General features: G+C 44.9%; 51 protein-coding genes (1 of these 51 running past the window's edge). 13 read left to right on the top strand and 38 right to left on the bottom strand.

Going from position 1 to position 57,671, the window contains the following annotated elements:
• The 4 genes from bioD to bioB all read right to left on the bottom strand — a co-directional run.
• The coding region (gene bioD / locus AB4329_RS02010; RefSeq protein ID WP_372137613.1) for a dethiobiotin synthase at positions 1 to 345 on the bottom strand (345 nt) is incomplete at its 3' end.
• Positions 342 to 1,145 carry a malonyl-ACP O-methyltransferase BioC gene (gene bioC, locus AB4329_RS02015; protein WP_372137614.1) on the bottom strand — a complete coding sequence of 268 codons (804 nt, stop codon included), beginning with the start codon at positions 1,143 to 1,145 and terminating at the stop codon, positions 342 to 344. The genes bioC and bioD, both read right to left, overlap by 4 nt.
• On the bottom strand, positions 1,146 to 2,309 hold the full coding sequence (gene bioF, locus AB4329_RS02020; protein ID WP_372137634.1) for an 8-amino-7-oxononanoate synthase: 1,164 nt from the start codon (positions 2,307 to 2,309) through the stop codon (positions 1,146 to 1,148). It lies immediately after the preceding gene.
• Positions 2,296 to 3,348: a biotin synthase BioB gene (bioB, locus tag AB4329_RS02025; protein ID WP_016792500.1), complete on the bottom strand. Its 1,053-nt coding sequence runs from the start codon at positions 3,346 to 3,348 to the stop codon at positions 2,296 to 2,298. Before bioB ends, bioF begins: the two co-directional genes overlap by 14 nt.
• Positions 3,349 to 3,507: 159 nt before the next feature.
• Here bioB and bioA point away from each other — a divergent pair, with 159 nt between their 5' ends.
• Entirely contained in the window at positions 3,508 to 4,785 is a 1,278-nt protein-coding gene (gene bioA, locus AB4329_RS02030; RefSeq protein WP_372137615.1) for an adenosylmethionine--8-amino-7-oxononanoate transaminase, read from the top strand.
• A 124-nt stretch (positions 4,786 to 4,909) separates the two neighbouring features.
• Here bioA and AB4329_RS02035 read toward each other — a convergent pair whose 3' ends face one another.
• The 6 genes from AB4329_RS02035 to lrp all read right to left on the bottom strand — a co-directional run bounded on the left by AB4329_RS02035 (position 4,910) and on the right by lrp (position 12,774).
• Positions 4,910 to 5,176, bottom strand: coding sequence for a DksA/TraR family C4-type zinc finger protein (locus AB4329_RS02035; protein WP_017060251.1), 267 nt, complete (start codon positions 5,174 to 5,176; stop codon positions 4,910 to 4,912).
• A 221-nt stretch (positions 5,177 to 5,397) separates the two neighbouring features.
• Positions 5,398 to 6,705 (bottom strand): serine--tRNA ligase, encoded by a 1,308-nt coding sequence (serS, locus tag AB4329_RS02040; RefSeq protein ID WP_017060250.1) that lies wholly within the window; start codon positions 6,703 to 6,705, stop codon positions 5,398 to 5,400.
• 142 nt (positions 6,706 to 6,847) lie between these two features.
• On the bottom strand, positions 6,848 to 8,203 hold the full coding sequence (locus tag AB4329_RS02045; protein ID WP_017060249.1) for a replication-associated recombination protein A: 1,356 nt from the start codon (positions 8,201 to 8,203) through the stop codon (positions 6,848 to 6,850).
• Between the two features lie 64 nt (positions 8,204 to 8,267).
• Positions 8,268 to 8,864 (bottom strand): outer membrane lipoprotein chaperone LolA, encoded by a 597-nt coding sequence (gene lolA, locus AB4329_RS02050; protein WP_017060248.1) that lies wholly within the window; start codon positions 8,862 to 8,864, stop codon positions 8,268 to 8,270.
• Between the two features lie 75 nt (positions 8,865 to 8,939).
• Positions 8,940 to 12,116 (bottom strand): DNA translocase FtsK 4TM domain-containing protein, encoded by a 3,177-nt coding sequence (locus AB4329_RS02055; RefSeq protein ID WP_372137616.1) that lies wholly within the window; start codon positions 12,114 to 12,116, stop codon positions 8,940 to 8,942.
• A gap of 163 nt (positions 12,117 to 12,279) precedes the next feature.
• Positions 12,280 to 12,774: a leucine-responsive transcriptional regulator Lrp gene (gene lrp, locus AB4329_RS02060; protein ID WP_004734558.1), complete on the bottom strand. Its 495-nt coding sequence runs from the start codon at positions 12,772 to 12,774 to the stop codon at positions 12,280 to 12,282.
• A 156-nt stretch (positions 12,775 to 12,930) separates the two neighbouring features.
• On the opposite strand from lrp, the gene ald reads away from it, so the two are divergent.
• Positions 12,931 to 14,055: an alanine dehydrogenase gene (ald, locus tag AB4329_RS02065; RefSeq protein WP_017060246.1), complete on the top strand. Its 1,125-nt coding sequence runs from the start codon at positions 12,931 to 12,933 to the stop codon at positions 14,053 to 14,055.
• Positions 14,056 to 14,210: 155 nt separating this feature from the next.
• Here ald and AB4329_RS02070 read toward each other — a convergent pair whose 3' ends face one another.
• Both AB4329_RS02070 and cysB read right to left on the bottom strand, forming a co-directional pair.
• Positions 14,211 to 15,413: a methyltransferase gene (locus tag AB4329_RS02070; protein WP_102393838.1), complete on the bottom strand. Its 1,203-nt coding sequence runs from the start codon at positions 15,411 to 15,413 to the stop codon at positions 14,211 to 14,213.
• Positions 15,414 to 15,553: 140 nt separating this feature from the next.
• Positions 15,554 to 16,528 carry an HTH-type transcriptional regulator CysB gene (gene cysB, locus AB4329_RS02075; protein WP_017060244.1) on the bottom strand — a complete coding sequence of 325 codons (975 nt, stop codon included), beginning with the start codon at positions 16,526 to 16,528 and terminating at the stop codon, positions 15,554 to 15,556.
• 322 nt (positions 16,529 to 16,850) lie between these two features.
• Here cysB and AB4329_RS02080 point away from each other — a divergent pair, with 322 nt between their 5' ends.
• Entirely contained in the window at positions 16,851 to 17,615 is a 765-nt protein-coding gene (locus tag AB4329_RS02080; protein ID WP_017060243.1) for a hypothetical protein, read from the top strand.
• 143 nt (positions 17,616 to 17,758) lie between these two features.
• Complete coding sequence (gene miaE, locus AB4329_RS02085) at positions 17,759 to 18,514, top strand: tRNA isopentenyl-2-thiomethyl-A-37 hydroxylase MiaE (protein ID WP_050644556.1); 756 nt, start codon at positions 17,759 to 17,761, stop codon at positions 18,512 to 18,514.
• Between the two features lie 104 nt (positions 18,515 to 18,618).
• On the opposite strand, the gene pyrF is transcribed toward miaE, so the two are convergent.
• From pyrF to AB4329_RS02140, 11 genes are all read right to left on the bottom strand, one after another.
• Entirely contained in the window at positions 18,619 to 19,314 is a 696-nt protein-coding gene (pyrF, locus tag AB4329_RS02090; protein ID WP_017078954.1) for an orotidine-5'-phosphate decarboxylase, read from the bottom strand.
• A gap of 124 nt (positions 19,315 to 19,438) precedes the next feature.
• Positions 19,439 to 20,614 carry a lipopolysaccharide assembly protein LapB gene (gene lapB / locus AB4329_RS02095; protein ID WP_017060240.1) on the bottom strand — a complete coding sequence of 392 codons (1,176 nt, stop codon included), beginning with the start codon at positions 20,612 to 20,614 and terminating at the stop codon, positions 19,439 to 19,441.
• Between the two features lie 12 nt (positions 20,615 to 20,626).
• Positions 20,627 to 20,899, bottom strand: coding sequence for a LapA family protein (locus AB4329_RS02100; RefSeq protein WP_017066774.1), 273 nt, complete (start codon positions 20,897 to 20,899; stop codon positions 20,627 to 20,629).
• 129 nt (positions 20,900 to 21,028) lie between these two features.
• Positions 21,029 to 21,313 carry an integration host factor subunit beta gene (ihfB, locus tag AB4329_RS02105; protein ID WP_017060238.1) on the bottom strand — a complete coding sequence of 95 codons (285 nt, stop codon included), beginning with the start codon at positions 21,311 to 21,313 and terminating at the stop codon, positions 21,029 to 21,031.
• Between the two features lie 121 nt (positions 21,314 to 21,434).
• Positions 21,435 to 23,105 carry a 30S ribosomal protein S1 gene (gene rpsA, locus AB4329_RS02110; RefSeq protein ID WP_010439921.1) on the bottom strand — a complete coding sequence of 557 codons (1,671 nt, stop codon included), beginning with the start codon at positions 23,103 to 23,105 and terminating at the stop codon, positions 21,435 to 21,437.
• A 106-nt stretch (positions 23,106 to 23,211) separates the two neighbouring features.
• On the bottom strand, positions 23,212 to 23,892 hold the full coding sequence (gene cmk / locus AB4329_RS02115) for a (d)CMP kinase (RefSeq protein WP_017060237.1): 681 nt from the start codon (positions 23,890 to 23,892) through the stop codon (positions 23,212 to 23,214).
• Positions 23,893 to 24,185: 293 nt separating this feature from the next.
• Complete coding sequence (kdsB, locus tag AB4329_RS02120) at positions 24,186 to 24,932, bottom strand: 3-deoxy-manno-octulosonate cytidylyltransferase (protein ID WP_017086094.1); 747 nt, start codon at positions 24,930 to 24,932, stop codon at positions 24,186 to 24,188.
• On the bottom strand, positions 24,932 to 25,111 hold the full coding sequence (locus tag AB4329_RS02125; protein ID WP_004736429.1) for a Trm112 family protein: 180 nt from the start codon (positions 25,109 to 25,111) through the stop codon (positions 24,932 to 24,934). Before AB4329_RS02125 ends, kdsB begins: the two co-directional genes overlap by 1 nt.
• Entirely contained in the window at positions 25,092 to 26,099 is a 1,008-nt protein-coding gene (gene lpxK / locus AB4329_RS02130; protein ID WP_372137635.1) for a tetraacyldisaccharide 4'-kinase, read from the bottom strand. Before lpxK ends, AB4329_RS02125 begins: the two co-directional genes overlap by 20 nt.
• A gap of 13 nt (positions 26,100 to 26,112) precedes the next feature.
• The gene (gene msbA, locus AB4329_RS02135; RefSeq protein ID WP_102321278.1) at positions 26,113 to 27,861 is read right to left on the bottom strand and encodes a lipid A ABC transporter ATP-binding protein/permease MsbA; all 1,749 of its coding nucleotides are present in this window, start codon (positions 27,859 to 27,861) and stop codon (positions 26,113 to 26,115) included.
• Between the two features lie 31 nt (positions 27,862 to 27,892).
• Positions 27,893 to 30,223 (bottom strand): DNA internalization-related competence protein ComEC/Rec2, encoded by a 2,331-nt coding sequence (locus AB4329_RS02140; RefSeq protein WP_372137617.1) that lies wholly within the window; start codon positions 30,221 to 30,223, stop codon positions 27,893 to 27,895.
• Positions 30,224 to 30,240: 17 nt separating this feature from the next.
• Here AB4329_RS02140 and AB4329_RS02145 point away from each other — a divergent pair, with 17 nt between their 5' ends.
• Complete coding sequence (locus AB4329_RS02145) at positions 30,241 to 30,753, top strand: DUF2062 domain-containing protein (protein WP_017060232.1); 513 nt, start codon at positions 30,241 to 30,243, stop codon at positions 30,751 to 30,753.
• A 205-nt stretch (positions 30,754 to 30,958) separates the two neighbouring features.
• Here AB4329_RS02145 and lolE read toward each other — a convergent pair whose 3' ends face one another.
• The 3 genes from lolE to lolC are packed head-to-tail and all read right to left on the bottom strand — an operon-like array spanning position 30,959 to position 34,097.
• The gene (gene lolE / locus AB4329_RS02150) at positions 30,959 to 32,203 is read right to left on the bottom strand and encodes a lipoprotein-releasing ABC transporter permease subunit LolE (RefSeq protein WP_017072111.1); all 1,245 of its coding nucleotides are present in this window, start codon (positions 32,201 to 32,203) and stop codon (positions 30,959 to 30,961) included.
• Positions 32,204 to 32,896, bottom strand: coding sequence for a lipoprotein-releasing ABC transporter ATP-binding protein LolD (gene lolD, locus AB4329_RS02155; protein ID WP_017060230.1), 693 nt, complete (start codon positions 32,894 to 32,896; stop codon positions 32,204 to 32,206).
• Complete coding sequence (lolC, locus tag AB4329_RS02160; RefSeq protein WP_372133363.1) at positions 32,889 to 34,097, bottom strand: lipoprotein-releasing ABC transporter permease subunit LolC; 1,209 nt, start codon at positions 34,095 to 34,097, stop codon at positions 32,889 to 32,891. Before lolC ends, lolD begins: the two co-directional genes overlap by 8 nt.
• Positions 34,098 to 34,324: 227 nt before the next feature.
• Between lolC and AB4329_RS02165 the strand changes: the two genes are divergently transcribed.
• The 4 genes from AB4329_RS02165 to AB4329_RS02180 all read left to right on the top strand — a co-directional run bounded on the left by AB4329_RS02165 (position 34,325) and on the right by AB4329_RS02180 (position 39,876).
• Entirely contained in the window at positions 34,325 to 34,894 is a 570-nt protein-coding gene (locus AB4329_RS02165; RefSeq protein ID WP_017065300.1) for a hypothetical protein, read from the top strand.
• Between the two features lie 6 nt (positions 34,895 to 34,900).
• Entirely contained in the window at positions 34,901 to 38,362 is a 3,462-nt protein-coding gene (gene mfd / locus AB4329_RS02170) for a transcription-repair coupling factor (RefSeq protein WP_372133360.1), read from the top strand.
• A gap of 63 nt (positions 38,363 to 38,425) precedes the next feature.
• Complete coding sequence (locus AB4329_RS02175; RefSeq protein WP_017065298.1) at positions 38,426 to 39,193, top strand: peptidoglycan binding protein CsiV; 768 nt, start codon at positions 38,426 to 38,428, stop codon at positions 39,191 to 39,193.
• A gap of 137 nt (positions 39,194 to 39,330) precedes the next feature.
• Positions 39,331 to 39,876 carry a GNAT family N-acetyltransferase gene (locus AB4329_RS02180; RefSeq protein ID WP_009847153.1) on the top strand — a complete coding sequence of 182 codons (546 nt, stop codon included), beginning with the start codon at positions 39,331 to 39,333 and terminating at the stop codon, positions 39,874 to 39,876.
• A gap of 110 nt (positions 39,877 to 39,986) precedes the next feature.
• Here AB4329_RS02180 and AB4329_RS02185 read toward each other — a convergent pair whose 3' ends face one another.
• The 7 genes from AB4329_RS02185 to hinT form a co-directional block, all read right to left on the bottom strand.
• A complete protein-coding gene (locus AB4329_RS02185; RefSeq protein WP_009847154.1) occupies positions 39,987 to 41,276 on the bottom strand; it encodes an NAD(P)/FAD-dependent oxidoreductase in 1,290 nt (429 codons plus the stop codon).
• Between the two features lie 511 nt (positions 41,277 to 41,787).
• On the bottom strand, positions 41,788 to 42,327 hold the full coding sequence (gene ycfP, locus AB4329_RS02190; protein WP_372133357.1) for an alpha/beta hydrolase YcfP: 540 nt from the start codon (positions 42,325 to 42,327) through the stop codon (positions 41,788 to 41,790).
• A gap of 108 nt (positions 42,328 to 42,435) precedes the next feature.
• A complete protein-coding gene (locus AB4329_RS02195) occupies positions 42,436 to 43,290 on the bottom strand; it encodes a phosphotransferase (protein ID WP_086970395.1) in 855 nt (284 codons plus the stop codon).
• Positions 43,291 to 43,463: 173 nt separating this feature from the next.
• Positions 43,464 to 44,054 (bottom strand): penicillin-binding protein activator LpoB, encoded by a 591-nt coding sequence (gene lpoB, locus AB4329_RS02200; protein WP_017060223.1) that lies wholly within the window; start codon positions 44,052 to 44,054, stop codon positions 43,464 to 43,466.
• 86 nt (positions 44,055 to 44,140) lie between these two features.
• Complete coding sequence (locus tag AB4329_RS02205) at positions 44,141 to 44,524, bottom strand: YcfL family protein (RefSeq protein WP_017060222.1); 384 nt, start codon at positions 44,522 to 44,524, stop codon at positions 44,141 to 44,143.
• Positions 44,524 to 45,915, bottom strand: coding sequence for a COG3014 family protein (locus AB4329_RS02210; RefSeq protein WP_372133354.1), 1,392 nt, complete (start codon positions 45,913 to 45,915; stop codon positions 44,524 to 44,526). The genes AB4329_RS02205 and AB4329_RS02210 overlap by 1 nt, the downstream gene beginning before the upstream one ends.
• Before the next feature lie 286 nt (positions 45,916 to 46,201).
• Entirely contained in the window at positions 46,202 to 46,552 is a 351-nt protein-coding gene (gene hinT / locus AB4329_RS02215) for a purine nucleoside phosphoramidase (protein WP_017060220.1), read from the bottom strand.
• 277 nt (positions 46,553 to 46,829) lie between these two features.
• On the opposite strand from hinT, the gene AB4329_RS02220 reads away from it, so the two are divergent.
• Positions 46,830 to 48,821: a methyl-accepting chemotaxis protein gene (locus AB4329_RS02220; RefSeq protein ID WP_017068093.1), complete on the top strand. Its 1,992-nt coding sequence runs from the start codon at positions 46,830 to 46,832 to the stop codon at positions 48,819 to 48,821.
• A 197-nt stretch (positions 48,822 to 49,018) separates the two neighbouring features.
• Positions 49,019 to 50,185 (top strand): DUF1887 family protein, encoded by a 1,167-nt coding sequence (locus AB4329_RS02225; protein WP_017065293.1) that lies wholly within the window; start codon positions 49,019 to 49,021, stop codon positions 50,183 to 50,185.
• Between the two features lie 213 nt (positions 50,186 to 50,398).
• Here AB4329_RS02225 and udp read toward each other — a convergent pair whose 3' ends face one another.
• The 4 genes from udp to AB4329_RS02245 all read right to left on the bottom strand — a co-directional run bounded on the left by udp (position 50,399) and on the right by AB4329_RS02245 (position 56,002).
• Entirely contained in the window at positions 50,399 to 51,157 is a 759-nt protein-coding gene (udp, locus tag AB4329_RS02230; RefSeq protein WP_017065292.1) for a uridine phosphorylase, read from the bottom strand.
• Between the two features lie 282 nt (positions 51,158 to 51,439).
• Entirely contained in the window at positions 51,440 to 53,797 is a 2,358-nt protein-coding gene (locus AB4329_RS02235) for a zinc/cadmium/mercury/lead-transporting ATPase (RefSeq protein ID WP_372133352.1), read from the bottom strand.
• A 153-nt stretch (positions 53,798 to 53,950) separates the two neighbouring features.
• Positions 53,951 to 55,414: an MATE family efflux transporter gene (locus AB4329_RS02240; protein WP_372137618.1), complete on the bottom strand. Its 1,464-nt coding sequence runs from the start codon at positions 55,412 to 55,414 to the stop codon at positions 53,951 to 53,953.
• Between the two features lie 171 nt (positions 55,415 to 55,585).
• Entirely contained in the window at positions 55,586 to 56,002 is a 417-nt protein-coding gene (locus AB4329_RS02245; protein WP_017060213.1) for a CBS domain-containing protein, read from the bottom strand.
• Positions 56,003 to 56,304: 302 nt separating this feature from the next.
• On the opposite strand from AB4329_RS02245, the gene AB4329_RS02250 reads away from it, so the two are divergent.
• Together AB4329_RS02250 and AB4329_RS02255 are read left to right on the top strand one after the other, a co-directional pair.
• Positions 56,305 to 56,538: a hypothetical protein gene (locus AB4329_RS02250; RefSeq protein ID WP_017060212.1), complete on the top strand. Its 234-nt coding sequence runs from the start codon at positions 56,305 to 56,307 to the stop codon at positions 56,536 to 56,538.
• Between the two features lie 167 nt (positions 56,539 to 56,705).
• The gene (locus AB4329_RS02255; protein ID WP_029235295.1) at positions 56,706 to 57,002 is read left to right on the top strand and encodes a hypothetical protein; all 297 of its coding nucleotides are present in this window, start codon (positions 56,706 to 56,708) and stop codon (positions 57,000 to 57,002) included.
• Positions 57,003 to 57,099: 97 nt separating this feature from the next.
• Here the strand turns inward: AB4329_RS02255 and AB4329_RS02260 are convergent, their stop codons facing one another.
• Positions 57,100 to 57,671 carry the 3' portion of a glycosyl transferase family protein gene (locus tag AB4329_RS02260; RefSeq protein ID WP_081324522.1) on the bottom strand. 415 nt of this gene lie beyond the right edge of the window, so only the last 572 of its 987 coding nucleotides appear in the window; its start codon lies beyond the right edge, outside the window; the stop codon is at positions 57,100 to 57,102.

Here is a 57,671-nt window from a genome sequence, read left to right on the forward strand (position 1 = left end):
AACTAACACGAAGTCAGAGTTTTTCTTATGCTCTTCTAGCTTCGCTGATAATACCGCCTCATCAATTACAACACCATCATGCTTAGCAGCGATGTGAGGCGATGATGGTAGTAACAACGCGTATGGATTGACGTCTTCGTAAGCAATATCTTGCGTCGCCGCTTCTTGAAGATGCAGTGCATCACTATTACGTAGTCCTTCAGGGGATTTTTCACTCCCTGCAGCAACTGGCTTGTAACCAATTGTTGATAAATCTTGTGCGGCCAAAGCTTGAAGAATCGCTTTTGAAACCACAGTTTTTCCCACTTCGGTATCCGTACCTGCAATAAATAATGCATCAATCATAATTGAATAACCCCTAAACAAACTTGATATGTTGCTGGCAAGAAACCTTGATGGTTTTTAAACTCTCGATATTCCCGTTCAACAAGCTGCAACATGCGGCGACTTGTTAAACCTTGTGAGCGACCACTTACGTGATTAGCGCCGATACCTTTAAGGTCGCGCATCAGTTCAAACGCAGTGTCGTACCAAACGGTGATGGTGGGCAAGTCTAGTTGATGAGCCGTACAGCTAGATTGCGCTAACGCAATTTTTACCTGATTGATTGTAATAAAATGGTTAACGTGTTGATGTGCGTCAATTTTAGACCATGACTTTTCCAGTTCAAACAGTGACCCATCAAGCAAAGTTGAAAAAATTACACGTCCACCAGTCGCTGTAACGCGCTTCATCTCTTTCAAAGGCGACGATAAATCATCACACCATTGCAACGCTAAGCTCGAAAAAACAATGTCGAAACATCCATCTTCAAACGGCAATTGTTCAGCGTCAGCTTGTTGATATAAAGCCACTGATGCACCACAACGTTGTTCTGCCGCTTTTAACATTCCAGCAGATAAGTCAGCACACACTACCTCAGCACCACGCTTCGCTATCTGTTCGGAGAAATAACCGGTACCACAACCTAAATCGAGTACCTTTAAACCTGAAAGGTCGCTAGGTAACTTATCCAGTAGTCGGTGGCCGACATCGCGCTGAAACTCAGCGTGTTTATCATAGGTTGTTGCTGCTTTGCCAAAAGCTTCGGCAATCGCACTTTTATCTTGGCCTACGTAATCATGCACTACTGCTTCTTGTAACATTTACTGAGCCTCATTATTTAGCTCTATTGCTTTAAGCAACGAGCTGGTTAACTGGAGAATCTGTTTCTGACTGTGGTTAGCCGTTAGCGTGATTCGTAATCGAGCGGTTCCGGCTGGAACGGTTGGCGGCCTTATTGCGGTCACCCAAACTTGGTTTTGCTTTAACTCTTCAGCTATAGATAATGCAGCCTGAGCTTCACCTATCACAAATGGCTTAATTGGAGTCTGAGTATCCACAAAGCCTTTCACGCCATTCAGCTGCTCTGCATAAAGAGCCCCTAACTCGGTTAGCTTCTCGCGACGCCACTCTTGTGTTTGAATCATCTGACACGCATGAGACAAAGCCACTGCTTGTGAAGGTGGCATTGCCGTCGAATACACATGATGACGAGCGAACTGAGTTAAGTAATCACCCACTTCTGATGAACAAAGAATCGCAGCACCAGAAACGCCAAATGCTTTGCCAAAGGTCACCACCAAAATATCGGGGGAGATTTGTGCTGCACTGCAACTCCCAGCTCCTTTATCACCTAATACGCCGATACCGTGGGCATCATCAACCGCCAACCAACTGTCGTATTGATGAGTCAGGTTAGATATCTGGCTGAGAGGCGCTTGATCGCCGTCCATGCTGAATACGCCCTCAGTGACGACCAAGGATTGTAGAGATCGGCTTAATAGAGACTCTAGATGCTGCGTGTCGTTGTGTTTAAAGCGTTTCATGGTTGCATGAGAAAGCATCCCCGCTTCCATCAAAGAGGCGTGATTAAGCTTGTCTTGCAGCAGAGAGTCGTCTTTTTCGAGCAGAGAAAACAACAAGGCTTGGTTCGCACTGAAACCAGAACTAAAGAGAATCGCACGTTCAAAGCCCAACCATTCACACAGCTGAGCTTCTAAATTTCTATGAGCAGGACTAAAACCCGTGACCAATGGCGATGCCGCACTGCCAGCACCATAAAGGGAAAGCCCAGCTTGCCACGCCTCCACCAATTCAGGGTCGTTCGCCAAGCCTAGGTAATCATTACTCGAAAAATTAATAAAGCGAGAACCTTCGCAATTAAGCAAAGGACCATTACTGTTTTCGAGCACTTTAAGTTGACGAGTTAGCCCCTGCTCACGGCGTTGAACAAGGGCATCTTTGATACGGGATTTAAACAGTGGCATCGTAGAACATGTCATCTTTCGTTGGACGAGCAGCAACGCGCTCCACTACTTGATCTAACAGTTCGTTTTCTTGAATTTCATCAGGCTTCTGAGCCACTTGTTGGCTGTTGATGCCTAACTTCTTAAACAGCTGCATGTCCGTGTCTTCATCTGGGTTTGGCGTAGTCAGTAGCTTACAACCGTAGAAGATAGAGTTCGCGCCAGCCATGAAGCACATCGCCTGCATCTGTTCATTCATATTCTCGCGACCTGCAGACAGACGAACCGCTGACATTGGCATCATGATACGAGCAATCGCAATCAACTTAATGAAGTCAAAAGATTCAACATCATCGACGTTTTCCATCGGTGTGCCTTTCACTTTCACGAGCATGTTGATTGGCACACTCTCAGGGTGTACCGGAAGGTTCGCTAGCTCTACCAGCAGGCCTGCACGGTCATTGGTACTTTCGCCCATACCAATAATGCCACCAGAACAGATCTTCATACCGGCATCACGTACGTGAGATAGCGTATCTAAACGATCTTGGTAAGTACGAGTGGTGATGATGCTGCCGTAAAACTCGGGAGACGTATCAAGGTTATGGTTGTAGTAATCCAAGCCTGCATCCGCTAACTCGCCAGCTTGATCAGGGGTTAACATGCCTAGTGTCATACAGGTTTCTAGACCCATACCTTTCACACCTTTGATCATATCAGTCAAGTGAGGCATATCGCGTTCTTTCGGGTTTTTCCACGCCGCGCCCATACAGAAACGAGTCGAGCCCGCGTTCTTGGCTTTTTGCGCCGCATCCAAAACACGCTCTACTTCCATTAGGCGTTCTTTGTCGACATCCGTTCGGTAGTGAGCACTTTGAGGACAATACTTACAGTCTTCAGGACAAGCACCGGTCTTAATCGATAGAAGCGTACTCACCTGCACGTGGTTGTGCTCTTGGTACTGTCTATGAACCACTTGAGCTTCAAACATTAAATCCATAAACGGTTTTTCAAGCAGCGCTGTTACTTCAGCAACTGTCCAGTCATGACGAACTTCCACGTGTCGATCCTTTTTTATTATTTGATGTTTCATCTCTATCAATAGAGATTGCATTTATGCTTGGCTAGTCTACCGACAAGCTTTAGACTGTCAACACATTGATAATATCAAAAGTTTACATATGGTTATTTTTTAACCGCACCAAAAATGGAAGTTACTATGGATCTCGCCTTTGATCGCCAGCATATCTGGCATCCCTACACATCAACGTTAACACCTCTGACCTGCTATCCAGTCACCAACGCAGACGGTGTTCACCTAGAATTAGAAGGCGGAAAACGAATTATTGATGGTATGTCATCTTGGTGGTCAACCATCCACGGCTACAATCACCCTGAGCTAAACGCTGCAGCTCATAGTCAAATCGATAAGGTTTCACACGTTATGTTTGGTGGCATCACCCACCAGCCCGCTATCGATCTATGTAAGAAGCTTTTGAATCTCGCGCCAAGTAATCTTGAGCATGTATTTTTGGCCGATTCAGGTTCAGTTGCCGTAGAGGTTAGCCTCAAGATGGCATTGCAATATTGGCACGCTAAAGGACAACCTCGTTCAAAGTTCCTCACACTAAGAGATGGCTACCACGGTGATACCTTTGCGGCGATGTCAGTGACCGACCCTGACAACTCAATGCACAGCCTCTACAAAGGCTTTTTGCCGGAACATATTTTCGCTGATTCGCCAAAAACAGGCTTTTGGGATGAGTGGAACTCAAGTGACATCGATAGTTTTAAAGAAAAGCTGGCAGCACACCATCAAGAAGTCGCAGCGGTGATCTTAGAGCCAATCGTTCAAGGGGCTGGTGGCATGCGCATCTACCACCCTGAGTTCCTAAAACAAGTTCGCTTACTGTGTGATGAATTCAACGTATTGCTGATCTTGGATGAGATTGCGACCGGGTTTGGCCGCACAGGGAAACTATTCGCTTGTGAGCATGCCGATGTTCAACCGGACATATTATGCGTAGGCAAAGCTTTAACTGGTGGCTATATGACATTGTCAGCGACGCTTGCGAGTAAGGAAGTTGCTGACACGGTATGTGGCGGTGAAGCAGGCTGCTTTATGCATGGGCCAACCTTTATGGGCAACCCATTGGCTTGCGCAGTCGGTGCGGCAAGTTTATCCATCATCGAGCAAGGCCATTGGAAAAATCAGACTCAACAGATTGAACAGCTCTTTTCTGAGTTGTTACCACCGTTGCGAGAACATGAACTGGTTAAAGACGTGCGTTGGTTAGGCGCGATTGGCGTCGTTGAAACTCACACACCCGTCGATATGGAAGCCATTCAAGCTCACTTTGTAGAGCAAGGCGTTTGGATCCGTCCGTTTGGTAAGCTAATTTATATGATGCCTCCGTTTATTATCAAACCACAACATATTGAGCAATTGGTCGCTGCTATCGACACAGCATTACAAAATACTCATTGCTTTAAATAAGGCGTTTATTGCTCTAAACAAGAGCGACGATTATTTCTATATATCTTCATTAATAAATCATTTAATTAAACTAAAAGGCCTTACATAAAAGTAAGGCCTTAACTGCTTGAAGGTAACCGTCAGTTTAACGTAATTGGCTATCTTTACTTGCTCGACGGTTAAACAATGAATGTCGATGTGCGTCATGCTCTAATATTGACTGACATTCTATACACAAACGAACGCCTTTGATCGCGCGTCGTCTTTGTTCCGGAATCTCATCACCACACTCATCACAATAACGCAAACCCTCACCACCTCGAAGGTTTCCTCTTACACGAGAGATCTCATCATCAATGGTATTTTGTATTTGCTGGCTGACACTATCGTCACCAGCCCATCCTACGGCCATAAGCCCTCCTCAGTATTTGAACGAGAAAATCTATACCTACCGCGGTAAGAGCATATTATAGCCACATTTAAAGATTGTAATAATTATCAAAATCAATAAAACACTATTACACATAGGTAACAAAAATTATTTATTTCTCGCCACTGCACTATTCTATAGGCAATAAAAAACCCAGCCTGTTGGCTGGGTTTTATAAGTAACCTAATGCTTAATCAATCTAATTAACCGATGTGCGTTACGCCGCCCATGTATGGTTGAAGTACTTCTGGGATAGCAATACGGCCATCTGCTTCTTGGTTGTTCTCAAGGATAGCAACCATAGTACGACCAACAGCAAGACCAGAACCGTTTAGTGTGTGTACAAGTTCAGGTTTTTTCTCGCCTTTACGACGGAAACGAGCTTGCATACGACGCGCTTGGAAATCCCACATGTTTGAACAAGAAGAAATCTCACGGTAAGTCTCTTGTGCTGGAACCCATACTTCTAAGTCGTAAGTTTTCGCAGAACCGAAGCCCATGTCACCTGTACATAGAATCACTTTACGGTAAGGAAGCTCTAGAAGTTGAAGTACTTTCTCAGCGTGGCCAGTTAGCTCTTCAAGCGCTGCCATTGAGTCTTCTGGCTTAGTGATTTGTACTAATTCAACTTTATCGAATTGGTGCATACGGATAAGACCACGAGTGTCACGACCATAAGAACCCGCTTCAGAACGGAAACACGGCGTGTGAGCTGTCATCTTAAGTGGCAGTTCAGCTTCATCAGTGATCGTGTCACGAACCATGTTCGTTACCGGTACTTCCGCAGTAGGGATAAGCGATAGAGTCTTAAGAGGTACGTCACTTACTTGCTCAGTTAGCGGGCTTGTGTGGAACAAGTCTTCGCCGAACTTAGGAAGTTGACCAGTACCGTAAAGGCTATCGTGGTTCACTAGATACGGTACGTACATTTCTGTGTAGCCGTGCTCATCAGTGTGAAGGTCCAGCATGAACTGAGCAATAGCACGGTGTAGCCGTGCAAATTTGCCTTTCATCACGATGAAACGAGAACCCGAGATTTTAACTGCGCTAGCAAAATCAAGACCGCCAGACATTTCGCCAAGATCGACGTGATCTTTCACTTCAAAGTCGTAAGTCTTAGGTTGACCCCAACGAGAAACTTCTACGTTATCGTCTTCATCTTTACCATCTGGCACTTCTGCATCAGGTAGGTTAGGAATAGACATTGTGATCGTTTCTAGCTCAGATTGAAGATCAGCCAATGCTACTTTAGCTTGGTCTAGTTCTGCGCCTAAGTTGCCTACTTCTGCAAGGATACGCTCAGCTTCTTCATGGTCGCCTTTTGCTTTCGCTTGACCAATGGACTTCGATCGAGAGTTACGTAACGCTTGTAGCTCTTCAGTTTTCATCTGAAGGGACTTACGTTTTTCTTCAAGTTCACGAATTGTCTCTACATCAAGGGTGAAGCCTCGACGTGCTAATTTTGCCGCTGTTTCATCCAGCTCAGCTCGAAGTAATTTAGAATCCAGCATTGCTAATCCTATGCTTTAGTTATTTGAATATTCAGTAGCTTGCTACTGAATCACTGCTAAACCCCTAAAACTGGTGTTATTTCGACCAATTTATAACGATTTAATTGAAATTTTATGACTAGGTAACGATATCCAAAAAAGACTACTTTTCATAGCGTTTTTGTGGGCTTTTTGCGTCCAAATCCGCCAGATAATCTAGCTTCTCGCCAATTTTGGTCTCTAAGCCTCGTTTTGTTGGGAAATAGTATTGCTTCTCTCCCATTTCAGGAGGCAGATACTTTTCACCAGCGGCGTAGGCTCCTGGTTCGTCATGAGCATAACGGTATTCTTGCCCGTAGCCCATGTCCTTCATCAAAGTTGTCGGTGCATTTCGCAAATGATGCGGCACTTCATATTCAGGAAGATTGTGAGCATCTGTTAACGCTTGCTTCCACGCGGTGTAAACGGCGTTACTCTTTGGTGCACATGCGAGATAAACAACCGCCTGCGCAATCGCACGCTCCCCTTCAGCAGGGCCAATGCGCGTGAAGCAATCCCAAGCCGACATCGCTACCTGCATGGCGCGAGGATCAGCGTTACCGATATCTTCAGAAGCAATCGCCAGCAAGCGTCTAACGATATACAAAGGATCACAACCCGCCGCAATCATTCGTGCTGACCAGTACAAGGCCGCATCAGGGTTTGAGCCACGAATTGACTTATGAACCGCGGAGATTAGGTCGTACCAAATATCACCCTTGTTATCGAAACGAGCGACTTTCTCACCAGCCACTTCAGCCAACAACTGCAAGGTTATCGCTTTCTCGCCTTTATCGTTGTCTTCTGCCATGTCATACAGCAGTTCAAGGTAGTTAAGCGACATACGCGCGTCGCCGTTAACCAGTTCTGCAAGGCGATCTAAAACATTATCAGCAAAATCAACAGGCACATCACCTAACCCACGTTGCTTATCTTCAATCGCTTGGCGAATGACAAGAGAAATATCATCTGTGTTCAGGGACGTCAGTTTGTAGACACGCGCACGTGACAACAAAGCGTTGTTCAGTTCAAAAGATGGGTTTTCTGTCGTCGCACCAATAAAGGTCACGGTGCCATCTTCGATATGAGGCAGAAAAGCATCTTGCTGACTTTTGTTAAAGCGATGGACTTCGTCCACAAACAGGATGGTTCTGCGCCCTGCTTGCTTGTTCTCGCGCGCTTTTTCAATTGCAATACGAATGTCTTTTACGCCCGAGGTTACCGCCGATACGCGTTCCACTTCAGCATTCGCATAGTTTGCTGCAACTTCGGCTAACGTCGTTTTACCGGTGCCCGGAGGCCCCCACAAAATCATCGAGTGGATATGGCCCGCTTCCAACGCTCTGCGAAGTGGTTTACCTGGGCCTAATATATGCTGCTGACCGATGTACTGTTCGACAGTTTCCGGTCTCATACGAGCAGCAAGGGGACGAAAATCTTCGTCCCCCGCAAAATCTAAGCTGTAATTACTCAATTGCAATCTCTTGATTCGTTGATGGCATTAATGCCTATCGACGTACTACCAAACGATCTGCTTGTTTAGATCAGTTTCTTTGGTCGTCGACCTCGACACCTTCCGGTGCCACAAAAGTAAAGCGGTCTGCTGCAGGTTTACCCAAATCAACATTGCTAAAGGTAAACTCACCTTTTTGACCGTCTTGTTCAATCACATTAAAGCCCTGAACAATGCCCTTTTCGGTGATATTAATCTGGAAGTCACCCTGATTAGAATCGACAGCAGTTGGCGTTAGCGTGAATTGGTTACCCGTTTGCGCCACATTATAATTATCCCAATCACTTTCTTGGTTACGTGTAAGCAGGACAAAAGGTGTCTGTGATGTCGCTTGCTCTTGCCAATAAATGCTCACTTGCTCAATGAACGGGCTGTAGTACCACAAGCTTTGGCCATCAGATACCAACAAGTTTTCATCAGGGAACGTGGTCTCCCAGCGGAACAGGCTTGGGCGTGCAATCTCTACCGTGCCCTCACCTTCCATAACAACATCACCATCAGGGCTGGTCACGACTTGTTTAAAGTCAGCGCTGAAGCCTGCGTTTAATGCCAAGCGGCTACTCAACTCTTCTTTCGGAGAAGCAAACACTGAGAAGCTCATAAATAAAAGTGCGAATACTTTTTTCATCAATAATCCTGTTAGAACATAAGTCGGTCATATTTTCGATTTGACCGACTGAATAGTTATGAGTTCCTACCGGAACTAATCTTTTGGTGGCGCTGGTGCTAAGACTTCTCGGTTACCGTTATGACCTGGAGCACTTACGATACCTTGAGCTTCAAGTTGCTCGACAATACGTGCAGCACGGTTGTAGCCAATCTTGAATCGACGCTGTACACCTGAAACTGAGCCACGACGTGAATGAACAACGTGTTCTACCACCTGATCAAACAGAGGATCGACCTCTTCATCACCTTCCATCTTCTCACCCGGAAGCAAGGTTTCTGGAGTTTGTTCGCCGTTGGTGATTTCATCAATATAGTTTGGCTTACCACGCGCTTTCCAGTTATTCACGACTGCGTGTACATCGTCATCAGATGCAAAGGCACCGTGAACACGAGTTGTATGGCTAGAACCAGGAGGCAAGTAAAGCATATCACCCATGCCCAATAGTGATTCCGCACCACCTTGGTCAAGGATAGTTCGTGAATCCGTTTTAGTTGATACCGTAAAGGCCACACGGGTTGGAATGTTCGCTTTAATAAGACCAGTAATAACATCCACTGATGGACGTTGCGTCGCTAGGATCAAGTGAACACCCGCCGCACGTGCTTTTTGTGCCAAACGTGCAATCAGTTCTTCAACCTTCTTACCAACCACCATGATTAGGTCGGCAAATTCATCAACGATAACCACAATGTAAGGCAGTTTCTCAAGCAATGGCGCTTCTGGGTCCATGCTGTCGCCCGGCTTCCACAGTGGATCGTGAATTGGGTGACCCGCTTCCGCTGCCATCTTAAGCTTATCGTTGTAACCTTTAATGTTACGAACGCCTAATGCTGACATCAGCTTATAACGTCGTTCCATCTCGCCAACACACCAACGAAGGGCGTTCGACGCATCTTTCATGTCGGTTACCACTTCAGACAATAGATGAGGAATACCCTCATAAACCGATAGCTCAAGCATTTTCGGGTCGATCATGATGAAGCGAACATCTTCCGGTGATGCTTTGTAAAGCATACTCAGAATCATTACGTTCACACCTACCGACTTACCAGAACCGGTTGTACCTGCAACCAGAACGTGAGGCATTTTCGATAGATCAGCAATAACGGCTTCACCAGCGATGTCTTGTCCTAGAACCACTGTCGTTGGCGATTTCGCTTCTTGGAACTGAGTGCTAGCAACCACGTCTGAGAAGAATACCGTTTGGCGACTCATATTCGGCAGTTCTAAGCCAACATAAGGTTTACCCGGAATCACTTCTACGACACGTACTGCCAATGCAGAGAGCGAACGCGCTAAGTCCATAGAAAGGCCAGAAATACGGCTTACTTTCACACCTGGAGCCAGATCAAGTTCGAATCGAGTGATTACTGGACCTGGGAAAATGTCGACAACGTCTGCTTTGATCTTGTAGTCCGCTAGCTTAGATTCAACAAGACGAGCAATTGCCTCTAGCGCATCACGGTCAATAAAGGTTTCACGCTTTTCAGGGTGGAATAACAATTCAAGCGTGGGTAATGGCTCAGCAGGCTTAGGTAAATTAACATCTTGTTGAACCAAGAACGGATTCTGCGCCGCTGCCATATTCGCTTGGGCTTCAGAAACAATGCTTTGGAATGCGGCGACATCTTGATCTTGATCTTGATGCGCAGGTTCTTCTTCCGTTACTTCTTCCCAAGGAAGATCAACAGTTGGCTCTAGGTTTTGTGCTGTTGGCAGTTCAGGTTCTGAATGTTCTTCTTGATAAGGGAAAGGTTCAAACTGTTCTTCGATTAATGCTGCGTCAGCTAATTCAGCTTCAGCCTGTTCTGATTCAAGCTCTGAGCCCTGTTGGTAGCTTTGCTCTTCCGTAACATCAAACGGTGAAGGTTGTGCAGAGAAATCGTCTTCCACGGTTGCTTCTGGCTCGCCCATAGGTGAAGCGTATAAAGATTCAGGTTGAACATCTTCAGAACCAAATTCGCCATTTACTTGTGGTGAGCTATCTAATTCTGGTTCAGCACTTCTAAGGTCAGCATGAGCAGGGCCAACTTCTGGTTGTTCGTTCTGCATGTATTGTTGGTAAGCAACCTGAGAATCATGCGCGTCAACCTGATCTTGTTCTGCTAGGTCATCTTCATACATGGCCGCATTTTCTAGCTGCTCTATCGTTGCATTCAACTGTTTAGAGCGCTCAATACCTTCTTCTAGCGGTTCTTCTGGCGCTTGGTAAACAGCTGCTGCAGGGATCGTTTGCTCTGACTCAATTACCGCTTGAGGCTGAACCTGAGGTTCTTCATGAACAGGAGCTTCTTGTTTCGCAGGAGCATCGACAGGCATATGAATATTGTAATGACGCTTCGGCGATGCAGCATTGTCTCGCGCATTTGTCGCCACGTCTGCCGACTCATTGGTCGCAGAAAAACTCATCGCAGGATCTAGCGGATCATGCTCTGTTGATTCTTTGTTGCCTTCTATAGCAGGAACATCGCGGTAAGTTGGCGCTTGATGCTGCTGATGACGTTCTTCGATTAAATCGCGGTCTGCTGATTCTCTTAATTGAGGCTCAAGCAGCTCTTGGTCTTGGCCACGAGCCTTATTAACAGTAGACGTGAAAAATTTGATGGCACATTCACCCAACCATTCCACAATGCTTAGCCAAGAGATACCGGTTAATAGAGTGAAACCAGCACCCCATAAGAAAAGAAGAACCAGCGTACTACCAAGAACATTCAACGTTGGAAGTGCAAGGCTTGTTAAAACGTCACCTACCACGCCACCGGATGAAAAGTACCAGATGTCGTCAAAGTTGATATCCGCTAAACCACAACTCGTAAGAATTAGGATAGTCAGGCCAAGTAAGCGAGTGCCCCACAGCATGAAGTCGATCTGCTCGTCTTCATTACGTTTGCGGAATAAAACCCACGCAGCAACCGTCACTAAGATAGGCAGAGGGTAAGCCAAAGAGCCAAATACGAAGAAAAGCGTATCCGCCAACCAAGCACCTAGGTAGCCACCCGCATTTTGAATGTCACCACCCCACGCCGTTTGCGACCATGATGGGTCTGCAGGACTAAAAGTTAATAACGCAACGGCAAGTAGAATAGAGAAGAGAACACCGAGAATCAGACTGCACTCTTTGAGACGTTGAGAACCACTCAAACGAGGAGACTGAGGCTCTTCACTCGTTTTAATGATTGTTTCTACTTTATTACTGCTCTGCTTGAACATAAACCAACTTAATAATTAAACGGGATAAAAACATCTCGAGCGGCCAAAGCCGCTCGTTTCAATGAAACTACTGTTGATTTAACCATATCAAACAGAAAAACCCAATTCCAGAAAGCAAGAAAGCGGAACAAATGTCCGCTTTCTTTCATTTCACCAATTGTGACTAACGAGTTTTAATCACAAGTTGATTGGTTTGTTTCACTTCTTCCATTACTACGTAAGTTCGAGTGTCGTTTACGCCCGGTAGACGAAGTAACGTATCACCCAGTAGCTTACGGTAAGCACCCATATCAGATACACGTGTTTTTAGAAGATAGTCAAAATCACCCGACACTAAATGACACTCTTGGATGTCATCCAGTTTCTGCACAGCGGTGTTGAATTGTTCGAACACATCTGGCGCACCACGGTTCAACGTAATTTCAACAAACACTAAAAGTGAAGCATCAAGGTACTGTGGGTTCAGCAACGCTGTGTACCCAGTAATGTAACCTTGACGTTCTAAACGACGAACACGTTCAAGACATGGAGTTGGAGAAAGTCCTACTCGTTTTGAGAGTTCAACGTTTGAGATACGACCGTCTTTTTGCAACTCATTAAGAATGTTGCGGTCAATACGATCTAGTTCCTTGGACGGCTTCTTATAATTGTCTGCCATTTTTTATTCCACCTTATTACTTCCTTGCAAAAAAATATACTACAACTTTTTAATATTCAGTATCAAATTTTATCTAAACCTATCTATACTAGATATTAATTCGACAGAATTACCCTACACATAGATAAAACAACCAAAATAAAATGAGGAGTCAGGATGATCATTGGCGTACCTAAGGAAATCAAGAACCACGAATACCGCGTTGGTATGACCCCAGCTAGCGTGAGAGAACTAATCTCACACGGCCACCAAGTTTTTGTAGAAACCAATGCCGGTACTGGTATCGGTTTTTCAGACGATGATTACATCGCTGTAGGCGCATCCATTCTTCCTACTGCTGCTGACGTTTTCGCGAAAGCAGAGATGATTGTAAAGGTTAAAGAACCTCAAGCTGTCGAGCGAGCTATGCTTCGCGAAGGGCAAATATTATTTACCTATTTACACCTTGCACCAGATTTTCCACAAACTGAAGAGCTTATCAAGAGCAAAGCTGTCTGCGTAGCCTATGAGACTGTAACAGATAATATGGGTCGCTTGCCACTATTAGCACCAATGTCTGAAGTAGCTGGTCGTATGTCTATTCAAGCAGGTGCACAAACATTAGAGAAATCTAACGGTGGTTGTGGTCTTCTTCTTGGTGGCGTTCCAGGTGTTGAACCAGCAAAAGTTGTTGTTGTTGGTGGCGGTGTTGTAGGTGCTAACGCAGCACGTATGGCTGTAGGCCTTCGCGCTGATGTTACAATTCTTGACCGTAACGTAGATACACTGCGTCGACTTGATGAAGAATTCCAAGGTCGCGCAAAAGTGGTTTATTCTACTGAAGACGCCATTGAGAAGCATGTTCTAGAAGCAGACCTAGTAATTGGTGCAGTACTAATTCCTGGCGCAGCAGCTCCAAAATTGGTTACAAAAGAGCACATCGCTAAGATGAAGCCAGGTTCAGCAGTTGTTGATGTTGCAATCGACCAAGGCGGTTGTTTCGAGACTTCTCACGCAACCACTCACGCAGACCCAACTTACATTGTTGATGACGTAGTTCACTACTGTGTTGCAAACATGCCTGGCGCTGTTGCTCGTACTTCAACTTACGCACTAAACAATGCAACACTTCCTTACATTGTTAAGCTAGCGAACAAAGGCTACCGCGAAGCACTTCTATCTGATGAAGGCTTCCTAGAAGGTCTAAACGTTATTCACGGTAAAGTAACTTGTAAAGAAGTTGCAGAAAGCTTTGACCTTGAATACGTAGACCCAGCAGAAGCAATCGCAATGTTTAACTAATGATGTAATGACTAACTGAACGCAATAATCTTCTCGTTGAAGCGTTCAGTTAACTCATACACATTAAACAAAAAGCCAGTACGACATTATGTCGCGCTGGCTTTTTTGCATTAATGGATTTAGTTCGTAAAAACACGTAACAGTACGGTTTACCACTAGCGCTCGATTTTAACCCCATGAATCAATAGATTTCTTGGCGTAATACTGCGTTCACAGAACTCTTCAATCGTAGCTTCATAACCTTGCTCTTGCAGATAGATAGCGCGATCTAAAGCCAGCCATATCTCTAATGGTCGTCTAAAGACTTGTTGAACCAAACTCAGCTTTTCCATTTCCCAGAAAAGCGCTTCGCCTTGAATCAAATAAGAGTCAAAATCAATATCTGAGCCCAGCGATAGCTCTTTCACTTCAGATGCCCAACGGCAGAAAGATTCAAAACCCTCAGCTAACTCTGATTTTTTGATGCTCGGTACAGGAATGTATTCGTCAATGTTAAGTTCAGCCTTAAGCAACTGGCTGAAGCCTAGACGATAGCTCATCTCTAGTTGACGATGTCTTTTTACTCTTTCACCACCAGTAACGGTTTCTTGAAGCGGGATTCTCAAGTCGCTCTTACTTAACGTTAATGCTGAGCTTTTCGCGATAGAAGACATCGCTTGATAGTTTTCGTCTCGAATAAGATGATAACAACAAGGAGAAATAGTGACCGCTGGTAGCCCATGTGACACTGACTTTTTAACTAGCTCAACATGAAGATCACCACAAGCATGAAGGGCCACGGCATGTTGGTACGAATTAAACACGTCATCGGCCTTGTCTGAAAACGCATCTCCTTGAACAAAATCCATCGCTAACTTCTGGTCATCCGCAATCTTTTGTCCGCTTTCGCATAACGATTGCTGCCATTCAAAGCTAGTGACTTTTTGATCCGATTGCTGAGATAGGATTCGACCAAGAAAGCCTTTACCAGAACACCACTCGAGCCACTCTTTGCCATGGTGATGGCATAATGCAGCCTCGCCCATTGCGACAATTTGATGTAGCTTTCGGCCAGGAATACCATCAGCAGTACCACGTGGGAGGTCTAAACCAACCAAAGCAGTGTTATCGAACTGGATGTTTTGGGTAGCAGTTTCTAATTCAGGTAGGAAACGAGTCAGTTCCTCAATCAAAAGCTGAGGCTGCTCTTTTAAGGTTTGAATGCTTTCATTATCTAAGCTTTCTAACCAATCAACGAGTGGACGATTGACCTCTTTCCACGGCTGCTGTTGAGTTTGGCATAGGTGAAAAGGCTCTGAACGCCAGTAAATCTGGTGCTCTAGCAAAAATGAATCGAGTATTTTAAATCGTGAATGCATGCTTCCCCCTATGATGCGTGGATTGTAGGGGTAAGAGGTCGAAATGGAAAGGCCCGATAAAGAAAACGAAAACTAAAAGCCCAAAAGAAAAACGGCCTGCAAATACAGGCCGAATAAGAATCAAAATTTACACGATGAGATTAACGAACTGGCAGTTCGATATCTTTAAACATCTCTTCGATCTCTTCGTTCGATTTCAAAGAAATAGCTTGCTCAACCACAGGGCGAGTTAAGTGCGGTGCAAAACGCTCCATGAAATCAAACATGTAAGAACGCAAGAAGGTGCCTTTTCTAAAACCAATGCTGGTTGTGCTCGCACCAAATAGATGGCTCGCATCAATCGCAACCAAATCAGTATCTTGCTCGTGGTCAATAGCCATACTTGCAATTACACCAACACCAATGCCCATACGAACGTAGGTTTTGATTACGTCTGCATCGGTCGCAGTAAACACAACACGCGGTGTTAAACCTACTTTGTTAAACGCGGTATCAAGCTCAGAACGGCCAGTGAAACCAAATACATAAGTCACGAGAGAGTAAGCCGCAAGATCTTCGATCGTGATATTACGCTTCTGTGCCAGGGGATGATCTTTGGTCACGACGATCGAACGATTCCAGTGGTAACAAGGCAGCATAATCGCATCTTGGTAAAGGTGTAGCGCTTCCGTTGCAATCGCAAAATTCGCTGTACCTTTAGCGACGGCTTCTGACATTTGGCTTGGCGTACCTTGGTGCATGTGAAGCGATACTTTAGGGTAACGCGCCGTGAAACCTTTAATCACATCAGGCAGTGCATAACGAGCTTGAGTATGAGTCGTTGAAATATTCAATGTACCCATCTCTGGATGAGTGTGCTCACCCGCTACCGCTTTAATACTTTCAACGCGTGCCAAAATCTCTTGAGAGATACGAATGATATCCTCACCCGCTTGGGTAACCTGCGTTAGATGCTTGCCGCTACGCTCAAAAATCTGAATACCTAGTTCGTCTTCAAGTAATCTAACTTGCTTACTAATGCCAGGCTGAGATGTGTACAAACTCTCTGCTGTAGCTGAAACATTTAGGTTATGGTTTACAACCTCAACAATGTACTTCAGTTGCTGTAACTTCATATCTAACCTCGTAATCCTTTACTCATTTCTGTGCTAACTTATTTGCAAAGAGAGCGTTATAGTCGCGTGTAATATAATTAATAGTTATAACGCTTCGAACACAAAAATGACAGAAAAATTGAGTTTTTCTAGCTTAACAAACAAAAATATCACTAACGCTTTGCAACCCAACCCTCATTCTCATACATTAGTTGGTAAGTTTTGATTGCCGATTTCGCTCAACAAGAGATAATCAGAAATTGCAATTTACGAGTGCCGATACACAATGGAATCGTGTATCCTCTCCAGTTAGCTATAGAAAATAATAAGCAGACTCAAATATATGAATATTGGTTTAATAATCGTCTTAGTAGCCGTTCTTTTGGTGTTAGTTTTAGGCTACAACATCATGCTTCAATATAAAGTTAAGGTAGAAACAGCGAAGAAACAGGAAGCTTCTCGTTATCTAACCATTATTGACGGTACAGAAGAGCTGATTGGCAACGCTCATCACATGCCGTTTAGCCAAGATCTTCTTGTATGCTTAAACAATCGAATTCTTGATGCATTAGAAAACATGTATCAACTCGATCCAAAAAATAAGCAGCTTGCCCAACGCATTGAAAGCGTAAAACAACAAATCACTCAGCTAAAAGAGAACTACAAAGGTGGCGAGAGTACCGCTTTCCGCGTACCAAGTAGTGACAAGCAAGCGATCATGATGCTTAAGTTAGTTAAACGCCTGCGTGATACGGTGCGCAACGAGCACAATAAAGGCCGTTTCGAGACTCAAGCTTATGTGGTTGAAAATGCTCGCCTAGAAACAATTCAAATCCGTATTAACATTGAAAATGTTATCAAACGTGCAAACGATTCGATTTCTCGCGGACAACCGGGAACAGCGATTCAGCTATTACGCAAAGGTATTGATGCTTTGGCGACTAAGAACGACTCGTACTCTAATCAAGCCAAAGAAAAGCTTCAACAGATGCTTAACGAGCTTGACCAGAAACGCCAAGACAAAAACGCTCAAGATTTGCAGCAGATGGAATCTAAAGAACGAGAAGACGATATGGATGCCCTCTTCGGTCAGAAGAAGAAATGGTAACAGTCTAACTCAACACTTAAAGGCCGCCTTATTTACATTAAATAGGCGGCCTTTTTTGTAGCTGTTGAATTTCCTTTCTCTGTATAGGGAGATCTCTTGAGCTGTGATAAAATCCCCGCATTATCAACAAACTTTCCCTGACCATGTATCAAGAATTACTCGCTCCAATCCACTCTTTTCTTAAAGCCGAAACGCCAGATTCATGGATAGATGAAGCCAAAAAGCCAGAAAATCTTCACATCATTCTACGCGATCACATGCTGTGTGAACTTAAGGCGGCACAGAGTGCTTTATTCCTTATTCGCAAGTACGCCGTCGATAAAGAAAGCGCGAAGCAACTGAATGAATGGATTTTGCCATACGAGCAATTTGCTTACCGTCGTATCGGAGACTTAGAGTCTCTGCGTGGTAAAAGCAACGTATCCAAGCAAATCACAGCGAAAGAAGGCTGTAATTACGGTGCTGACCTAATCGATAAGATGGTTTTACTGATCAAAGAAGAGCTGCATCACTTCTACCAAGTCATGGAGTTGATGGAGAAGAAAGGCGTGACTTACCAGCCAATCGAGGCGGGTCGTTATGCTAAGGGCTTGATCAAACAAGTTAAGACTTACGAGCCTGATGCTCTGGTTGATAAGCTTATCATCGGTGCGTTTATTGAAGCTCGCTCTTGTGAGCGCTTCGCTAAATTGGCTCCTTTCTTGGAAGAAGACATGGAGAAGTTTTACGTGTCTCTACTTCGCTCAGAAGCTCGCCACTACCAAGACTACCTTGAGCTAGCAGAGCAGATCGCAGGGAAAGATATTTCAGAGCGTATTGCGCATTTTGCTCAAGTAGAAGCTGATCTTATCACTTCAGATGACAACGACTTCAAATTCCATAGTGGCGCTCCGGTTTAAGCTCCACACAGAACATTCAGTCCAGTTTAGACTAATCCAGACTAAAAAATTAAGGCCAGCAATTTGCTGGCCTTCTTTATTTATATCTCAATCCAAATATAGACTTAAGCAAGCGTACCGTTGATCTCTGCAAGTACAGCAGCAGGGTCTATCGCTTGCGTAATCGGACGACCAATAACAAGGTAGTCTGAACCTGATTCAATCGCTTTAGAAGGCGTCATGATGCGCTTCTGGTCACCCACATCTGCGCCGACAGGACGAATACCTGGAGTAACTAGCTTGAACTCTTGACCAAGTGCACCTTTAAGCAAAGAAGCCTCTTGTGCAGAACATACAACACCGTCTAAGCCAGAGTTTTTCGTTAGAGAAGCCAAGCGCATCACTTGTTGTTGTGGTTCAAGATCCAGACCGATACCCGCTAAGTCAGATTGCTCCATACTGGTGAGTACCGTTACACCGATTAACAGTGGACGATCTTTGCCATAAGGTTCTAAGATTTCGCGAGAAGCCGTCATCATACGCTCACCGCCACTTGCGTGTACGTTCACCATCCAAACACCCAGTTCAGCGGCAGCACGGACTGCTTTTGAACATGTGTTCGGGATGTCGTGGAATTTAAGGTCTAAAAATACTGAGAAACCACGCTTATGTAATTCACGAACAAATTCAGGGCCAAACAGGGTAAACATCTCTTTGCCCACTTTTAGGCGGCAAGATGCTGGGTCAATTCGATCGACAAAGGCTAACGCATCCGCTTGATTATCATAATCCAAGGCTACAATGATTTTTTGGTCGTTCATTTCATCTCCTAACGCAGTTAACTTTCTAAAAATTTCTAATCACCTAAGCAGGTGATAAATAACAGTCATAAAAATGCAGCCCGAAAGCTGCAATTAATAATTTGGTCTTAAAGTGACCACAAATCTATTCACCATCAAGTCCACGAATAGGCTTGATCGTCCCCCACCCTTTACATGAAGGGCAGTGCCAATACAAAGAGTGTGTCGAGAAACCACACTGACGACAACGGTAATGAGGCTTAACCTTAAGCTGTTCACCAACCATAGATTGAAGTGTGGTTAAGCTGTCTTTTGCTCGGCCTTCTTCTGCTTCCGCTAGGTGGTAATCGATTAATCGATAAAAACCTTTCATGGTTGGATTTTTAACAAGCTGCTTTGTCAGTAACTCTTGAGCAGAGCCTACATCTTCATGGTGAGCAACCAATTGCGCCAGCATCAGTTCGGCAGATACACCGGCTTTCTTCTGAATACACGCTTTGAGGAACTCGACCAATTGAGCTTCTTGTCCAAGCTTGTGGTAACACTCAGCAAGGGTTGGCAACACCTCACTGATAAAATCGATATCTTGTTCAAGTACCGATTCAAGACAATCAATTGTCTTTTGGTAATCTTCGTTCGCTAAGTGGAACTTCCCTAGTGCGATACTTGCGCGAACACATTTAGGGTCTTCAGAAAGCGCCTTCTTAAAATGCTGAAGCGCTTTAGAACGATTACCATCGGCTTGTTCTTGCATTGCAAGCTCACACCAGAAATGCGCGACTGTGGCACGCATCTTCATTTTTTTCTTGCCGAGCTTAACTAAGATATTTCCGTAATGGATAGCCTTGTTCCACTCACGGGTCTGCTGATAAATAGCCACCAACTGCTGTAAAGCGCCCTCTTTATGGTCAGGTTCTTCTACAAGTTGTTCAAAGATTTTTTCAGCGCGATCAAGGAAGCCAGAGACCATGTAGTCTTTAGCTAATTGTTGCAGTGCGAGATTTTTCTGATCGAGGGTAAGCCCCGAACGAGAGATGAGATTTTGGTGAATACGAATAGCGCGGTCGACTTCGCCTCTTGAGCGGAACAAGTTGCCCAAAGCCAAGTGAGTATCGATGGTTTCATTGTCTACTTGAAGCAGCTCAATGAAGTGATCAACCGCTTTGTCAGATTGGTCTGACAGTAATAGGTTCAAACCCGTCACGTATTGACGGGAGATCTGGTGTGATTGCTTTTGTTTTTCTTGCTGAGCATTACGATTACCCATATACCAGCCATAAGCGGCTGCGATGGGCAAAAGTAAGAACAGTAACTCTAACATCAAATATAGCCTTTAAGCTTTAGTATCAGCAGCGACCTGCTTTGATTGCTTATTGAGTTGCTTCTTCAAGCGATGAATTTTTAGCTGAGACCGCATGTGCATATTACCAAAGACTAACCAAGCAAGGGCGAAGCCTGAAACGAATACAACACCTAATAAACTTGATAGGTGGAAGTCACCTTGCGCTAGCAGATAGTTGAAATTCACAGTTGTTTGGTTTTGAGAGCCTAAAGCCAGTGCAATTAGGAAAAGTGCGATAACGGCGACTATTTTTATAATTTTCATAGTTCATCACTCATTGGTTGGTTAGCTGTACGATTATGCAGGAAAATTACTAATCAGACCACCATATTATGGTCATAAAAAAGCGGCATACATTATAGTATGCCGCTTTTCTTAATTCCGATAAGTAGGCTACATTCCTGAGTTTACTCGTTCACGCAGCTCTTTACCTGGTTTGAAGTGAGGAACGTATTTACCTTCTAACTCAACCTTGTCACCAGTCTTTGGGTTACGTCCAACACGAGGCTCACGATAATGCAGAGAAAAGCTGCCAAAACCGCGAATTTCGATTCGATCACCACTTTCTAGTGTTGAAGCCATATGCTCTAAAATGTCTTTTACAGCGTCTTCAATTTCTTTTGCAGAAAGATGCGTTTGCTCAGCGCACAGTCTCTCAATCAATTCAGACTTAGTCATAGTTACCCTCGTTGGTTTTCTTTTTAGAAATTATAGACCTATCGGAAAAATAAGCAAAAAAAAAGGAGCCTTACGGCTCCTTTCTTGGCTAGATAGCTATAATTCTCTTAATGAGAAGCTATTATTCGCCTTTAGCAGCTTTGAATGCGTCTGCCATTGCGTTACCGAACGCGCCTTCTTCAGACTTGTTCAGTGAAGCCATTGCTTCTTGCTCATCAGCTTCATCTTTAGCTTTGATAGATAGGTTGATTACGCGGTTCTTACGGTCTACACCAGTGAACTTCGCTTCAACGCTGTCGCCAACGCTTAGGATTAGAGATGCATCTTCGATACGGTCGCGAGAAACTTCAGAAGCGCGGATGTAACCTTCAACGCCTTCGATTAGCTCGATAGTAGCGCCTTTCGCGTCAACTGCAGTAACAGTACCGTTTACAAGAACACCTTTCTTGTTGTCAGCAACGTATGCGTTGAACGGGTCGTTTTCCATTTGCTTAACGCCAAGAGAAATACGCTCACGCTCTGCATCTACTGCTAGAACAACAGCAGAGATTTCGTCGCCTTTCTTGTATTCACGTACAGCTTCTTCGCCGGCAGCGTTCCAAGAAATGTCAGATAGGTGTACAAGACCGTCGATACCGCCTTCTAGACCGATGAAGATACCAAAGTCAGTGATAGACTTGATCTTACCAGTAACTTTGTCGCCCTTAGCTTGCATTTCTGCAAATGACTGCCATGGGTTAGCTTTACACTGTTTCAGACCTAGAGAGATACGACGACGTTCTTCGTCGATATCAAGAACCATAACCTCAACTTCGTCGCCAACATTAACAACTTTAGAAGGGTGGATGTTCTTGTTAGTCCAATCCATTTCAGAAACGTGTACTAGACCTTCAACGCCTTCTTCGATTTCAACGAAGCAGCCGTAGTCAGTTAGGTTTGTAACACGACCAGAAAGCTTGTGACCTTCTGGGTAACGCTTAGCGATTGCTACCCATGGATCTTCGCCTAGTTGCTTAAGACCTAGTGAAACACGAGTGCGCTCACGATCGAACTTAAGAACTTTAACTAGGATTTCGTCACCAACGTTAACGATCTCTGATGGGTGCTTAACGCGCTTCCAAGCCATATCTGTGATATGTAGAAGACCGTCAACACCGCCAAGGTCAACGAATGCACCGTAGTCAGTAAGGTTCTTAACGATACCTTTAACTTCAGTACCTTCTTGTAGAGTTTCAAGAAGTTCGTCACGCTCAACACTGTTTTCAGATTCGATAACAGCACGACGAGAAACAACAACGTTGTTACGCTTCTGGTCTAGCTTGATTACTTTGAACTCTAGCTCTTTGTTTTCTAGGTGAGCAGTGTCACGGATAGGACGTACGTCTACTAGAGAACCAGGAAGGAAAGCACGGATACCGTTAAGTTCAACAGTGAAACCGCCTTTAACTTTACCGTTGATGATACCAACAACAGTTTCAGCTTCTTCGCAAGCTTTCTCAAGTACGATCCAAGCTTCGTGACGCTTAGCTTTCTCACGAGAAAGTTGAGTTTCACCGAAACCATCTTCAACAGCGTCTAGAGCTACGTCTACTTCAGCACCAACTTCAACTTCAAGTTCGCCAGCAGCGTTCTTGAATTGTTCAGCAGGGATAGCAGATTCAGACTTAAGACCAGCGTCTACAAGAACGAAACCGTTCTCGATAGCTACTACAGTACCTTTAACGATGCTGCCTTGTTGGAATTCAGTTTCAGATAGAAACTCTTCAAAGAGTTGAGCAAAAGATTCAGTCATTATTTAATCTTCAATAATTAAACGTCCATGGGTATCCTACCGCATGGGGTTGATAAATTCGCCGGTCATCATCCTTGCGACCAACGTTCGTACTAGCTCGGCGAAATTACCCAGCCAGTTTCGATTCAATATAGTGTAGTGCTTTTTCTACTACCTGCTCAATATTCATTGAGGTGGAATCAAGCACTAGAGCATCCTCTGCAGGGCGAAGTGGCGCCACTGGGCGATTACGATCTCGGTCGTCTCGCTCTTGGATCTCGCTCAAAAGGTCGTCAAATTTAACATCTAACCCCTTCTGTTGCAACTGTTTAAGGCGGCGACTCGCACGCTCTTCAGCACTTGCATCTAAAAATATTTTCGCTTCAGCTTCAGGAAACACAACCGTTCCCATGTCACGGCCATCTGCAACCAAACCAGGCGCAGCGCTGAATGCACGTTGACGACGAAGCAGTGCTTCGCGAACGCGAGGTAAAGCAGCAACTTTTGAAGCCGCCATGCCAGTCTCTTCTTTACGAAGTTCACCAGACACATCTTCACCTTCTAGGATAACCTTAACTAAGTCGCCTTCAGCAATAAACTGCACGTCTAAGTGTGTAGCAAGCGGTACTAAAGCATCCTCTGATTCGGTATCCACACCATGGTGAATTGCCGCTAAAGCCAATACGCGATAGATCGCGCCTGAGTCTAGAAGATGAAAGCCTAGCTTATCTGCTAGCAACATACACAGGGTACCTTTACCTGCACCACTTGGTCCATCAACCGTAATCACTGGGCTTTGAGAAGGCATCTTTTACTCCACGTTTTGTCGTAAGTTTTATTCTGTACTAGCGATTCGCCACTACTTTATAGGCGGCATATTATAGAGAAAAATTGGAAGTCGAGCGAGGTAAATCTCAGATAATTCCGAGTTGATGATGCATAAACCAATGCAACCAGCCCAATATCCGTTTGCTTAGGTCAATAAGACACGCACGCGCTTTTCGATAGCGCACTTTTCGATAGATAGAAAAAAGCCTCGCAACAAGCAAGGCTCATGAATTTGCATTTTGTAGAGCAAAGAAGAAGTAGCTCAAAGAAACATTAGCCAATAATAGCTCGAACCGCTTCTAGATCTTCAGGCGTATCAACACCAGCAGCTGGCGCTTCAACCGCAACGTCTACATGGATTTTTTCACCATACCAAAGCACTCGTAATTGCTCTAGGCACTCAATACGCTCAAGAGTACTAGGTTCCCAATTAATGTAGGTATTGATAAAACCCGCTCGGTAAGCGTAGATGCCAATGTGACGAAGCAGTGGAGATTCAGCTGCAGTACCGTTGTTCGCGTAAGCATCGCGATCCCAAGGAATGGTTGCTCGACTGAAATACAAGGCGTAACCGTCTTTATCGGTTACAACTTTAACGGCATTAGGGTTAAACACTTCATCAGCATGAGTGATTTCCACACCGAGTGTTGCCATCGGAGCTGTACTGTTCGCAAGATTGTTAGCAACCTGATTAATGATCGCTGGTGGGATAAGTGGCTCATCACCTTGAACATTCACGATAATATGATCATCAGGAATCTTCATAACTTCAATCACTTCAGCTAGGCGTTCAGTACCTGACTCATGATTCGGTGATGTCATACAAACGGTCGCGCCAAATGCTTTAGCCGCTTTTTCAACTCGAGCGTCGTCGGTAGCGATAATAACGTTATCGGCACCCGCTTTCATTGACTGTTCGTATACCCATTGAATCATCGGCTTTCCACCAATGTCAGCAAGTGGCTTCCCTGGTAAACGGCTCGATTGGTATCTTGCAGGTATAACAACCGTATAAGACATTACTTACCCTCATCCATAGAAACGGTGCGAGCTTCAGGTTCTAAAAGAACAGGAATACCCTCTTTAATTGGGTAAGCAAGGCGATCAATTTTACAAACAAGCTCTTGCTTATCCTTGTCAAAAGTTAGTTTACCTTTACATACAGGGCAAGCAACGATCTCAAGTAGACGGTGATCCATAGTATTCCATAACCTCTTTTATTCTTTTTAAAATTTGCTGTTGCGAATCTTCATCGAACTGCGCAGAAACTGGAAGATACCACCAGTTATCTTGAGCATATTCTTCGCATTTTACAGCGTCTTTTTCTGTCATAATCAGATTCATACCTTTCTTAGCTAAGGCATGAAGTTCATCTTTATCAAAATCTTGATGATCGGCGAAACCCTGTGTGAATACCACATCACCATCAAGATCTTCCAATGTTTTAAAAAAGCGCGGTGGGTGGCCAATACCGGCAAAAGCAACCAGCTTCTGTAATTCTGCCACAGACCTTTTCTGACCAGTCTTTAGGTTAACCGCTTGGCTTGGAAGCAAAGACATCGAGAACTCTCGCCCATGCGCTTTACCGCCATTGTTAACCAAAAAGTCGACTTCAACTAAACGAGATACAGGCTCTCTTAACGGGCCTAAAGGAATTAGGCATTCGCTACCAAAGCGTCTTGCGCCGTCGATAACTGCAAATTCAATGTCGCGTTCAAGCGCGTAATGCTGAAGGCCATCGTCAGTGATAATCACATCAACGCCTTTGCTCAGCAATGCTTTCACTGCGTTAGCTCGCACAGGGTCGACTGCGACTGGCGCACCAGTTCGCTTACGAATCAAGCGAGGTTCATCACCCGAATGCTCAGCTGGGGTATTTTCATCCAACACCAACGGATAGCTTGGTGCTTTTGCACCGTAGCCACGAGATACGACTCCGGGTTTAAAGCCGTGAGCCTGAAGCATCTCAACTAACCAAATCACAACCGGTGTTTTACCATTTCCACCAGCAGTAATATTGCCCACAACAATAACAGGTAAAGGCGGGCGGTAGGTCTCTTTATTTCCTGAGAGATAAGCGTCACGACGCCGACTACTGATCATTTTGAACAGCAGACTCAGTGGCCACAAAAGCGGCCAGAGAAGATATTTCAACGGGTGATTGTTAAACCAAATCTTTTCGATCACAACAAGACCTAATTTATCCGCTGAACTGAATTCGGTGTAATTGTGCATAAGCACCATCATGCGCGATTAGCTCAGCATGTGCGCCCCTTTCTACAATATGTCCATCATCAACCACTAGAATTTCATCAGCTTGCTCGATGGTAGAGAGTCTGTGTGCGATAACTAATACTGTTTTGTCTTTCTGCAGTTCTTCTAGTGCAGATTGAATAGCTCTCTCTGACTCTGTATCCAGTGCAGACGTTGCCTCATCAAGAATCAAAACCGGTGCATCTCTCAATAGCGCTCGTGCAATCGCAATACGCTGTCTTTGACCACCAGATAGACTCGCGCCATTCTCGCCCACAACCGTATCAATGCCATTTTCCATACCATCGATAAACTCACTTGCATGAGCAAGCTTAGCCGCGTATTCGATCTGTTCACGTGAATACTGTTCTTCTGCTGCGTAAGCGATGTTGTTAGCCACCGTATCGTTAAACAGATGTACATTTTGAGAAACGAGCGCAAAGTGCTCACGCAGATTTCTCAATTCGTAATCACGAATGTCGTGGCCATCAAGCTCAATTGAACCAGAGTCTACGTCATAAAAACGAGTAAATAGGTTGGCAATGGTACTCTTACCCGAACCCGATCGCCCAACAAGCGCAACCGTTTTACCTTTCGGTATATTAAAGCTGACCTTATCAAGTGCTGGTTTTTCTGCACCGTCATAAGTAAACGTGACATCTTTTACTGCAACTTCACCCGTTACAGTTTCAGGTTTCAACGTTCCTTTGTTTTGCTCGGTATCTAGATCCATCAAGCCAAATAGAGTCGTACTCGCAGCCATACCACGTTGGAATTCAGACGTTACGTTAGTTAACGCCTTTAGCGGACGTAATAGACCAAACATTGCAGAGAAGACAACGGTAAACGTACCAGGAGTAAGCTCGGCTTTAATAGAATCGACACTAGCAAGGAATAGAACAACAACAATCGCAACTGATGCGATCATTTGAATAATCGGGTTAGCGGCCGCTTGAGCAGTGATTAACTTCATGCTTTGTTGGCGCATTTGGTTACTAACTTTATCAAAGCGGTGTTTTTCTAGATCTTGACCACCGTAAGTTAGAACCACTTTATGCCCTTTCAGCATTTGTTCAGCTGAAGAAGCAACGTGACCCATGCTAGTTTGCATGTTCTTAGAGATCTTTCTGAATCGCTTCGATACGATACTGATCGCCCACGCAACCAAAGGCGCTACAGCAAATAACACCAAAGATAACTGCCAACTATTCCAGAACATCAGCGTCAACAAGCCAATAATACTTGCACCTTCACGGACAATACTGACTAACGCTTTACTGGTTGCTGCAGACACTTGCTCTGAATCGTAAGTAATTCGAGATAGCAATGCGCCTGTCTGTTCTTTATCGAAGAAAGAAACAGGCATGTGCATGAAATGGCTGAAAATCTTACGACGAATTTCCATCACCACATTGCCAGAGACCCAACTCAAGCAATAGGTTGAAACAAAGCCACTGACGCCACGAACGAACATCATGGCAAAGATAATAAGTGGAAGTGTACGTAAAAAGTCAGATTCAGCATTACCAAAGCCTTCATCAAGTAACGGCTTTAGTAAGGAAATCATATAGGTATCAGAAACGGCATTTATAATAAGCGCAATTACCGCAACACCTAGGCCGGCCTTATATAATCGAATATAAGTCCAAAGTCTTTTAAATGTGACCCAGGTAGTTTCATCTGTTTGTGTTGACATAGAATCGCTTAATTTTCTCACAATAATCTATCTATTCTACTCCCTTACGGAGCATCTGCCTATACCACTGCCCGCCTTGTTGTTCTCTAATCGCATGATATTGCCAACCTTCTTTGCTAAGAGTGATGGTTATTTGTCCGCTTTCTCCAGTATCTAGCCAAGTACTCCCCGCTTCCTGATAACGTTCAATAACAAACTCACTCGGCATTCCCCACTGGTTGCCTTTGGCAAGAGAAGCTATCGCCAGCTGAGGAGACACCGCCTCAATAAACGACTTAATCGATGACGAATCGCTGCCATGATGCGGAACCAACATAACATCACTCCTTAGCTGTTCTCCTTCACGAGCAAGTAACCACTCACTTACCAGTTCAATATCACCAGTGAGCAACATTGAGAAATCAGCACTATGATCTGAGATCTTGACCACACACGAATGTGGGTTATACGCCCTCTTTACTTGCTTAGGCGGCCACAACACCTCAAAAACAACATCTTGCCAGTTCCAAACCTCTCCAATAGTACATGTTTGAATATTAGACGGGCCTTGAGTGATAGATTGGCGTTCTTGAATAATGTTCTGACTGGTTCTTATCCACTTTGGCGTATAGTTCTCAAGTAATGCCGGATAACCACCAGCATGGTCAGAATCGAAATGACTCACAATCACGCCTTCTAATTCATAAATCCCCCGCTGATTCAAAGTAGGAATCAACAAAGACTCAACAACCGAGCCTCCTGGCCACGCATTGCCAAGATCATAAACAACAATCTGATTGTTCTTTTCCAAGACCAAAGACAACCCATGCCCAACATCCAAGATATCAATAGTTAGTTTGTCTTGCTGGGGTTTGCTGAACTCCCACCACAGCACAAACACTGCAGTTACCAATATCGATAATGTTCGCTTGAAATACCGACTAACAAAGCTCAAAAACAAGATAAGGAATACTGATAATGCAATCGTCTGATTATCGACTTGGATCCAAAATCGCTCAGAGAAAGGAAGACTAAATACGAGAGGCTCAAGCGATAAGTCGACTAACTTCCACAGCTGACTGACCAAATCATTGTCTAGCGCTGTTATACCAACCACGCCAGACACTGACTCCGATATTAAGCTTAGAAACATTGCCAGAAACAACAGCGGGATCGTCACCATCGATACCCAAGGCAAAAGGAACAAGTTGTAGAAAACAGAGACTAAACTGACTCCTTTGAAAAACAACATCGAGGAAGGCGCGATAAGGAATGTCAGCATCAGTTGAAGCTTAATAAGTTGGAGTGCGTAGTCGATAAATGTAAAGCTTGAAGCTGAGCGCTGAGTATTACAGGCGATATAGAAAACAGCGCCCAATGCACCAAAGGACAACCAAAAACTGCTCGACAAAGCTGAAAACGGCCAAATCAGCAGAACCACGCACACACTTAAAGTAACATACCGAAGCAAACTGATATTTTGCCCACGCCACAAGAAATAACTCGCGATAACGCACATCACCAAAGCTCTCAAAGTTGGCAGCGTGAATCCAGCAAACCAACTATAGAAATACGCCAAGCCGAGCCCGAATATTGTAGGTAACCAAAGAAATGAAGGGGAAAGTAACCTTAATATCTTGCCAATCTGATAGCCGATACCAAAGGCAATCCCAATATGCAGCCCCGAAATAGCCATCAAGTGAATCAGGCCACTGCTTTTAAGCATATCCCACCGCTGAGGCGGAATAAGGTCTCGATATCCAAAACTCAAAGCGATAATGAGATCTTGATTTGCCAGCAGACTTAACCTTTCAAGGCTGGCTTCAAACCATTGGGCGCGTAAGTTGGTGCTAGAATGAATTCGGTACTTGGTATCTGCTCTGTAAGTTGCATTGGCAACCACGCCAGCACTAAACAAGTACTTTTCTCGGTCAAAGCCGGCTTCGTTGAGTTTGCCCCATATCGGCTTTATTGAGGCCGATAAATAGACATCATCTCCAAGCGTTAGCTTGAAAGGAGTAAACAAACGCAATTTTATCAATTGAGGAAAGATTAATTTTTCGCCGCCAATTGATCTGACTACTATTACGCTTTCAAAACCGTGGCTATTTTCACTAAAAAGGCTAACAACCGACGCATTTATGGTAGTATTCTGCCCTGATTGGAATAAGCGACTCGTTTGTATTTCAATCGCATTCCCTAGGCAGATAACTAGTATCAATGCTGTTACTGGACCTCTTGCACTCCGGAAAACGCTATACTTTGTTGGTGCTAGCAGTAACAACAGCATCAATGGTGCCCAAACCCAATGTGGCATCACAGGCCAGAAGCTGGCAGACACAACTGTCGCAGCAAATGAAATCAAGAACCAAGTGTTAAACAAGAGAGTAGCTTCCTCCTATGCCAAGAAAGTTTATCAAACGATTTATGCCTGACCATGATCTAATCAAGCGTCAGAAAGCATTGAAAGTTTTTGGCAATGTTTTGTACAACCCCAACTTATGGTGCCTTAATCGTCGCTCTGCGGCTGGCGCGTTTGCTGTTGGGTTATTCATGGCGTTTGTCCCTCTACCAAGTCAAATGATTATGTCTGCAGGCCTTGCTGTCGCATGTGGCGTTAACCTGCCTTTAGCTGTCGCACTTGTTTGGATCAGTAACCCGGTTACCATGCCTGTTCTCTTCTACTTTGCTTATAAAGTCGGGGCGTTTGTTATGCATGTGCCACCGCAAGCCTTCCATTTCGAATTGTCTTGGGACTTCATCTTGGCGCAAATGAGCACTATAGGGCCTCCGTTCTTATTGGGTTGTCTGATTTGTGGCGTGGTTTCAGCAATGATTGGCTACTTTGGTATTCGCGGTTTATGGCGCTACTCAGTAGTAAGAAGTTGGAAGAAGCGACAAGCAAGGCACTGAACGCCATTTCTTGTTATTCAATCTAACCTTGTATGCGCTTCACTTAAAACGTACACAAGTTAAAATCGGATGAGCTACTTACCTCTGCAAGATTGGCATGTAACGAAAGTCGTAAAGAACACGAATTGAATTCAATAAAAAAGGATCCCACTGGGATCCTTTTTTGTATCGACTGAAAACTGACGGCCTGTTATTTAGGCGAATGCTATTTAGAACTCAGCACTGAGGCTGGATTCAACTTCGCCGCGCGTGATGCTGGGTACCATGTCGCCAGTAAACTCAGCACAATCGCAGTGCCGGAAACCACAACAACATCCGTCATATCAAGTTGTGATGGCAAGAAGTCGACAAAATAGATATCACCGGACAAGAACTGGTGATCGACCAACTTTTCAAGTCCTTTGATTAGTGTCGTGAGATTAAGAGCGACTAGCACACCTATTGCACTGCCCACTAAACTGCCTAACACGCCTGAGAATACGCCCTGCCAAACAAAGATGCGCTTCACAAGGCCGTCTGATGCACCCATGGTTCTTAAAATCGCGATCTCTGATGCTCTGTCTTTTACTGCCATCATTAGCGTCGAGACAATATTGAAACAAGCCACACCAATAACCAGTACCATCACCAGATACATGATGGTACGAACGAGTTGGATATCTCGATACAAGAAACCAAACTTCTGCTGCCAGCTTCGTAGATACACATACACATCAAGCTGATTGCCCACTTCACGCACAATAGAGTTCGCGTTCAGCACATCGGTCACTTTCAAAGAAACCCCAGTTACCGCCTCACCTAAGTTTGCGTAGACCTGAGCATCACCAATCGGGATTAGCGCCAAACTGTGATCTATCTGACCATTAAGCGTCAGCAAGCCAACCACTTTCACTCGAACACGTTTTGGTGCCTGAACCTTCACAGAACCGTTTACCGTCGGAATCATCAAAGTCAGATAATCACCGACTTTCGCACCCAGCACATTCGCTACACCAGAACCCAAAATGATCTGTTGTTGCCCTGCCTTAAACTCGCTCCAAGCTTGCTTATCGATAAAACTCGATAGGCTTGATACCTGTTGTTCTAGCTGCGGATCAACGCCGCGAACTTCAATTGCTTTGAGTTCTTTGCCCTTTTCAGCAAGCGCAGTAATTTTCACATAAGGCGCAGCAGCAACGACTTTATCGTGCTTAACCGACTCCTCAATCACGTGCTCCCAACGAGTCACAGGCTCATTCACGCCTTCAAATTCACCATGAGGAATGACAGAAAGTACTCGTGATTGAAGCTCTCGCTCAAAGCCATTCATCGCAGATAAGCCGATAATGATCACCGCGACACCAACCGCAATACCAATCGTCGAAGACAATGAGATGAACGACACCATCTTGTCTCGTTGTTTCGCACGGCTAAATCGGCCGCCTATCAATAGAGATAAAGAGGAAAACACTTAGCTCTCCTCTTTTTCTACGTTGACCAGTAAACCATCTTGCATGTGAAGTTGGCGATCCATCTTACCGGCAAGTTCACCATCGTGAGTCACGACCAAAAAGGCAGTATCGTATTCACGGTTCAGTTCACGCATTAAGTCGTAAATAGACAGTGCGGTGTTATGGTCAAGGTTACCGGTTGGTTCATCCGCCAACACTAGCGCAGGCTTATTCACCAATGCACGAGCAATCGCCACACGTTGCCTCTCGCCACCAGAAAGCTCTGAAGGTCGGTGGTCCACGCGGTGACTCAATCCAACTTTGTCCAACAAACGTTGTGCTTCTTGCTTTGCTTTAGCGGGCTTTTCGCCGCCAATCAATAACGGCATCGCCACGTTTTCTAAAGCTGAAAAGTCAGATAGAAGATGATGGAACTGATACACAAAGCCAAGATGCTGGTTGCGAAGCTTCGCCTGCTTATTCGAACTCAAAGATGCTAAGTCCTGGCCAAGAAAACTCACACTGCCCGCAGAAGCATCGTCTAATGCGCCTAAGATATGCAGTAAGGTACTTTTGCCCGAGCCAGAGGTACCGATGATTGCTACTAGCTCACCCTTTTCGATGTCAAAGCTGACTCCCTTGAGCACCTCAGTATCTAACGAGCCTTCACGGTACGTTTTACGGATATCATTACATTGAAGAAAATTACTCATAACGAAGGGCCTCAGCAGGTTTCACAGACGATGCACGATAAGAAGGGAATACAGTGGCAATCAGGCTAAGTGCAATAGCCAGAACCACAACAACAGCGATTTGAATTGGGTTAATCAAAATAGGTAACTGACCACCAAACGAGAATAGAGCAACACCCATCGCCTCTAAAATAGTATTAAGGTTCATCGCTAGAGCAACGCCTAACACACCACCAGAGAGCGCACCAATCACGCCACTACTTGCGCCTTGAACCATGAAGATCCCCATGACTTGACCATCAGTCATGCCTTGGGTCTTAAGAATCGCGACTTCAGACTGCTTCTCCATCACCACCATGATAAGTGCTGAGATAATATTGAAAGCAGCAACACCGATGATAAGCCCAAGCATTAAACCCATCATGTTTTTCTCCATACGAACCGCTTGGAACAGCTCGCCACGTTGGTCACGCCAATCGCTCCACAACCATCCATCAGGTAAGGGTTGGTTCGATAGTTCCGCGACTTCAAATGGGTCTTCAAAAAACAGTCGCCAACCTGAAATGGTGTCTGACTTATAACGCATCAAACGCCCAGCATCTTGGATATCCGTCACCATAAGTTGGGCATCAATATCCGAGCCCGTATTAAAGATACCAGCTACGGTGAAATTACGTTGGCTAGGAATACGCCCCAATGGTGTGTATTGACTCGCGCTGGTCACCATTAGACGAACTTTGTCGCCCATCGATACTTTTAGGTTTCTCGCCAGAGTATGACCAAGAAACAGCTGATATTGCCCAGCTTGAAGTGAAGACAAGCGACCCGCGATTAAGTGGTCTTGAAGTGGATCATCAGAATTGGGTTGGATGCCAATCAAAAGGCCAGCAGAAAGCTGAGCAGGGCTCTGAATCACTGCCTCACTGCGGACAATCGGTTCAACGTGACCATTAAGCGAGATTTGCTCTGCAAAATTAGGCGCTTGGGCAAAAAGAGAAGTGGTGCCACCTTGCTCATAAACCACCGCTTGAGGAAGAACTCCAAGAATTCGGTCTTTTAACTGCGCTTCGAATCCATTCATTACCGATAAAACAGTAACCAAAGACAGCACACCAATGGTGATACCTGCCGTCGACATATAAGAAACAAAACGGCTAAAGCGATCACCTGAACGGCCTTTCAAATAGCGTAGGCCAACAAACAACGAAATAGGATGAAACATACTTTGAACCATCTAAAGGGGATGCGGGTTAATGTAACGGGTATTGCTGTTACTGTGTAGGGGTTAATTGAAAATATAGAGTGAATTAACTCAATTAGTTAGGCTTGAAAAACAGAACCTTGTCAAATAGCCAAATTTCAAACAACTATTTGAGACTTTCAATTAACTGACCTTGATTACTGTGGCCACATAGCGATAATCAATAGATCACTTCAAGGAACTAACGCATGACAGAACAAGAGTTTTTCACCGTTCACCATAGCCTTACCGCTAATATTGAACCAATGGACAGCGGCTTCACTTTACCTTCTCAAATTCAATTCGAATCTGAGATCCCAGCACCATTTGTGGTGGCAAGTGAATTTAGCCAATTGGATCTGTTAGCTGACAGCGCTCGAGCGGAACTGAAAAACAGCGACTTGAAGAATGTCACCAGTTTATTGGATGCACAAAACTCAAAATTAAACCTCTTGTTGAGCTTTATGTTATCGCAGCAAGATGATGAGAAATTTCGCACTCACACCTATTCATTTGGTGCGAGTCAGTTTTCCTGCTTTTCAAAAGCAGACATCGAACCGGGTCGCTTAGTAAAAGCCAAACTTTTTCTAGAGCACCCAGCTGCAGCCATTTATTGCTACGCAGAAGTATTTGCTAGCGAGGCGAAAGACTCAGGTTTCGAAATCAAATTTAAATACGCTCATCTTCGCGATACCGACCAAGACCTGCTCATTAAAGCGGCACTTTATCAACAACAGAAACTCTTGCGTCAACGCTCTCTAGACCGAGATAACAAGTAAATTAACATGACCAAAAAATCCATATTTACACTACCTAAACTTAAAGGTGCCGGTGACAAAAAGCACATCGGTAACCTAGTCGGTTCGTCTCTCGCTCTTGCCATTGCCAAACTCGCAGAGCAACACAACAGCCATACCGTCTTGGCTGTACCCGACCCACAAGTGGCGCTTAAGCTTCAATCTGAAATTGAACAGTTTACGGCACATGAAGTCGCATTATTCCCTGACTGGGAAACGCTGCCATACGATAGCTTCTCGCCGCACCAAGAGATCATCTCAGATCGTATCGCACGCCTTTACGCACTGCCAACACTAAAAGATGGCATCACGATCGTTCCGATCAGCACGTTATTGCAACGCCAGTCACCGCGTGACTTTTTGCTACAACACACGTTAATGGTGAAAACGGGCGATCTCTACTCTTTAGAGAAACTGCGTCTACAGCTTGAAAAGTCAGGCTATCGTTACGTTGACCAAGTGTTTGGCCCCGGTGAATACGCAAGCCGTGGCTCTATTCTCGATCTGTTCCCAATGGGCAGTAAAGACCCGTATCGAATCGATTTTTTCGATGACGAAATCGACACTATTCGTACTTTCGATCCTGAAAACCAGCGTTCTATTGAAGACATCTCTGAGATCCGCCTGTTACCAGCGCACGAATTCCCAACCTCGGAAACGGCGATTGAAGACTTCCGTATTCGCTGGCGCCAACAGTTTGATGCCCGCCGTGAACCAGAGTCAGTTTACATGCAGGTATCTAAAGGCACATGGCCTGCGGGTATTGAGTACTGGCAGCCTCTATTCTTCGATCACACAGAAACACTGTTTGACTATGTTGCCGATGAAGCGCAACTCTTGGTTCTGGGTGACGTAGAAACCGCGGTTGATTCGTTCCTTACTGATGTCGCTCACCGATACGAACAGCGCGGTGTTGACCCATTACGGCCACTTCTCACGCCTGAACAACTGTGGTTGAAGAAAGACGAGCTGTTCGCACACTTCAAACAGAAGCCACAAGTCAATCTGAGCTTAGATTCAATTGAAGAGAAAGCTGGACGTACCAACCTTCCGGTTGTGTCTCTTCCTGATCTCAGTGTTCAGCATCAGAATAAAGAACCACTCGCAAACCTAAGAAAGTTCACTGAAGCCTTCGAAGGAAAAGTGGTCTTTTCGGTTGAATCAGAAGGTCGTCGTGAAGCGCTGAGTGAACTGCTTCGTGGTATTAAAGTACGACCAAGCGAAGTTGAAAACCTCGATGCCTCAATTAAAGGCAAAGACAAGTTCAGCCTCATCCTTGGCTCTGCTGAACACGGTTTTATCCATGAAGAGCAAAACATCGCCCTTATCTGTGAAAGCGACCTGTTGGGTGATCGCGTTGTTCAGCGCCGTAAGAAAGACAAAAAAAGTGTTAACAGCGACACTGTCATTCGTCACTTAGCCGAACTTAAACCAGGTCAACCTGTAGTGCACATTGACCACGGTATTGGTCGCTACATCGGCTTGCAGACACTCGAAGCCGGTGGCATGAAAACCGAATACGTGACACTTGAGTACCAAAACGATGCCAAGCTGTACGTGCCCGTTGCGTCTTTGAACCTTATTGGACGTTACTCTGGTGGCGCCGAAGAGTCTGCACCGCTACACAAACTAGGTGGTGAGGCGTGGCAAAAAGCGCGTAAGCGTGCCGCTGAAAAAGTACGTGACGTTGCTGCAGAGCTGCTGGATGTTTACGCCAAGCGTGAGCTTAAACCTGGCTACAAGTTTGTACTCGACCGCGGCCAATACGCGACTTTCAAATCTGGCTTCCCGTTTGAAGAAACCGATGACCAAGCGATGGCCATCAATGCTGTTATGTCTGATATGTGCCAAGCCAAAGCCATGGACCGTTTGGTGTGTGGTGATGTTGGCTTTGGTAAAACCGAAGTCGCGATGCGTGCAGCATTCGTTTGTACCGACAACAGCAAACAAGTAGCGGTTTTAGTTCCTACTACTCTACTTGCTCAGCAACACTTCGAAAACTTCCGTGACCGTTTCGCCAACTTGCCGATTCGTGTTGAGGTTCTATCCCGATTCAAATCAGCTAAAGAGCAAAAACTAATCATGCAAGATGTCGCCGACGGTAAAGTGGATATCCTAGTCGGGACTCACAAGCTGCTTTCGAGTGATATTAAGTTTAAAGACCTTGGCTTGCTGGTTGTCGATGAAGAACACCGATTTGGTGTGCGTCAGAAAGAGAAAGTGAAAGCGATGCGTGCGGATGTCGATATTCTAACGCTTACTGCAACGCCTATTCCGCGAACGCTGAACATGGCAATGAGTGGTATGCGTGACCTTTCGATCATCGCTACACCACCCGCACGACGCTTGGCAATTAAAACCTTCGTTCGCGAGAGTGATGATGCCATCGTAAGAGAAGCAGTACTTCGTGAAATCATGCGTGGTGGTCAGGTTTACTTCCTGCACAACCAAGTCGACACGATTGAGAAAACAGCAGAGTCACTACAGAAGTTGATTCCAGAAGCGCGTGTTACCGTGGCTCATGGCCAGATGCGTGAGCGCGAACTGGAACGCATCATGAATGACTTCTACCACCAGCGCTTCAACTTACTGGTTTGTACAACCATCATTGAAACCGGTATCGATGTACCAACGGCAAATACCATCTTGATGGATAGAGCCGATAACCTTGGTTTAGCACAGCTGCACCAATTACGTGGTCGTGTAGGTCGTTCGCACCACCAAGCTTATGCTTACTTGTTAACGCCACACCCTAAAGCAATGACCAAAGATGCGATCAAGCGATTGGATGCGATAGCTTCACTCGAAGACTTGGGCGCGGGCTTTACCTTAGCAACTCACGATTTAGAGATTCGTGGTGCAGGTGAGTTGTTGGGTGATGAACAGAGTGGTCAAATCCAGTCGGTTGGTTTCACCTTGTACATGGAGATGCTTGAACAAGCGGTTGAAGCATTGAAAGAAGGCCGAGAGCCATCGCTTGATGACCTACTGCGTGAACAAACTGAAATTGAGATGCGCCTGCCTGCACTATTACCAGATGACTACATCCCAGACATCAACACGCGTTTATCAACGTACAAACGTATAGCGAGTGTGAGTGACACCGATGAATTGGCAGAGTTGAAAGTCGAGCTGATTGATCGCTTCGGCCTTCTACCTGATGCAACCAAAAGCTTGTTGTCAGTTTCTGAGCTAAAATTAGCCGCAGCGTCTATCAAAGCGAAGAAAATTGAAGCCCACGATAAGGGTGGATTCTTAGAATTCTACCCGGATGCTGACATAAACCCGGCCTACCTTGTTAAACTGTTGCAATCTCAACCGCAAAAGTTTTCAATGGAAGGACCAACAAAGTTCAAGTTTACGATACCATTGGTCGACAGACGGAAACGAATTCAATTTGTTAGTGATTTATTGGGCGAATTCAGACAAAACTTGCTGCCTTCAGCATAAGACCCAATCCACTTGCACATATAAATTATCCAGCCGGTAGTTCGGCTGGAAGACGGAGTAAAAATGAAAAGACTGATCCCACTGCTACTATTGTTCGTCTCACTGCCAAGTTTGGCGCAGAGACAATTTGATATAGAAGTGATCATTTTTAAGCGCGCTGTTGATGCAGAGAAGGTGAACGAATCTTGGCCAAATACACAGCCTAAGATTTCACTTGAACGCGTTGGTTCATTTCAAGATACCCAATACCGAGCAAAGAAAGGCGTTCAAATGCTACCTTACTCGGAATACAAGTTAACGCCTCAGAAAGACAAGCTACGTAAACACGCTGGCTTTGAAGTTCTGATGCATACCGCTTGGCGTCAAGGCGACCAAGGTAAGAGCTCTGCACCTGTTTTCCATATTCAAGCAGGTAAAGATTTCTCTAAACAGTTTAATGCTGATGGCTCTGAAAAAGGCGCAATCACTGCAGGCAGCGCTGATGGGTTCCAAGAAGAAACCATTGATAAGCCACTCTACGAATTAGACGGCAAGCTGCAAATCTACGTTCAGCACTACCTATACGCTGAAACGACCTTGGACTTAAAAGCGCCAAGCGTTCGTGAAGTGACTCTACAAGAGCAACAAATTGAGCTAGATTCACCAGTAAGTGGCGCAGAAAGCAACGTCCAAGTGGGCAACCTAACTGAAATTTCTCCGACGGTTGAAGTCCAAGAGTTCCTTAAGAGCTACCGCATGGACCAAAAACGTCGTATGCGTAGTACAGAAACTCATTACCTTGACCACCCACTTCTTGGAATGGTGATTCAAGTTAGACGTGTAGCGCAGTAAGTTACTTGCCGATTCGGCTATAATTATACAAATAATTCAATCCGCCCTCCTAGTGAGGGCGTTTTATTAAGTGCTATCTATCTTTATTCTGTACTGACTCTCTTTGTTCAGTACTTACACGTTACTTGGTACGTCCTATGAGCCCTGAATTTCAGATCAATACACAAAATCTTAGCCTTAAAATCATTGAGGCCTCAGATGCTCAAGAATTTTCTCAGCTGGTTAAGTCCTCCCCTAGCTTGTTGCCATGGGTCGACTGGTGTCATAGCGAGTTTTCTATCGTCGAAGCCGAGAAATTTATTCTGGCGACTCGCTTAAACTGGGTCAAAGCCGATGCGTTTGGCTTTGGCATCTTTGAACGAAAAAGCGATAAGTTAGTCGGTATGGTTGCCATTAATGAACTTTACCACACCTTTAATATGGCGAGTTTAGGTTATTGGGTCGGTGATGACTTTCAAAGGAGAGGGATCGCCAAAGAAGCAATGCTCGCCCTATTTGAATTTTGCTTCGCGCAACTCAAGTTAACGCGTTTGGAGATTGTCTGCGATACCGAGAACCTACCCAGCCAAAAGTTGATAGAGAAGTGTGGCGCTGAGCGAGAAACCATTGCCAAGAATCGATTTCTGTTTAACGGTAAGCCCAAAGATGGCGTGGTTTATTCTGTGCTGCCTCCAACGTCTTAACAGCATAAATGAGTTCCACACCTGCGATAGTACATAATCGACACGATCAAAAAAGAGCTCCGAAGAGCTCTTTTTTATTATCAGCGTAATGACCTTAAAGGCTTACCTGATTAGTGAAGCTTTAGGTTTGGACGAAGTACACGGTTAATACGACCAACCAGCATCATCAGTGATGTTTTGATTAAGCCGTGAAGCGCCATCTGGTGCATGCGGTACAAAGAGATGTAAACCACACGAGCAATACGACCTTCAACCATCATCGAACCTTTTGTCAGGTTACCCATCAAGCTACCTACCGTAGAGAAACGGCTTAGTGAAACTAGTGAGCCTTTGTCTTTGTAGATGTAGTCTTTCAGGTCACGACCGTTCAACTTAGCAATGATGTTACTGAATGCACAGCTTGCCATTTGGTGAGCCGCTTGTGCACGTGGCGGAACGAATGAACCATCTGCTTGTGTACATTGCGCCAAGTCACCGATAGCAAAGATGTTGTCATCCAAAGTTGTTTGCAGCGTGTTCTTCACAACCAACTGGTTGATACGGTTGGTCTCAAGACCACCGATATCTTTCATGAAATCCGGTGCTTTGATACCTGCTGCCCATACCATGATTTGAGCTGGGATCTTGTCGCCATCTTTAGTTGTTAAGCCGTCAGAATCCGCCTGAGTCACCATCGTATTCGTACGAACGTTCACACCAAGCTTGGTTAGCTCAGAGTGTGCTGCACTTGAAATACGAGGAGGTAGCGCTGGAAGAATACGCTCACCCGCTTCAACTAGGTTTACGTTCAGCTTGCTTGAATCTAGGTCGCCGAAGCCGTAAGTACGAAGCTCTTTAACTGCATTGTGTAGCTCTGCAGAAAGCTCTACACCTGTTGCACCAGCACCAACAATCGCGATGTCTACCGTGCCTTGACCGTTCTTAGCGTGAAGCTTTAAGAACTGGTTGTTCATTTCTGTACGGAAACGGTGTGCTTGCTCTGGACTATCAAGGAAAATACAGTTGTCACGAACGCCTGGAGTGTTGAAGTCGTTTGACGTAGAACCTAGCGCCATCACAAGAATATCGTATTCAAGTTCACGGCTTGGCATCAGCAGTTCACCGTGCTCGTCTGTAAGTTCGCTTAGTGCAATCACTTTACGCTCACGATCGATGTCGTTCAGGCTGCCCATTTGGAAATCGAAGTAATGGTTTTTTGCGTGCGCACGGTAGCTTAATGCATCAACACCTTCATCCAGTGAGCCCGTTGCTACTTCATGAAGTAATGGTTTCCATAGGTGGCTTGCTTTACGGTCTACCAGAGTGATCTGGGCACGTTTCTTACGACCTAAAGTGCGGCCTAGCTTAGTTGCTAGTTCTAAACCACCAGCACCACCGCCTACTACGATAATTTTTGTCACAATGACAATCCTCTACAAAATGAATAAATGGGGTTCGGCTCGATTACTCCAACCGATAAATTCTATGTATCTACTCGGCCTTGAATGTGAAGGCTGTTACAAATTGGATTACCGCGAAAAAGAATAACGACAGCTCACCGAGTAGTTAGAGGGGTTACAAACAACAAATATTGGTTTGTTGTTTTGCTCACATGGATAAAAAAGTGACTACCTGAGAGGCAGAACACAAATTATGGGCAAGTTTTTTCACTCGCTCTCAATTTTTTTTGATATTTGTCAAAATATTTTGCTTGGGAACATTATATATAGCAAAAAGATGACCGCAACAAAAAAATCCTTACCCTCAATGAGGATTCGCGACTAATTAGTTAACGTTTGCGCAAACTGATCTATAAATGCACAAACCGACCGATAAAACATATACAACTACTTTATCAATACCAATCTCTAAGATTCAGATGTGAAAAAGCAGCACTCATTGAGCACTGCTTTTATAAAACATCTGGATTGATTAAGCGTTTTTGAACGCTTTCATTGCTTGAAGATGTTGAGAGATCTTTTTGAATTTATGACTCTCTTTATCATCCCAGATTACATCGTAGTAATCTTCTAGCGCGGCAGCTGTTTTGGTATTGTCGTGAATTTCGTCTTCACGAGACAACACTACTAAACAGCGTCCTTTGTTTTTCATGCGGTACTGAGCAACACATTTAGTTGCGATGTCTTCGTACTCTTCTGGACGGTCAATTCGACCTACCATGTTGTTCTCAGGGTGCAGATTAGGGTTGAACACCACCTGCTTAATCCCACATAAGAAGCCAATACGCTCAGACCAAAAACCACCTAAACCTACACCACAAATAATGGGGTGCGGATCATCGGATTGCTCTATCACCTTATGCACTTCTTTTAGCAGATGCTGCATATCGTGTTTTGGATGCAAAGTACTGTAGTTGATGAAACGAACGTCATCATCAATGAATTGCAACTGCAGTATTTTTTCGTGATTGCCCGGGCTTGTTGAGTCGAAGCCATGTAGATAGATAATCATTGTACCTCCCCCGTTGAATATTGGTACGTTTTGATCAATCTAACACGAAAAACAAGGTTTTAAAGGTAACAGCTGAGAAATTATATTTTTCACTTCCTAAACGTGATCCTAGCTACATAAAGTGTGACTCAGAGCCTCCGCTTCACGCAGATAACTTTCATCGCCCCAAAGCTGATGAGCAAGTAAATACCACAGCATCGCCATCATTTGGCTTCTTGGTAACCATGCTTCAACACCGTCAAGCCACGGCTGAACATCATGGATGCCTCGCAGCTGGCAGTACTTCTCAACCGCTTCTGTGACTGGCACGCCAGCAACCGCAATGGTTAATGTTAAATCGAGCCTAGGGTCTGCGAGCGCAGCGTATTCCCAATCAATAATCTTAATGCCGTCACTGTTTCTCACTAGGTTATAACCACCTAAGTCAAAATGGCACAAAGACAGGTCAACATTGGTAATACTCGGAGCCACGCGCCACTCTTGATAAATCTGCGTGCAGGCTTCGGTCTTATGAATCGCATCAAGCTGCAGCCAGTAATGGTCGACTCGCGCCGTGAAACTGAATGGTTGCAGTGGTAATCGCGCAGTATTAACCAGATGAACAGAGATCAGCGTTTTCAAAAGGTCATCGAGTTCTAGATCTTCGTAAAGTGTCTCACCCGCAATCCACTCAACCAGTAACCCCTGCTCATTCACTACCATTGGGCTTGGTCCGATACCGAGTCGCTCAATGGCAGACAGCACTTGGTACTCTTCATGACGAGAGATGAAGAACGCTTTGGTGATAGGTGTGGTTGGCCGCCAAACATACGCAGTACCATCGGCATCAACCAACTTCCAACATCGATTGGTCAAACCGCCGGTTAATGTCTGAGCTCTAACTGGAGGCTCAGAAAAGTAACCGTCAAGCGAACTCAAACTGGTATCAAGAAGCTTAGCCTCAGACCAAGAAAAAATTGCCATATTTACTCCCTATAAACGTCTTAACTGCCCTATAAACGCCTTCATTCCCTACAAAAAAGACACTGACCAAAAGCCAGTGTCTCTTCATAAACAGCGCATCATGCACTGCATTGGCGTGTGACCAAGCTATACGCTGTCAAAACTGGCCGCGTATAGTTGGCAAGTAAGCGAAATTAAAGGCCTAGTAGACTCTTAGATTGTTGCTTACGGATTTCAGTCTCGTCAGCCCATTCAATCAAGCCAGACTCAAGATCCATTAGACGCATCGTCATTTTGTAGTATACGTCTTCATCGCTACCCGCTTTCTTAACGATGCTTGATAGGTTGCCGTACAGCATGTACTGAGCACCAACCATTTTACCAAATTGAATCGCTGAACTTTGGTTTACAAGCTCATCGTTGTTTTGGAAGTTCAATTGGTCACGAACAGACTCTACACGGTCCATATCAACGAAACGGAACTTACCGGAGTTCAGCATCTTAGTACTGATAGTGTCAGTGATTGACTCAGTATCGATGTGCTCACTTGTTTTGTTCTTGATTCGCTCTACAAACACGATTGGACGCTGTTCACGAGTAATGTAAGACACAGAACCAGACGCCATCATGCTATCGACCATTTCACCCGCAATCGTTTGAAGGTCAGTTGAACCGAAATCGATTGTCGTGGTTTCTACTGCTTGTGCATCACCGTAGCTTACCTTGTTTGAACAACCGCCTAAAATAACCGCTAAACCTAATAGCGCAATGACACTCTTTTTCATTTTGTTTCCTCAACTTATCACTGAGCGGGGTTACCCACACTCTTAAATTCTTGTATTTACGAATCATGAGACCCGTTTAATCTAACTTACTGCTCTCGGAACTGGACTCTGAACTGAGTCGCTTTCGGGTTTACCGACACTTCCGACAACGAAATACTTTCAAAACCACGAACAATCGCTTGCTTCCAAGGGCCTTGTTTGAGGTTGACCTCAAGCCCGGCATCGTCGTACCAGTAAAAACGATAAAGGATATGTTGATCGCCTTTATAGTTACTGTTTAAACGAACGATTCCTCGCGTATGACCGTCGACTAGATCGGTGCGAATATCTTCAACCTGTAAGCGGCTGCCCAATACCTTGTCACCAAAGAAAACGTTCTGAGTCAGACTATCGACCCTTACGCCAGCTGTATTATCAGCACAACCAGCCAGAGCCATAACCGCTGCTAAGCTCACTAACCACTTTTTCATTACAGCCTCCCTAGCTGTTTATGCCACATTGTTGCGTTGTTTCCTTGTCGAGAAATCCACACCAAGGTGGTCTGCCCTTCTCGAATATCAAAGTCGTACGTTTTAGCGCCCGCTTCCAACGTATATTGACCGCTATTTGCTACAAACGTGCTGCTTTTAATCTCTGCAGGTAATGATTGCCAACTGCGAGTGTCTGGTTGCTCTGTCAGTGTGTTCCACACGTTGAACAGAATATTACCGACATCATCGCCTTTGGTTGCTTCTTTACGAATGCGATCTTTCGCGACGACACGTAACGCTTGGCGAATAACAATGCTTGTCATACGTTCAGATAGATCGTTCTGCGCCATCGCGTTTACATCAGTGATCAAATGTTCTTGTAGCGGCTGTCCGCTGATTCGCAAGGCAGAAAAACGCTCTACGTTTTGACTTGGGTAATATGGCAGCGCAAGAGAGTATATTGCCCCCTGATCGCGACTGTCATAAACAGGCAAATCCAGTCGCCAACTGTCCATAGCTTGCACAGCGCTCTGCTCTTGAAGAACAATCACTCGCCCTTCACCTGCACTAAGTTTAGAAGATTGCTTATAGCGTTTTTCTAATGTTGCTAAATCTTGTCGCATCCCTAAACGAGCGGCTGTTGCCATGGTTCTATCGATGATTTCTTGGTTATCTGGCATCACAGCCAAAGCACGACGATAGTCAACGTAGGCGCTGTTTAAATCATTTGACGCTTCATAAAGCAGACCAGACAAGAACATCAGATACGCATTCTGTACTGACTGCAGTTTCTTACCCGCATTGGGGTAATTGGCAAGGATGCTACCCACATTGGCAGACAAGCCTTGCTTCTTCGCATCGCTGGCTGCTTTGTCTAACTCAGCCTCGCGTTGCTTCTTCGCTTGTTCTTGAACTTGGTTGGCGCGACGCATTTCGATCACCGCACCTTCTAAATCGTTTTTCTTGAGGTAATTTAAACCGAGATACAGATGAAGAAAGCCCAACTCGTAATCGGCTGGCACATACTCGGTAATATTGTCATTCACAGCCAACGCACCCACACTGGTTGCACTGTCTGAGATTGAGATCACGGCTTTGCGTTGCTGCTCAGTAACCGCCTGATCAGCCACTTCAAACGAAGCCTTACTCTCAGGGTATTTTTGATCCAGCAGATTAATTCTGCCTCTTTCAAAGTTATCAAGGATGTCGCCTGCCGCGTAATCTGGTAGCTCTTGCTGAGCCTCTGAATAATCTCCAGATTTAACGGCTTGGTAGATCGCTTTGTTTTGTGCGCTGTAATGACTGAACAGGCTTCCTGCAGACATACTCGCACAACCTACGGTCAACGCCGATAACAGGGCAATGGAAGCGAATCTAAACTGTTGCTTCACTTATCGTCTCCGTGCATGTTTAAAATGCCTACTTTATTAGGGTCTGCTGACCTTTAATGGTCTCATTATCAAAACGAAACGCGTTGTAAAAAGGATCTCAAGCCAGTTGAAACCCTACTGATTTAGCCTCTGCCTAGGCGATGCCGATGTTCAGACAACAGATAGAACTTAAAGTTGGCATACAAACTACAAATTTTCCAACTAACTACTTGTGTTAACCCACTAATGAGCGCGTTTAAACTAGCTCATTAACTCGTTAGCTTTTCATTAGCTCATTAACTTTTTATTAGCTCATTAATAGGGGGCCAAGTGGACGGCCGCCAACCAAGTGCATGTGAATATGATAAACCTCTTGGCCACCGTGAGAGTTACAGTTCACGATAAGACGATAGCCATCTTCTGCAATGCCCTCTTCTTTTGCTAACTTGCGAGCAACAGTAAACATGCGCCCCATCATCGCTTCATCTTGGACTTCAACATCGTTAGTTGTCGGAATCAGCTTGTTTGGGATGATTAGGATATGGCTTGGCGCGCGAGGGTTAATATCGCGAAATGCGGTTACTAAATCGTCTTGGTATAGTAGATCTGCTGGGATTTCTTTGTTGATGATCTTAGTAAAAATGGTTTCTTCAGCCATGTTTCTCTCCGATAAAACATTTATTTTTTAATGCTTTGAGTATGCGCTATGCCGCATCAAACCACAATAAATCTGCTTTAAAGCATAATAAAAAACACCGTTCAAATCAAAGAAAACGAGCCTTAGCTCTCAAGAATGGCATGTTGGTTATAACTGAGCGCTATTTTTGACGTGTGCGTCATAAAATGCGTAAGCCGAGCTCAATAGAATGCTGATAATTTTGTTAGTTTTACTTTGACCTGACATTAGGTCTGCATTTTTATTTAGGGAGAAAGCCATGAAGGGATCTGTGATCAAGCGTATGTACGCTGGTTTCGCACTGATCATCATCATGTTCGCAGTCACGATAACCATCATGATGAACAGCATGAATCAGATACACAGCAATTTTGAGAGTGTCTCAGAAACCTCATTACCACTTGTCGCGCTTTCAAATCAAACGAGTGTTCAATTGCTTTCTGCTGATAAGTCATTCAAAGATTTCTTAACCACACAAAACGCTGAACGCATGTCTGCAATGCGTACAGAATTTGCTGCATCACAAAACTCGTTTTCAGAAGTTCTCGGTAGTTTAGAAGCGGCAAGCCAAAACAATGCTTCACTTGTTGAACGTATCGCGCAATTAAGAGCAATGGAAGAACGCTACTTCGCCGAAGCTGACGAAGCGATGAACAACTACGTCGCGATGTTCGAAGCACAAGAACAAGTACAAAAAGCGTCTCGTGACTTCCAACGCTTACATTCAGAATTAACCGTTGGTATGAAAGAGTACGTTGCCGACCAAAAAAGCATCTCTGTAAAAGTGATGGCAAAGAGCTACTTCATCAAACTGCAAGACGCAGAAGTTATTACCTCTGATGCACTTGCTAGCTCTGATGTTGCCTTCGTTCAAAAAGCCCTTAACCAAAACAAAAAGGCCGTTACTCATCTTAACTACGCTTATCGAGGTCTATCAACACAACTACCAGCACTTAAAAATGTCTTCGATGAGTCGGTTCAGAAGTTCACCAAAGACGTTGGTCAGAAAGGTGGCGTACTAGACAAACACAACAACTACCTACAAGCCAAACAAGCGTTGTACGTGAACATCGCTAACCTAGCTCTAGAAGTTGACCAAGCGATGGCTGTTTTGGACTCATTCAACGTGACCGCTGAAGAGCAACTTAACTCATCACTCGCTGACGCAAGCAGCATCTACGACAAAGGCCTATTCAACGCGATTGCCATTGGCATTGTTGTGACTGTGTTCGCTGCTGCGATTGGTTACCACATTGCACACAGCGTACGAGAGCCATTAACTCGCATCCTCGGTACATTAGAAGGTCTAACTGAAGGTGATATGACTCAGCGTATCGATATTCGCTACGACAACGAATTCAGCCGCGTGAGCCGTCACATCAACACCTTGGCTGACAACCTGCACAATATCCTTGTGAAGTTGAATGATGCTTCAGATGACTTAACTAAGACTGCAAGCGTCAACCAGAAGACGTCATCTGAAACGCAGGCTCAATTGAACAGCCAACGTGAGCAAACCGCGACTGTTGCGACCGCAATGACAGAGATGTCTCATTCTGTACAAGAAGTGGCAAACAGCGCGCAAAGCTCACTCACCATGGTTCAACAAGTAGAATCGGCTTCTGAGTCTGGTCGTCAGATCATGAACACCAACATCAGCACCATTAATCAGCTTGAAGTTCGCCTTACTGAATCAGTGGGCGCTGTAGGCGAGCTACAACAGATGAGTAGCCAGATTGGTTCAATCCTTGACGTTATTCGTGGTATTGCTGAACAGACCAACCTACTTGCACTTAATGCGGCAATCGAAGCAGCGCGTGCAGGTGAACAAGGTCGTGGTTTTGCAGTCGTTGCCGATGAAGTACGAGTGCTAGCACAGAAGACCACTCAATCAACCTCTGAAATCGAGACTATGATCAGCAATCTGCAATCAAGCTCGAAAACTGCAAGTAACGTAATTGAAAGCTGTATGAGCGATATGGACATGTCGGTTCAACAAGCTTCAAGTGCAAACAGTGCGATGGAAGAGATCCAAGCCTTGATTCTAGAGATCAGCCACATGAGTACACACATCTCTCAAGCAGCCGCTGAGCAGAGTGAAACGTCTGGTGATATTGCACGCAACATCGAAGACATCAACCACATCGCAGATAAGAGTTACCAAGCGATGTCTTCAATTGCGGAGGCAAGCCAAAACCTAACAATTTTGGCGAATCAGCAAGGTGATTTAGTACATCAATTCAAACTATAGATAAATGAAGAATCGATAGATATTTAGTGAGATTGTTGAGACTTCTTACCCAATAGTGGTGACTAATTGAGCTAGGGCAACTTTTATCAAGGGTTGCCCTTGTTTTTTATGAGCTTTGTCATTATATGATTATTAAGGCTTGCTGCTTCCCGTTTTTTCTTTCACCTTTATGAGCGAGCCGCTATTAAGGAATTTATATGGCTGTTCATGTTGGCATTATCGATCAAGACCCCATTCGCTTGCTCACCCCATTACTTGATAACCGAACGGTCAGCACTCACATCGTGTTTATCGGTGACAAAAATCAAGTCAGTATGTACAAACGTTTAGACAGCGTTTTGCACAAGCGCGACATTACGAGTGAGTTTTTCGAAATTCCGACCATCGTAAATACATCTGTCATTAAAGAATCTATCCAAACCCTTGCCGAAGACCTCAAAGCACGCGGTCAAGAAGTGAAGCTCAACGCAAGTTGTGGCCTCCGTCACCGCCTACTTTCTGTGTACGAAGTATTCCGTACTTACCACTGGCCAATCTTCGTGGTTGAACCAAATAGCGACAAGCTTTGCTGGTTGTACCCTAATGGTAAAGAAGACGCACAAGTTCAAGACCGCATCACTATCGACGACTACCTAACTGTGTTCGGTGCTCGCGGTGAATTCAGCGATGTTCAGCTGTCTCCGCAACTGGATCAGAAACTTTATGAACTGGGTGAACGTTGGGCAAGTAACGCACTCGAACTAGGCCCTGGCCTTGCGACATTGAACTACCTAGCAACGACCTGCCGTAAAGAACAAAAACTTGATGTAGGCCTATCTGAGAAGCAACAAGGCTATCGCGAGCTCAACATGCTGTTGAGCGATTTGGTTGAAGCTAAAATTGCGACTTACGACAATGGTATTTTGACCTTTGCCAACGAAGACGCGCGCCGCTTCTCAAACGGTGAATGGCTTGAAACATTGGTTCACAGCACAGTTAAGCAGATCCAAGATGACATGCCGACCATTCAAGACCGTTCTTTGAATGTTCAGGTATACCGTCAACTGGGTGAACGTGAGGTTCGTAACGAGCTTGATGTTGCCTCTGTGGTGAACAATAAGCTGCACATCATCGAATGTAAGACCAAAGGCATGCGTGATGATGGTGATGACACCTTGTACAAACTGGAATCGCTTAGAGACCTGCTAGGTGGCCTACAAGCACGTGCAATGTTAGTGAGCTTCCGCCCTCTTCGCCATAACGACATCACACGAGCTGAAGATCTTGGCCTTGCATTGATTGGCCCTGACGAATTGAAAGATCTTAAAACACACCTAACGGCATGGTTTACAGCTGCGGGTGGCAGTGAAGATCTAGAGTACTAAAAACCAATAAGCTCATGAGAGCTCAATGCTCTTAAGCAGATTGTTAAAAAGGCGAATGACGATTAAGTCACTCGCCTTTTTTGTTGTCTGTTTTCTCTATTGATTACTTTCAGACGGCACAAAAAAATGGCCGCATCATACGATGCGGCCATTTTCAAAATTTAATGTCACTTGAAGACTTAATGCTCTCTAAAACTCAGAGCACTTTAAGACTTAAAGCATTTTACGAGCGGCTTCTACAACCACTTTGATTGAACGTGCTTCTGTTACTTTTAGAGTGTCGTGATCAGGCGTCTCTTTTTGAGTACGGTTGATGATTACACCAGCAACACAACCTGCTTTCAGACCAGAACTTGCACACATAGTTAGCAGTGTTGCAGATTCCATCTCGAAGTTTAGAACGCCCATGTCTTGCCATTCTTGCATAGAGCCTTGGAAGCGCTTAACAACGCGACCAGAGAACGTGTCGTAACGCTCTTGACCTGGGTAGAACGTATCGCTTGATGCCGTTACGCCCATGTGAACTGTTGCACCTGATTCATCAACTGCCGCTTTCATTGCTGTTGCAACTTCAAAGTCAGCCACTGCTGGGAACTCCATAGGAGCAAAGTGTAGGCTAGCGCCGTCTAGACGAACAGAACCTGTAGAAACAATCATGTCACCCACGTTTACGTGAGGTTGGATAGCACCAGTCGTACCAACACGTAGGAAAGTGCGAACACCAAGTTGAGCAAGCTCTTCAACTGCGATAGAAGTCGATGGACCACCAATACCTGTTGAACATACAACAACTGGTTTGCCGTCTAGCTCTGCGCGGTAAAGCGTGTATTCACGGTGACTAGCAAGGAATACTGGGTTCTCCATCTCTTCTGCAATTTTTTGCACACGAGCAGGATCACCAGGGATGATCGCAAGAGTAGCACCGTTAAGATCTGCTTCAGTAACACCTAAGTGGAAAACAGCTTGAGACATAGTTCGCTCCTTTTGGCTTATTGGGCTTTTTACCCTTATTTAAGCTCATAGTAAATTCGTGGGGTACGAACACACTCTAACCAAGCTCATTACAAAATGAAGTGACACATGTCACATGAATGATCGCAACAATAATTCAAGTTTCACAAAAAACCGATTGGCATCACAAAAATAAGCAATCCGCACGCCTATGTTGCATACTAATGAGACAAAAAGCGCCTTTAACGTATTACCGCTAAAGGCGCTTTTATATTAAGAATGCTCTATGTCGGTGAGCTCGATTTAGTCCGCTTTAGATTTAAATCGAAGCAGACGCAATGCGTTCAATGTCACCAATGCAGTTGCACCACTATCCGCTAAAACTGCCACCCACAAACCGGTAATACCTAACAAGCTTGTCACCAAGAATACGACCTTCAAACCAAGCGCAAGGGCTACGTTTTGACGGATGTTGTTCATGGTCGCTTGCGACAGTTCAATCATCGCTGGCAGCTCAGTTAAACGGTTATGAGTCAGTGCTGAATCCGCCGTTTCCAAAGCGACATCCGTACCACCACCCATTGCGATGCCGACATTCGCCGTTTTCATTGCTGGTGCATCATTAATGCCATCACCGACCATCGCCACGTGCGACTGTTGAGATAACTCCTCAACGTAAGATACCTTGTCGCTTGGCAATAGGCTTGCCTTGTACTGCATACCAATCTTGCTACTGATCGCTGCTGCACTGCGCGGATTATCGCCGGTCAACATGATAGATTGAATACCTAATTCATTAAGTCGTTCAATCGCAAGCTTAGCGTCACTGCGTAACGTATCTTGCCAAGCAATCAGACCAATCACCGTCGTAGCTTGCTCTGTTGATTCTTCTTGATCTTTAACCTCAAGAGCAACCACAACCGTCTTGCCCTCACCTTCTAATGCTTCTACCTGAGAAACCACATCGGCACCAAGTTCGAACGTGACTTTAGACGGTGACAGAACCTGATACTTAACACCATCAACATCCCCTTCAACACCACTACCAATCAACGCTTTCTTGTTGTGTGATTCAGGAATCTCAATATTCAGGTCTTTTACTTTAGCGACAAGTGACTGCGCCAACGGGTGAGTAGAGCCAACTTCAATCGCCCCAACCACACGCAGCATCGCGTCTTGTTGCCACCCCGATAGAGGTTGAATATCCGTAACCTGAGGCTTACCTTCGGTCAGTGTGCCTGTCTTATCGAAGGCGATGGTTTGGATTTTACCAAGCTGCTCTAGCGCTGCGCCACCTTTAATGAGCGCACCACGTTTCGCTGCTGCTGCTAAGCCAGAGGTAATCGCTGCAGGAGTCGAGATAACCAAGGCACACGGACAAGCAATCAACAATAGCGCTAGGCCACGGTAAACCCATGTTTCCCATGGCTGCACAAACAACAATGGTGGTGTGATGATGACCAACAGAGCCACTACCATCATTAACGGTGTGTACCAACGGCTGAACTTATCGAGGAATCGCTCTAGTGGTGCTTTACGAGACTCTGCTTCTTCAATCAGATGAAGAATGCGATCGATCGCGTTCTCACCCTGTTTTGAAGTGATGGTGATACGAACCACTTTATCGACCACCACAGCGCCAGCCATGATGCTATTGCCTTCGATGTGTTCAACAGGAACAGATTCACCGGTTAACGCACTTTCATCAAAGCTTGCCGCGTCTGTAATCAATTGGCCGTCAGCAGGTAAACGAGAGCCCGCGGCCACTTCAATCACATCACCTGGAACCAGTTCACTGACTGCTACTTCTACACGCTCGCCGTTGATGATCTTAGTCGAGTTTTCTGGTACCAATGCCATTAGCGCTTGAACGCCACTTCTTGCTCTTGATGAAGCAAACGCTTCTAAGCGCTCACCAATCAAGAACAACAATAGAACCATCGCTGCTTCCGCAGTTTCGCCAAGGTACAAAGCACCCAGCGCGGCAACACTCATTAAGGTTTCAATAGCAAACGGTGTACCTGAACGCGCCAGCTGAACCGCTTTCTTCGCCACCGGATATAAACCAAGCAGACAAGTTACCGTAAACAAGCCTTCACTTAATTGAGGTGAGGTGATTTTTACAAGCGCCGCAAACAGCATTGCCGCTGCAATCGCGATAATCTGTAAATTAGGTTGGATATAAGCTTGCCAAAAAGTCTCAGGTTGTTGTTTTTCTTTCTTTGAACCGACTTCCGTAAGAGGGAAACCCGTTTTGATAGAGACCTGTTCAATGGTGTCAGCAAGGCTTTCATTATCGAATTTCACAACCAGCTTTTCGGTAGCAAAGAGAACCTTCGCTTGAATAACACCGTCAATATTGCTGATCGCGTTTTCTATTTTTCTTGCACAAGCTGGGCAGTCCATTCCGGCAACCAGCCAACTTTTCGAAAATTTGGCATCGAGAGATAAAGTTGAGGACTGACTGTCTTCTTCTCCACTATCCGACGAACTACAACAATCATCTCCAGACGATGACGAAGCAGCAGAAGAGCTACAACAACCAGATGAAGTACCTGCTGCTGTGATGCTTGAAATTTTAGGGCTAGAGCAACTTGCTCCTGCCGCTTGAGGTTGAACGTCCACTTTTGCTGAGCGGCACGCTGCATGTTTTGCGCACATAATGTATCTCCTTAATACTCAAAAGCCTTGAGGTTGTTGCTAACTTACGAGCAACAGAACCTTAAGTTCATCAAAAGTATAAACCTTGGAGGCTACTCCAAGGTCAAGAAGAAGTTTTCAAGAAAACAAAAATATTATGCCAGCGCCGATGGCTTACTGAGATTTAAGCTCCGCACACTCTTCACGGTTAGCGGATACATCATCAATAAGAACCGCATCGTGTGAACAGAATGGCTGAGTGTTCAAGCTGACAATCGACACATCATCTTCCACTGGATCAACTTGAGATCCTTGCATCAGTTCAGCGATATGATGTCGAAGCACCAAGATACCTAAAATTCCGAACAAAACATTACCCAAAGCTTGACCATAGAGAACACCCAAAGCGCCATACCATTGCGAACCTAGATATACGAACGGCAGAGTACCTAACGTCGCTTTACCCAAATTCAATGCTGTCGAGTAAAGCGGTTTACCTAGGTTGTTGAAAGACGTGTTGGCAACAAATAGTGCACCGTTAAAGGTGAAGGTTAACGCCACATAGGTACAGAAAGCCGCCACAATGATTGCTGCATCACCTTGTAAGCTAAAGCCTTGAATGACATAACCTTGAACGAAGTACAACAGAATACAAACAGCGATGGTGTATGCCGTAGTAACCAGTAATGAGTTATTGAGTGTTTCTTTTACTCGGTCCATGCGTTCAGCACCAAAGTTCTGACCAATGATTGGCCCCACAGCGCCAGACAAGGCAAAGATAACCGCAAAACAAACTGGCGTCAGACGACCTATCACGGCAAAGCCCGCGACAAAATCCTCACCATATTGTGCGATACCCGTTGTTACAATCGCATTACCGATAGGCGTTGCGGTATTGGTGATAATCGCAGGCAGCGCAATCGCCAATATTGGTCGAATATTAATGCGCCATTGCACAAAAGAAGGCGGAGCTACCAGCTGATGGCTGCGAATAAGAGGATAAAGCGAAAAGAATAGCACCGAGAAACGAGCGACAACCGAAGCGATAGCCGCCCCTTCGATGTTCCAACCAAAACCAAAAATAAACAGAGGATCGAGAATCGCGTTAACAATGCCGCCAGACAAAGTTGCCCACATCGAACGCTTAGCATCACCTGCCGCTCTTAAGCCCGCACCCGCTGCCATCGCTAACGCCAAAAATGGACCACTAGGTAGCAAAATCTGTAGGTAAGCTTGAGCGCGTTCGGCTGCAATGCCTTTGGCGCCTATCGCGACTAGCAGCTCTGGAATATAAGCGAACATGATTGCAGTTATGGTTGAACTGATAACAAACGCAGTCAGCATGATACTGGTGCTTAGGTTTCGAGCGTGCTCTTGATTCTTAGAGCCGATGGCTTTGGACACTAATGCGCCCATGGCAATGGAAGTACCGATAGAAACGGAGGTAGAAAAGAAAGTCAGCGTACCTGCAAAGCCTACCGCAGCAGCCAATTCAACCTGTCCGAGCATACTGATAAACAGCATGTCGAGCAGATCGACCACAAATAACGCCATCAAACCGACAGAGCCAGCCCCCGACATCACCAATATGTGGCGCATCGTTGAACCTTCAACAAACTTTGCCGTTTGATTTGACATGAAACCTCCAAAAGTTGGAATACCCAAGAGCTAAAGCCTAATCAGCTGTTCAACTGGCTAGGGATCCAAAAAGAAAGGATCGACCAAGAAAAGCGCTATACAGAAAAAAGGCGCTAGTGCGCCTTTTTTCAATTGAGAGTATTGAGAAAAATAATCGTTCTTAACACGCTACTATACCTGATGTTTGAAGCATTCTTCCAAGTTCTTGCCAATTGCTCTCAAAACATCAGTTCTGGTGATAATACCCACCAGTTTTCGATTATCGATCACAGGGTATGCTTTAGGTTTTCCAACCTGCATCATGTCCGCCAATTCAATAATGGATAAGTCAGGTGACACCGACAGCACTTCTTGGTACATACAGTCACCCACAAGGTGTGTGTCTTGGCAGAAGTAACTGACCTTCACAAGTTTCTCGAGTAAATCCTGCTCTGAAAGGAAGCCAATCACTTGTTCGTTATCATCGATTACGGGCCCACCCATATGGTGGCTACGCATCACTTTGTCTAACGCTAGACTTAACGGCATATCAGGAGTAAATGTCACAACCTGCTGCGTCATGTAATCTTTCACTTTAATAGAATGCATTGCGTTCTCCCTAAATACTTTGCGTCATATATTTTCTATCTTGTTAAGTTAATTGTTGTCTAAAATCTTGATTTTACTAAATGGATTTCAACAATTTTATTGATAGGCAAAACCTAACAAGACAAAAAAGTGAGACAAACAAAGGGTTGAGCACGTTTTCGAACGCCAGAAAAAAGAAAAAAAAGAGCCCTTACAAAGCCTTACTTTCCCTTGATTAACCTTACTTAGCCGAGCTAGCCTGCGTAAATAAACCCTGTAATCTTCACCTCACTAATAATTAGAAATCCCGTTTTAGGAAGTTTATGCAACACGACAACAACATGTACGCGTATATTTACGCAGGTAACGACGGCACAGAAAACACACTCATCGCCACTATCGATAATCAAGAAAAACCGCTGATATCAAGCTGCGTTGATGAGATAAAACGCATGTCATGCTTAGCCATTGATTTAGCAGCAAAACACGACCTAAAAGTGAAGCTGGTGAAATATCAAAGAGAACAAGAGATCGACTTCGGCCTATTCGTTAAATAGTGAATCCGACACTGATTTGGTTAATCTCTAACTGGCAGCCATAGTAGCATTAGCAAGCGCAATAGCCGTGAATGGCTGCCGAATTCGACCTGACAAGCCTAACGGGTAAAGGCTATAATGATCAGACGGCGCCCTTGCCGATTTTCATTGTCCAAATACGGTTTACTATGTCTTCCCAAACCCCACCTAAAACGTATCTAACGAATTCCTTATCTAAGTTAAAAAGCTACTTTAGTGAGTTATTGGATTTCCAATCACGCATTTGGGTGGTTCATATCTTTGAAGACTCTATTACCGATCAGTCGTTTGTGATTAATGAAGATGGCTTTAAAGAACCGCTAGAGTGGATGAAAAAACGTGATTACCAAGCGAGAATGCTTGATCGTGTTGATAAGATGAAAATCTCACAGGTGATTGAGATTCAGTTCGAAGACAAAATGCATCGCTTGATGCGAGTGAAGTAGCTTTATTGTTTGGGCGTTCACGAAAAGCCCTTGCTAGAAATCAAGTATAAAAAGGCCAGCGCTCGCTGACCTTCTCTCATTGATTACAAACCACCATCTAACGCGCACAATACTCATGCCACAGGCGCACCGCTTTCTGGTATGCCTCAGTTTTATCGTGCGTTTCTGCAAAGAGAATGGCTGTCATGCTGTCGACAACGGTATTCGCCATTAGCGCCATATCTTCAGCCGATGTGCCAAGTACACATTGACTAGGAAGTGGCAGCTCTAGGTTCATCATCTCTTCCCAGTAGAACGATTCGACTTTGTCAGGAGAGCTCATCCATACCGTTTGGCTAACTTTAGGATTATATTCCGACTCACCGTTCATCCCTTTGAATGAAATCACCGAGTGGGATTTATTTCCGATAACATGCTCAACTTCCGCATGAAGTTGTGGAAAGCCAGGATGGAAACTGCCACGCAGACCTAAACGGCCACCACCAGGATTCAATGCTCGAACTACCGTGTTAATTGGCGTTCTCAAACCGTAGCGGTGTTTCCAACCAATCATGGTTTGTGCTTCGGGCGCAAAGTTAGCTAGCGGTAAATAAGCAATGCCGTCTTGTTCAAGAATCGACTTAGCATGTTCAGGGCTCTCAGCACTTTGCACACCGACATCTTGCAAAT

Source organism: Vibrio sp. 10N.261.54.A5 (assembly GCF_041471145.1).
Lineage (GTDB): Bacteria > Pseudomonadota > Gammaproteobacteria > Enterobacterales > Vibrionaceae > Vibrio > Vibrio crassostreae_C.

What these genes read in the sequence shown, in the direction of transcription:
- mfd (WP_372133360.1), top strand. Translation starts at nt 34,901, where the DNA reads ATGACCAAAAAATCCATATTTACACTACCTAAACTTAAAGGTGCCGGT.
- ald (WP_017060246.1), top strand. Translation starts at nt 12,931, where the DNA reads ATGATCATTGGCGTACCTAAGGAAATCAAGAACCACGAATACCGCGTT.
- lolD (WP_017060230.1), bottom strand. Translation starts at nt 32,896, where the DNA reads ATGAGTAATTTTCTTCAATGTAATGATATCCGTAAAACGTACCGTGAA.
- AB4329_RS02175 (WP_017065298.1), top strand. Translation starts at nt 38,426, where the DNA reads ATGAAAAGACTGATCCCACTGCTACTATTGTTCGTCTCACTGCCAAGT.
- kdsB (WP_017086094.1), bottom strand. Translation starts at nt 24,932, where the DNA reads ATGTCTTATACGGTTGTTATACCTGCAAGATACCAATCGAGCCGTTTA.
- ihfB (WP_017060238.1), bottom strand. Translation starts at nt 21,313, where the DNA reads ATGACTAAGTCTGAATTGATTGAGAGACTGTGCGCTGAGCAAACGCAT.
- cmk (WP_017060237.1), bottom strand. Translation starts at nt 23,892, where the DNA reads ATGCCTTCTCAAAGCCCAGTGATTACGGTTGATGGACCAAGTGGTGCA.
- AB4329_RS02070 (WP_102393838.1), bottom strand. Translation starts at nt 15,413, where the DNA reads ATGCATTCACGATTTAAAATACTCGATTCATTTTTGCTAGAGCACCAG.
- lolC (WP_372133363.1), bottom strand. Translation starts at nt 34,097, where the DNA reads ATGTTTCATCCTATTTCGTTGTTTGTTGGCCTACGCTATTTGAAAGGC.
- cysB (WP_017060244.1), bottom strand. Translation starts at nt 16,528, where the DNA reads ATGAAGTTACAGCAACTGAAGTACATTGTTGAGGTTGTAAACCATAAC.
- AB4329_RS02205 (WP_017060222.1), bottom strand. Translation starts at nt 44,524, where the DNA reads ATGAAAAAGTGGTTAGTGAGCTTAGCAGCGGTTATGGCTCTGGCTGGT.
- miaE (WP_050644556.1), top strand. Translation starts at nt 17,759, where the DNA reads ATGTATCAAGAATTACTCGCTCCAATCCACTCTTTTCTTAAAGCCGAA.
- AB4329_RS02080 (WP_017060243.1), top strand. Translation starts at nt 16,851, where the DNA reads ATGAATATTGGTTTAATAATCGTCTTAGTAGCCGTTCTTTTGGTGTTA.
- pyrF (WP_017078954.1), bottom strand. Translation starts at nt 19,314, where the DNA reads ATGAACGACCAAAAAATCATTGTAGCCTTGGATTATGATAATCAAGCG.
- AB4329_RS02255 (WP_029235295.1), top strand. Translation starts at nt 56,706, where the DNA reads ATGTCTTCCCAAACCCCACCTAAAACGTATCTAACGAATTCCTTATCT.
- AB4329_RS02125 (WP_004736429.1), bottom strand. Translation starts at nt 25,111, where the DNA reads ATGGATCACCGTCTACTTGAGATCGTTGCTTGCCCTGTATGTAAAGGT.
- udp (WP_017065292.1), bottom strand. Translation starts at nt 51,157, where the DNA reads ATGTCTCAAGCTGTTTTCCACTTAGGTGTTACTGAAGCAGATCTTAAC.
- ycfP (WP_372133357.1), bottom strand. Translation starts at nt 42,327, where the DNA reads ATGATTATCTATCTACATGGCTTCGACTCAACAAGCCCGGGCAATCAC.
- lolA (WP_017060248.1), bottom strand. Translation starts at nt 8,864, where the DNA reads ATGAAAAAAGTATTCGCACTTTTATTTATGAGCTTCTCAGTGTTTGCT.
- AB4329_RS02220 (WP_017068093.1), top strand. Translation starts at nt 46,830, where the DNA reads ATGAAGGGATCTGTGATCAAGCGTATGTACGCTGGTTTCGCACTGATC.
- AB4329_RS02195 (WP_086970395.1), bottom strand. Translation starts at nt 43,290, where the DNA reads ATGGCAATTTTTTCTTGGTCTGAGGCTAAGCTTCTTGATACCAGTTTG.
- AB4329_RS02165 (WP_017065300.1), top strand. Translation starts at nt 34,325, where the DNA reads ATGACAGAACAAGAGTTTTTCACCGTTCACCATAGCCTTACCGCTAAT.
- rpsA (WP_010439921.1), bottom strand. Translation starts at nt 23,105, where the DNA reads ATGACTGAATCTTTTGCTCAACTCTTTGAAGAGTTTCTATCTGAAACT.
- bioF (WP_372137634.1), bottom strand. Translation starts at nt 2,309, where the DNA reads ATGCCACTGTTTAAATCCCGTATCAAAGATGCCCTTGTTCAACGCCGT.
- AB4329_RS02250 (WP_017060212.1), top strand. Translation starts at nt 56,305, where the DNA reads ATGCAACACGACAACAACATGTACGCGTATATTTACGCAGGTAACGAC.
- msbA (WP_102321278.1), bottom strand. Translation starts at nt 27,861, where the DNA reads ATGTCAACACAAACAGATGAAACTACCTGGGTCACATTTAAAAGACTT.
- AB4329_RS02145 (WP_017060232.1), top strand. Translation starts at nt 30,241, where the DNA reads ATGCCAAGAAAGTTTATCAAACGATTTATGCCTGACCATGATCTAATC.
- lpoB (WP_017060223.1), bottom strand. Translation starts at nt 44,054, where the DNA reads ATGAAAAAGAGTGTCATTGCGCTATTAGGTTTAGCGGTTATTTTAGGC.
- AB4329_RS02240 (WP_372137618.1), bottom strand. Translation starts at nt 55,414, where the DNA reads ATGTCAAATCAAACGGCAAAGTTTGTTGAAGGTTCAACGATGCGCCAC.
- AB4329_RS02035 (WP_017060251.1), bottom strand. Translation starts at nt 5,176, where the DNA reads ATGGCCGTAGGATGGGCTGGTGACGATAGTGTCAGCCAGCAAATACAA.
- serS (WP_017060250.1), bottom strand. Translation starts at nt 6,705, where the DNA reads ATGCTGGATTCTAAATTACTTCGAGCTGAGCTGGATGAAACAGCGGCA.
- bioC (WP_372137614.1), bottom strand. Translation starts at nt 1,145, where the DNA reads ATGTTACAAGAAGCAGTAGTGCATGATTACGTAGGCCAAGATAAAAGT.
- AB4329_RS02235 (WP_372133352.1), bottom strand. Translation starts at nt 53,797, where the DNA reads ATGTGCGCAAAACATGCAGCGTGCCGCTCAGCAAAAGTGGACGTTCAA.
- AB4329_RS02245 (WP_017060213.1), bottom strand. Translation starts at nt 56,002, where the DNA reads ATGCATTCTATTAAAGTGAAAGATTACATGACGCAGCAGGTTGTGACA.
- bioA (WP_372137615.1), top strand. Translation starts at nt 3,508, where the DNA reads ATGGATCTCGCCTTTGATCGCCAGCATATCTGGCATCCCTACACATCA.
- AB4329_RS02055 (WP_372137616.1), bottom strand. Translation starts at nt 12,116, where the DNA reads ATGTTCAAGCAGAGCAGTAATAAAGTAGAAACAATCATTAAAACGAGT.
- AB4329_RS02180 (WP_009847153.1), top strand. Translation starts at nt 39,331, where the DNA reads ATGAGCCCTGAATTTCAGATCAATACACAAAATCTTAGCCTTAAAATC.
- lrp (WP_004734558.1), bottom strand. Translation starts at nt 12,774, where the DNA reads ATGGCAGACAATTATAAGAAGCCGTCCAAGGAACTAGATCGTATTGAC.
- lapB (WP_017060240.1), bottom strand. Translation starts at nt 20,614, where the DNA reads ATGTTAGAGTTACTGTTCTTACTTTTGCCCATCGCAGCCGCTTATGGC.
- AB4329_RS02225 (WP_017065293.1), top strand. Translation starts at nt 49,019, where the DNA reads ATGGCTGTTCATGTTGGCATTATCGATCAAGACCCCATTCGCTTGCTC.
- AB4329_RS02100 (WP_017066774.1), bottom strand. Translation starts at nt 20,899, where the DNA reads ATGAAAATTATAAAAATAGTCGCCGTTATCGCACTTTTCCTAATTGCA.
- hinT (WP_017060220.1), bottom strand. Translation starts at nt 46,552, where the DNA reads ATGGCTGAAGAAACCATTTTTACTAAGATCATCAACAAAGAAATCCCA.